45 protein-coding genes, 2 tRNA genes and 1 pseudogene (1 of these 48 cut by a window edge) are annotated in these 56,392 nt (G+C 61.4%); 21 read left to right on the plus strand and 27 right to left on the minus strand.

Annotated elements, in window-relative coordinates; all coding sequences use genetic code 11:
* Positions 1 to 21, minus strand: the 5' portion of a protein-coding gene (locus tag HX866_RS00255) for an IlvD/Edd family dehydratase (RefSeq protein WP_177126027.1). The gene continues 1,716 nt to the left of window position 1, outside the view; only the first 21 of its 1,737 coding nucleotides appear in the window; the start codon lies at positions 19 to 21; its stop codon lies beyond the left edge, outside the window.
* A gap of 192 nt (positions 22 to 213) precedes the next feature.
* Between HX866_RS00255 and HX866_RS00260 the strand changes: the two genes are divergently transcribed.
* The 6 genes from HX866_RS00260 (at position 214) to araH (ending at position 7,794) form a co-directional block, all read left to right on the plus strand.
* Positions 214 to 1,536: an MFS transporter gene (locus tag HX866_RS00260; protein ID WP_177126028.1), complete on the plus strand. Its 1,323-nt coding sequence runs from the start codon at positions 214 to 216 to the stop codon at positions 1,534 to 1,536.
* Between the two features lie 15 nt (positions 1,537 to 1,551).
* Entirely contained in the window at positions 1,552 to 2,544 is a 993-nt protein-coding gene (gene araD1, locus HX866_RS00265) for an AraD1 family protein (RefSeq protein WP_177137707.1), read from the plus strand.
* A 10-nt stretch (positions 2,545 to 2,554) separates the two neighbouring features.
* Positions 2,555 to 4,135 carry an aldehyde dehydrogenase (NADP(+)) gene (locus tag HX866_RS00270; protein ID WP_177137709.1) on the plus strand — a complete coding sequence of 527 codons (1,581 nt, stop codon included), beginning with the start codon at positions 2,555 to 2,557 and terminating at the stop codon, positions 4,133 to 4,135.
* A 92-nt stretch (positions 4,136 to 4,227) separates the two neighbouring features.
* Positions 4,228 to 5,232, plus strand: a complete 1,005-nt coding sequence (locus HX866_RS00275) for a substrate-binding domain-containing protein (RefSeq protein ID WP_177137711.1) — start codon at positions 4,228 to 4,230, stop codon at positions 5,230 to 5,232.
* Positions 5,233 to 5,289: 57 nt separating this feature from the next.
* Positions 5,290 to 6,816 carry an L-arabinose ABC transporter ATP-binding protein AraG gene (gene araG / locus HX866_RS00280; RefSeq protein WP_177137712.1) on the plus strand — a complete coding sequence of 509 codons (1,527 nt, stop codon included), beginning with the start codon at positions 5,290 to 5,292 and terminating at the stop codon, positions 6,814 to 6,816.
* A gap of 9 nt (positions 6,817 to 6,825) precedes the next feature.
* Complete coding sequence (gene araH / locus HX866_RS00285; protein ID WP_177137713.1) at positions 6,826 to 7,794, plus strand: L-arabinose ABC transporter permease AraH; 969 nt, start codon at positions 6,826 to 6,828, stop codon at positions 7,792 to 7,794.
* A 71-nt stretch (positions 7,795 to 7,865) separates the two neighbouring features.
* On the opposite strand, the gene HX866_RS00290 is transcribed toward araH, so the two are convergent.
* A complete protein-coding gene (locus HX866_RS00290; RefSeq protein WP_177093260.1) occupies positions 7,866 to 9,014 on the minus strand; it encodes an aldose epimerase family protein in 1,149 nt (382 codons plus the stop codon).
* A 138-nt stretch (positions 9,015 to 9,152) separates the two neighbouring features.
* Between HX866_RS00290 and HX866_RS00295 the strand changes: the two genes are divergently transcribed.
* Entirely contained in the window at positions 9,153 to 9,920 is a 768-nt protein-coding gene (locus HX866_RS00295; protein ID WP_177104657.1) for an SDR family NAD(P)-dependent oxidoreductase, read from the plus strand.
* Between the two features lie 85 nt (positions 9,921 to 10,005).
* Here HX866_RS00295 and HX866_RS00300 read toward each other — a convergent pair whose 3' ends face one another.
* The 3 genes from HX866_RS00300 to HX866_RS00310 all read right to left on the minus strand — a co-directional run bounded on the left by HX866_RS00300 (position 10,006) and on the right by HX866_RS00310 (position 13,039).
* Positions 10,006 to 10,353, minus strand: coding sequence for a DUF6124 family protein (locus HX866_RS00300; protein ID WP_177137714.1), 348 nt, complete (start codon positions 10,351 to 10,353; stop codon positions 10,006 to 10,008).
* 436 nt (positions 10,354 to 10,789) lie between these two features.
* Positions 10,790 to 10,866 (minus strand) — tRNA-Met (locus HX866_RS00305).
* Between the two features lie 115 nt (positions 10,867 to 10,981).
* A complete protein-coding gene (locus HX866_RS00310) occupies positions 10,982 to 13,039 on the minus strand; it encodes a methyl-accepting chemotaxis protein (RefSeq protein WP_177137715.1) in 2,058 nt (685 codons plus the stop codon).
* Between the two features lie 321 nt (positions 13,040 to 13,360).
* Between HX866_RS00310 and HX866_RS00315 the strand changes: the two genes are divergently transcribed.
* A complete protein-coding gene (locus HX866_RS00315; protein ID WP_177093256.1) occupies positions 13,361 to 14,578 on the plus strand; it encodes an MFS transporter in 1,218 nt (405 codons plus the stop codon).
* A gap of 186 nt (positions 14,579 to 14,764) precedes the next feature.
* Here HX866_RS00315 and HX866_RS34625 read toward each other — a convergent pair whose 3' ends face one another.
* Complete coding sequence (locus HX866_RS34625; protein WP_371319214.1) at positions 14,765 to 14,989, minus strand: hypothetical protein; 225 nt, start codon at positions 14,987 to 14,989, stop codon at positions 14,765 to 14,767.
* On the opposite strand from HX866_RS34625, the pseudogene HX866_RS35005 reads away from it, so the two are divergent.
* From HX866_RS35005 to HX866_RS00325, 3 genes and pseudogenes are all read left to right on the plus strand, one after another.
* Positions 14,990 to 15,877: pseudogene (locus tag HX866_RS35005) on the plus strand (cache domain-containing protein); the annotation flags it as partial.
* A gap of 87 nt (positions 15,878 to 15,964) precedes the next feature.
* The gene (locus tag HX866_RS35010) at positions 15,965 to 16,732 is read left to right on the plus strand and encodes a methyl-accepting chemotaxis protein (RefSeq protein ID WP_442604695.1); all 768 of its coding nucleotides are present in this window, start codon (positions 15,965 to 15,967) and stop codon (positions 16,730 to 16,732) included.
* Positions 16,733 to 16,864: 132 nt separating this feature from the next.
* Complete coding sequence (locus HX866_RS00325; RefSeq protein WP_177093254.1) at positions 16,865 to 17,917, plus strand: GGDEF domain-containing protein; 1,053 nt, start codon at positions 16,865 to 16,867, stop codon at positions 17,915 to 17,917.
* Positions 17,918 to 17,993: 76 nt separating this feature from the next.
* Here the strand turns inward: HX866_RS00325 and HX866_RS34125 are convergent, their stop codons facing one another.
* Positions 17,994 to 19,022 (minus strand): Fic family protein, encoded by a 1,029-nt coding sequence (locus HX866_RS34125; RefSeq protein WP_371319202.1) that lies wholly within the window; start codon positions 19,020 to 19,022, stop codon positions 17,994 to 17,996.
* A 778-nt stretch (positions 19,023 to 19,800) separates the two neighbouring features.
* Here HX866_RS34125 and HX866_RS00335 point away from each other — a divergent pair.
* Together HX866_RS00335 and HX866_RS34035 are read left to right on the plus strand one after the other, a co-directional pair.
* Positions 19,801 to 20,244 (plus strand): hypothetical protein, encoded by a 444-nt coding sequence (locus HX866_RS00335; protein WP_371318807.1) that lies wholly within the window; start codon positions 19,801 to 19,803, stop codon positions 20,242 to 20,244.
* Between the two features lie 344 nt (positions 20,245 to 20,588).
* Positions 20,589 to 20,852, plus strand: a complete 264-nt coding sequence (locus HX866_RS34035; RefSeq protein WP_371319203.1) for a DUF1016 N-terminal domain-containing protein — start codon at positions 20,589 to 20,591, stop codon at positions 20,850 to 20,852.
* A 155-nt stretch (positions 20,853 to 21,007) separates the two neighbouring features.
* On the opposite strand, the gene ychF is transcribed toward HX866_RS34035, so the two are convergent.
* From ychF to HX866_RS00380, 8 genes are all read right to left on the minus strand, one after another.
* Positions 21,008 to 22,108, minus strand: coding sequence for a redox-regulated ATPase YchF (gene ychF / locus HX866_RS00345; protein WP_177093252.1), 1,101 nt, complete (start codon positions 22,106 to 22,108; stop codon positions 21,008 to 21,010).
* 22 nt (positions 22,109 to 22,130) lie between these two features.
* A complete protein-coding gene (gene pth / locus HX866_RS00350; protein WP_100942297.1) occupies positions 22,131 to 22,715 on the minus strand; it encodes an aminoacyl-tRNA hydrolase in 585 nt (194 codons plus the stop codon).
* A 171-nt stretch (positions 22,716 to 22,886) separates the two neighbouring features.
* Positions 22,887 to 23,477: a 50S ribosomal protein L25/general stress protein Ctc gene (locus HX866_RS00355; RefSeq protein WP_177093251.1), complete on the minus strand. Its 591-nt coding sequence runs from the start codon at positions 23,475 to 23,477 to the stop codon at positions 22,887 to 22,889.
* A 138-nt stretch (positions 23,478 to 23,615) separates the two neighbouring features.
* Entirely contained in the window at positions 23,616 to 24,557 is a 942-nt protein-coding gene (locus HX866_RS00360) for a ribose-phosphate pyrophosphokinase (protein ID WP_003171603.1), read from the minus strand.
* A 46-nt stretch (positions 24,558 to 24,603) separates the two neighbouring features.
* A tRNA-Gln gene (locus HX866_RS00365) sits at positions 24,604 to 24,678 on the minus strand.
* A 34-nt stretch (positions 24,679 to 24,712) separates the two neighbouring features.
* Positions 24,713 to 25,564 carry a 4-(cytidine 5'-diphospho)-2-C-methyl-D-erythritol kinase gene (gene ispE, locus HX866_RS00370; RefSeq protein WP_177137718.1) on the minus strand — a complete coding sequence of 284 codons (852 nt, stop codon included), beginning with the start codon at positions 25,562 to 25,564 and terminating at the stop codon, positions 24,713 to 24,715.
* Between the two features lies 1 nt (position 25,565).
* A complete protein-coding gene (gene lolB, locus HX866_RS00375; protein WP_177093249.1) occupies positions 25,566 to 26,183 on the minus strand; it encodes a lipoprotein insertase outer membrane protein LolB in 618 nt (205 codons plus the stop codon).
* 4 nt (positions 26,184 to 26,187) lie between these two features.
* Positions 26,188 to 27,912: a tetratricopeptide repeat protein gene (locus tag HX866_RS00380; protein WP_177104639.1), complete on the minus strand. Its 1,725-nt coding sequence runs from the start codon at positions 27,910 to 27,912 to the stop codon at positions 26,188 to 26,190.
* 184 nt (positions 27,913 to 28,096) lie between these two features.
* Here HX866_RS00380 and hemA point away from each other — a divergent pair, with 184 nt between their 5' ends.
* From hemA to murI, 5 genes are read left to right on the plus strand one after another with little or no spacing between them, the layout of a single operon-like run.
* Complete coding sequence (gene hemA, locus HX866_RS00385) at positions 28,097 to 29,386, plus strand: glutamyl-tRNA reductase (RefSeq protein WP_177093247.1); 1,290 nt, start codon at positions 28,097 to 28,099, stop codon at positions 29,384 to 29,386.
* On the plus strand, positions 29,383 to 30,465 hold the full coding sequence (gene prfA / locus HX866_RS00390; RefSeq protein ID WP_177137720.1) for a peptide chain release factor 1: 1,083 nt from the start codon (positions 29,383 to 29,385) through the stop codon (positions 30,463 to 30,465). The genes hemA and prfA overlap by 4 nt, the downstream gene beginning before the upstream one ends.
* Complete coding sequence (gene prmC, locus HX866_RS00395; protein WP_177093245.1) at positions 30,466 to 31,296, plus strand: peptide chain release factor N(5)-glutamine methyltransferase; 831 nt, start codon at positions 30,466 to 30,468, stop codon at positions 31,294 to 31,296. It begins immediately after the preceding gene.
* Complete coding sequence (locus HX866_RS00400; protein ID WP_177137721.1) at positions 31,290 to 32,045, plus strand: molybdopterin-synthase adenylyltransferase MoeB; 756 nt, start codon at positions 31,290 to 31,292, stop codon at positions 32,043 to 32,045. Before prmC ends, HX866_RS00400 begins: the two co-directional genes overlap by 7 nt.
* Positions 32,038 to 32,829 (plus strand): glutamate racemase, encoded by a 792-nt coding sequence (murI, locus tag HX866_RS00405; protein ID WP_177137722.1) that lies wholly within the window; start codon positions 32,038 to 32,040, stop codon positions 32,827 to 32,829. The genes HX866_RS00400 and murI overlap by 8 nt, the downstream gene beginning before the upstream one ends.
* Before the next feature lie 44 nt (positions 32,830 to 32,873).
* Here the strand turns inward: murI and HX866_RS00410 are convergent, their stop codons facing one another.
* Both HX866_RS00410 and HX866_RS00415 read right to left on the minus strand, forming a co-directional pair.
* Positions 32,874 to 39,467 (minus strand): TcdA/TcdB pore-forming domain-containing protein, encoded by a 6,594-nt coding sequence (locus HX866_RS00410; RefSeq protein WP_177137723.1) that lies wholly within the window; start codon positions 39,465 to 39,467, stop codon positions 32,874 to 32,876.
* Positions 39,468 to 39,614: 147 nt separating this feature from the next.
* A complete protein-coding gene (locus HX866_RS00415; RefSeq protein ID WP_177093241.1) occupies positions 39,615 to 39,920 on the minus strand; it encodes a YkgJ family cysteine cluster protein in 306 nt (101 codons plus the stop codon).
* A gap of 173 nt (positions 39,921 to 40,093) precedes the next feature.
* Between HX866_RS00415 and HX866_RS00420 the strand changes: the two genes are divergently transcribed.
* Positions 40,094 to 44,977: a dermonecrotic toxin domain-containing protein gene (locus tag HX866_RS00420; protein ID WP_177137724.1), complete on the plus strand. Its 4,884-nt coding sequence runs from the start codon at positions 40,094 to 40,096 to the stop codon at positions 44,975 to 44,977.
* Between the two features lie 36 nt (positions 44,978 to 45,013).
* Here HX866_RS00420 and HX866_RS00425 read toward each other — a convergent pair whose 3' ends face one another.
* From HX866_RS00425 to HX866_RS00470, 10 genes are all read right to left on the minus strand, one after another.
* The gene (locus HX866_RS00425; RefSeq protein ID WP_177137725.1) at positions 45,014 to 46,285 is read right to left on the minus strand and encodes an SAM-dependent methyltransferase; all 1,272 of its coding nucleotides are present in this window, start codon (positions 46,283 to 46,285) and stop codon (positions 45,014 to 45,016) included.
* Positions 46,286 to 46,289: 4 nt separating this feature from the next.
* Positions 46,290 to 47,084, minus strand: coding sequence for a DUF1365 domain-containing protein (locus HX866_RS00430; RefSeq protein WP_177093238.1), 795 nt, complete (start codon positions 47,082 to 47,084; stop codon positions 46,290 to 46,292).
* Entirely contained in the window at positions 47,081 to 48,328 is a 1,248-nt protein-coding gene (locus tag HX866_RS00435) for an NAD(P)/FAD-dependent oxidoreductase (protein ID WP_177104622.1), read from the minus strand. Before HX866_RS00435 ends, HX866_RS00430 begins: the two co-directional genes overlap by 4 nt.
* Positions 48,325 to 49,107: an SDR family NAD(P)-dependent oxidoreductase gene (locus HX866_RS00440; RefSeq protein WP_177093236.1), complete on the minus strand. Its 783-nt coding sequence runs from the start codon at positions 49,105 to 49,107 to the stop codon at positions 48,325 to 48,327. The genes HX866_RS00435 and HX866_RS00440 overlap by 4 nt, the downstream gene beginning before the upstream one ends.
* Positions 49,104 to 49,526, minus strand: a complete 423-nt coding sequence (locus tag HX866_RS00445; protein ID WP_177093235.1) for a nuclear transport factor 2 family protein — start codon at positions 49,524 to 49,526, stop codon at positions 49,104 to 49,106. The genes HX866_RS00440 and HX866_RS00445 overlap by 4 nt, the downstream gene beginning before the upstream one ends.
* Positions 49,519 to 50,964 (minus strand): deoxyribodipyrimidine photo-lyase, encoded by a 1,446-nt coding sequence (phrB, locus tag HX866_RS00450; RefSeq protein WP_177104620.1) that lies wholly within the window; start codon positions 50,962 to 50,964, stop codon positions 49,519 to 49,521. Before phrB ends, HX866_RS00445 begins: the two co-directional genes overlap by 8 nt.
* A gap of 29 nt (positions 50,965 to 50,993) precedes the next feature.
* Entirely contained in the window at positions 50,994 to 51,917 is a 924-nt protein-coding gene (locus HX866_RS00455) for a MerR family transcriptional regulator (RefSeq protein WP_177137726.1), read from the minus strand.
* Between the two features lies 1 nt (position 51,918).
* Positions 51,919 to 52,884 (minus strand): YbgA family protein, encoded by a 966-nt coding sequence (locus HX866_RS00460; RefSeq protein ID WP_177137727.1) that lies wholly within the window; start codon positions 52,882 to 52,884, stop codon positions 51,919 to 51,921.
* Between the two features lie 113 nt (positions 52,885 to 52,997).
* The gene (locus tag HX866_RS00465) at positions 52,998 to 53,213 is read right to left on the minus strand and encodes a TIGR02450 family Trp-rich protein (protein ID WP_177104614.1); all 216 of its coding nucleotides are present in this window, start codon (positions 53,211 to 53,213) and stop codon (positions 52,998 to 53,000) included.
* The gene (locus HX866_RS00470; protein WP_177093230.1) at positions 53,210 to 54,196 is read right to left on the minus strand and encodes an NAD(P)/FAD-dependent oxidoreductase; all 987 of its coding nucleotides are present in this window, start codon (positions 54,194 to 54,196) and stop codon (positions 53,210 to 53,212) included. The genes HX866_RS00465 and HX866_RS00470 overlap by 4 nt, the downstream gene beginning before the upstream one ends.
* 203 nt (positions 54,197 to 54,399) lie before the next feature.
* On the opposite strand from HX866_RS00470, the gene HX866_RS00475 reads away from it, so the two are divergent.
* A complete protein-coding gene (locus tag HX866_RS00475) occupies positions 54,400 to 55,302 on the plus strand; it encodes a TIGR01777 family oxidoreductase (RefSeq protein ID WP_177137728.1) in 903 nt (300 codons plus the stop codon).
* 13 nt (positions 55,303 to 55,315) lie between these two features.
* The gene (gene hemH / locus HX866_RS00480; RefSeq protein ID WP_177093228.1) at positions 55,316 to 56,341 is read left to right on the plus strand and encodes a ferrochelatase; all 1,026 of its coding nucleotides are present in this window, start codon (positions 55,316 to 55,318) and stop codon (positions 56,339 to 56,341) included.
* Positions 56,342 to 56,392: the final 51 nt, after the last annotated feature.

Below are 56,392 nucleotides of genomic sequence, written 5' to 3' on the forward strand. Positions count from 1 at the left end.
GCTGGGCTTTTTGTCAGGCATGATGGCTTCTCTTATTGTACGACTATATTTTCTATATTCAGCTAAACATAAGCGCTAAATCGGCGTTTTGGAAGTGTTGTTTTTGAAATAGTCATACTATATAGTCGATCTTAACTGAGGCATAACCCTGGCGGATTTTCGCGAGAGGTGGCCCCCGAGCTTCTATAAAAACAACAATCGGAGATCGACCCCATGAGCCAGGAACTGCGGCTTATACGGCGCATCACGTTGAAACTGATTCCCTTCCTGATCCTGCTGTACCTGATCGCCTACGTGGATCGCTCGGCAGTGGGTTTCGCCAAGCTGCACATGGGCGCTGATGTCGGCATCGGTGACGCGGCGTATGGCCTGGGGGCAGGGCTGTTCTTTATTGGCTACTTTCTTTTCGAGATCCCCAGCAACCTGATGCTTGACCGCTTCGGCGCGCGGCGCTGGTTTGCACGCATCATGCTGACCTGGGGTGCCATCACCCTCGGCATGGCATTCGTGCAGGGGCCGCACAGCTTCTATGGGATGCGCTTTCTGCTCGGCGCGGCGGAAGCCGGGTTTTTCCCGGGCGTTCTGTACTACATCACCCAATGGTTCCCGGTGCGCCATCGCGGCAAGATCCTGGGGCTGTTCATCCTCTCCCAGCCCATCGCGATGATGATCACCGGCCCCGTATCCGGCGGTTTGCTGGGTATGGACGGCATCCTTGGCCTGCACGGCTGGCAATGGTTGTTCATCGTCATCGGTACCCCGGCGCTGCTGCTGACCTGGCCGGTGCTGCGCTACCTGCCGGACGGTCCCAAGCAGGTCAAATGGATGAGCGAGGACGAGAAAACCTGGCTCACCGGTGAACTGAATAAAGACCTGCAAGCCTACGGCCAGACCCGCCACGGCAACCCGCTGCATGCCCTTAAAGACAAGCGTGTGTTGCTGCTGGCGCTGTTCTACCTGCCGGTGACCTTGAGCATCTACGGCCTGGGCCTGTGGCTGCCGACCTTGATCAAGCAGTTCGGCGGCAGTGATTTGGTCACCGGCTTTGTGTCGGCCGTGCCTTACATCTTCGGGATCATCGGGCTGCTGATCATCCCGCGCAGTTCCGACCGGTTGAATGATCGCTACGGCCACCTGGCGGTGCTCTACGTGCTGGGCGCCATCGGCCTGTTCCTCAGCGCCTGGCTGAGCGTGCCGGTGCTGCAAATGGCCGCGCTGTGCCTGGCAGCGTTTGCACTGTTTTCCTGCACGGCGGTGTTCTGGACCTTGCCCGGACGGTTCTTCGCCGGCGCCAGTGCGGCGGCGGGGATTGCGTTGATCAACTCGGTGGGCAACCTCGGCGGCTATATCGGCCCGTTCGTGATCGGTGCGCTCAAGGAATACACCGGCAACCTGGCCTCGGGTTTGTACTTCCTGTCCGGGGTGATGGTGGTCGGGCTGCTGCTGACCGGCGTGGTCTATCGCCTGCTGGAGCTCAAGCATGTGCTGCCCGCCGACTCATTCGCCGCCAGTGCGCGTGGCGCTATTCATCCCTGATCCAGGAGAAACTTCATGCGTTTAGTTCAGTTCGAGTTATCCAACGGTGAGCGCCGTGTCGGCGTTGTAGAAGGCAGCAAGCTGCGCGAAGTACTGACGGCCCGCAGCGTGCGTGAGTTGGCGCTGGCCGCCATCGAAGCCGGTACAGGCCTGGCGCAGCAAGTGAACAGCCTGGGCCTGGGCGACAGCCACGACTACGGCGCATTGCTGGCCGACCTGAAAATCCTGCCGCCACTCGACCACCCGGACCCGGCCCACATGCTGATCAGCGGCACCGGGCTGACTCACCTGGGCAGCGCCTCGGCGCGGGACAAGATGCACCAGCAGGTCGCTGACGACAGCACCGTGACCGACAGCATGCGTATTTTCAAATGGGGCGTGGAGGGCGGCAAGCCAGCCGCCGGCCAAGCGGGCGTACAACCAGAATGGTTTTACAAAGGGGACGGCAGCATCGTCGTGCGCCCGGGCGCAGCATTCCCGGTGCCGCCGTTTGCAGAGGACGCTGGCGAAGAGCCGGAGATCGGCGGCCTCTACGTGATCGGACACGACCGCAAGCCCTATCGCCTGGGTTTCGCCGTGGGCAACGAGTTCTCCGACCACGTGATGGAACGCAAAAACTACCTGTACCTGGCCCACTCCAAACTGCGCAGTTGCAGCTATGGTCCTGAGTTGCGTGTGGGCGAGTTGCCCCAGCACCTGGCGGGTACCAGCCGCATCCTGCGCGAGGGCCAGGTGGTCTGGGAAAAGGAATTCCTCAGTGGCGAAGCCAATATGTGCCACAGCCTGGAAAACCTCGAATACCACCATTTCAAATACAGCCAGTTCCTGACGCCTGGCGATGTACACATTCATTTCTTCGGCACCGCCACGCTGTCATTCGCCGACGGTATGCGTACCCAACCGGGCGATGTGTTCGAGATCAGCCAGGCGGAGTTTGGCGCGCCGTTGACCAATGCGGTCGGCAAAGTCGATGCGGTATTCGAACCCGGCAATGTCATCACCCTTTAAGGAGGTCAACATGACCCCGTTCCTTGGTCACAACTACATCGGTGGCCAGCGCAGCGCCAAAGGTAGCGTCACTTTGCACAGTGTCGATGCCAGCACCGGCGAAGCGTTGACCCAGCATTTCTACCAGGCTACGCCCGAGGAAGTTGACGCCGCCGCCCAGGCCGCCGCCGCGGCTTACCCGGCGTACCGCGCGTTGAGTGCGTCGCGTCGCGCGCAGTTCCTCGACGCGGTGGCCGATGAACTGGATGCCCTCGGTGATGATTTCGTTGAGTGGGTCTGCCGTGAAACCGCGTTGCCCGCCGCTCGTATCAAGGGCGAGCGCGGGCGTACCAGCGGCCAGATGCGCCTGTTCGCAACCGTGCTGCGTCGTGGCGATTTCTACGGCGCGCGTATCGACACAGCCTTGCCCGATCGCCAACCCCTGCCGCGTGCGGACCTGCGCCAATACCGCATTGGCCTCGGCCCCGTGGCGGTGTTTGGTGCGAGCAACTTCCCCTTGGCATTTTCCACGGCGGGCGGCGATACCGCTGCGGCGCTGGCGGCAGGCTGCCCGGTGGTGTTCAAGGCCCACAGCGGGCATATGGTGACGGCTGAGCGCGTCGCCGATGCAATCATTCGTGCTGCAGAGGCCACCGAGATGCCGGCGGGGGTGTTCAACATGATTTTCGGCGGCGGTGTCGGTGAGGCGCTGGTCAAGCACCCGGCGATCCAGGCCGTCGGCTTCACCGGCTCGCTCAAAGGCGGTCGCGCCTTGTGTGATATGGCGGCGGCACGCCCGCAGCCGATCCCGGTGTTTGCCGAAATGTCGAGCATCAACCCCGTGATTGTTCTGCCCCAGGCGCTCCAGACACGGGCCGAGACCATCGCCCGCGACCTCACCGCCTCGGTGGTGCAAGGCTGTGGCCAGTTCTGCACCAACCCCGGCCTGGTGATTGGTATCGCATCGCCAGACTTCAGCGCCTTCACCCGGCAGGTCGCCCAGTTGATCGGCGATCAACCGGCGCAAACCATGCTCAACCCCGGCACCTTGAGCAGCTATGGCAAAGGCCTGGAAAAACTGTTGGCACACCCTGGGATTCAACATCTGGCGGGCAACGCTCAAGCCGGCAATCAGGCGCAGCCGCAGCTGTTCAAGGCCGATAGCCGCTTGCTGATTGACGGCGATGAAGTGCTGCAGGAGGAAGTGTTCGGCCCGACGACCGTGTTTGTCGAAGTCGCCGATCAGGCGCAACTCAACGCCGCCTTGCAAGGGCTGCACGGGCAACTCACGGCGACCCTCATTGGCGATCCGAGCGACCTGCAACAGTTCGCCGAACTCACGCCGCTGCTGGAGCAGAAAGTCGGACGGATTCTGCTCAACGGCTATCCCACCGGTGTGGAAGTGTGCGATTCGATGGTCCACGGCGGGCCGTACCCGGCGACTTCGGACGCCCGTGGTACTTCGGTCGGCACCCTGGCCATCGATCGCTTTCTGCGCCCGGTGTGCTTCCAGAATTACCCCGATAGCCTGCTGCCCGACGCATTGAAAAACGCCAACCCGTTGGGTATTCAGCGGTTGGTGGATGGCACGCCATCCCGCGAGCCGTTGTAGGGCGCTCCTGAGGACAATAAAAAACCAGGAAGCTGCCAGTCATTGATCGCCGTTACCCCAAGACTTGAAAACAACAACAAGGAGTCACTCGTATGAATCGTCGTCGTGGTATCCGTTCCCTGTGCTGCGCCGCTGTGGCTGTGTCGGCGCTGAGCTTGAGCGGCCTGTTGCTGGCCGCTGAAGAAGTGAAGATTGGTTTTCTGGTCAAACAGGCCGAAGAACCGTGGTTCCAGACCGAATGGGCCTTTGCTGAAAAAGCCGGCAAGGAACACGGGTTCACCGTGATCAAGATCGCCGTGCCCGATGGCGAGAAAACCCTGTCGGCCATCGACAGCCTCGCCGCCAACGGTGCCGAGGGTTTTGTGATCTGCCCGCCGGACGTCTCCCTCGGCCCGGCCATCGTGGCCAAGGCCAAGGCCAACGGCCTGAAAGTGATTGCGGTGGATGACCGTTTCGTCGATGCCAAGGGCAACTTCATGGAGGACGTGCCGTACCTGGGCATGGCGGCTTTTGAAGTGGGCCAGAAGCAGGGCGCCGCCATGGCGAGCGAAGCGAAAAAACGTGGCTGGGATTGGAAGGACACCTATGCGGTGATCAATACCTTCAACGAACTCGACACCGGTAAAAAACGCACCGACGGTTCGGTCAAGTCCCTGGAGGAGGCCGGCATTCCCAAGGATCATATCCTCTTCACCGCTGCCAAGACCCTCGATGTGCCCGGCAGCATGGACGCCACCAATTCGGCCCTGGTCAAGCTGCCCCGCGGTGCAAAAAACCTGATCATCGGCGGCATGAACGACAACACGGTGCTGGGCGGCGTGCGCGCGACCGAAAGCGCAGGTTTTGCCGCGGCCAATGTCATCGGCATCGGCATCAATGGCACCGACGCCATCGGTGAACTGAAGAAACCCAACAGCGGCTTCTTCGGCTCGATGTTGCCCAGCCCGCACATCGAGGGCTACAACACCGCGAAGATGATGTTCGACTGGACCACCACCGGCAAGGAGCCGCCGAAGTACACCGCCATGGACGAAGTCACGCTGATCACCCGCGAGAACTTCAAGCAGGAGCTGGAAAAAATCGGTTTGTGGAACTGAGTTTTTCCCTCGGCGGCCGCCGCAACGGGGCCGCCTGATCCCGGTGACGAGGTGGTTATGCACGGGCAATTACAGACACACGATACCGCAGCGAGTTTGTGCTTCAACGGCATCGGGAAAACCTTTCCCGGGGTCAAGGCGCTGGACGGCATCAGCTTCAGCGTCTACCCGGGGCAGGTGCACGCCTTGATGGGCGAGAACGGCGCAGGCAAGTCGACGCTGCTGAAGATTCTCGGCGGTGCCTACATTCCGAGCAGCGGCACGCTGCAGATCGGCGAGCAGACCATGGCCTTTAAATCTGCGGCCGACAGTATTGCCAGCGGTGTCGCGGTGATTCATCAGGAACTGCATCTGGTGCCGGAAATGACCGTCGCCGAAAACCTCTTTCTTGGGCATTTGCCCTCGCGCTTGGGGGTGCTCAATCGCGGTTTGCTGCGCCAGCAGGCGTTGGCTTGCCTCAAGGGCCTCGCCGATGAAATCGACCCCGAGGAAAAGCTCGGGCGCCTGTCTCTCGGCCAGCGCCAACTGGTGGAGATCGCCAAGGCACTGTCCCGCGGCGCCCATGTGATTGCCTTCGATGAGCCCACCAGTAGCCTGTCGGCAAGGGAAATTGACCGGCTGATGGCAATCATCACGCGCCTGCGTGACGAGGGCAAAGTGGTGCTCTACGTGTCCCATCGCATGGAAGAGGTATTCCGTATCTGCAATGCCGTCACCGTGTTCAAGGACGGCCGTTACGTGCGTACCTTTGACGACATGAGCGTGCTGACCCACGACCAGTTGGTGACCTGCATGGTCGGCCGCGATATCCAGGACATCTACGACTATCGCCGACGTGAACAGGGGGAGGTTGCACTCAAGGTCGATGGCCTGCTGGGCCCAGGCTTGCGTGAACCGGTCAGCTTCCAGGTGCATAAGGGTGAGATTCTTGGTCTGTTCGGGCTGGTCGGGGCGGGGCGTACTGAGTTGTTTCGCCTGCTCAGCGGACTGCAGCGCGCCAGCGCCGGGCACCTGGAACTCTGCGGGGAACCCTTGCAACTGCGATCACCGCGCGATGCCATTGCCGCCGGTGTGCTGCTGTGCCCGGAAGACCGCAAGAAGGAGGGCATCATTGCGCTGTCCAGCGTCGCCGAGAATATCAATATCAGCGCGCGGGGCGCTCATTCCACCTTCGGCTGGCTGCTACGCGATGGCTGGGAAAAGGGCAATGCCGACCAGCAAATCAACGCCATGAAAGTCAAAACCCCGAACGCGGCGCAGAAGATCATGTACCTGTCCGGCGGCAATCAGCAGAAGGCGATTCTGGGGCGTTGGCTGTCGATGCCGATGAAAGTACTGCTGCTCGATGAGCCCACCCGGGGTATCGATATCGGCGCCAAGGCCGAGATCTACCAGATCATTCATAACCTCGCGACCCAGGGCATCGCGGTGATTGTGGTGTCCAGCGACCTGATGGAAGTGATGGGCATCTCCGACCGTATCCTGGTGCTGTGCGAAGGCGCCCTGCGCGGCGAAAAAGACCGTGAACACGCCACTGAATCCAACTTGCTGCAGCTGGCCTTGCCGCGCGGCTCGGTGAACTGAGAGATGACCATGACCACTCAACACAACGCGCTGCCGACGGCACGCAAACCCCTGGACCTGCGCGCATTGCTCGACAACTGGGCCATGCTGCTGGCGGCGCTGAGCCTCTTTTTACTCTGCGCCTTGCTGATCGATAACTTTCTCTCGCCGCTGAATATGCGCGGGCTCGGGCTGGCGATTTCCACCGTGGGCATCGCCGCCTGCACCATGCTGTTCTGTCTGGCGTCGGGGCACTTCGACTTGTCCGTGGGCTCGGTGATTGCCTGCGCCGGGGTGGTGGCGGCGATTGTGATGCGCGATACCGACAGTGTGATGCTGGGCATCGGCGCGGCTTTGTTGATGGGGCTGATTGTTGGGCTGATCAACGGGATTGTGATCGCCAAGCTGCGGGTCAACGCGCTGATTACCACGCTGGCAACCATGCAGATCGTCCGTGGCCTGGCGTATATCTTCGCCAACGGTAAAGCGGTCGGTGTGTCCCAGGATCCGTTCTTTATCTTCGGTAACGGCCAGTTGTTGGGCGTACCGGTACCGATCCTGATCACCATCGTCTGCTTCGTGTTTTTCGGCTGGCTGCTCAACTACACCACCTATGGGCGCAATACCATGGCCATTGGTGGCAACCCGGAAGCCGCGTTGCTCGCGGGGGTGAATGTCGACCGGACCAAGATCCTGATCTTCGCCGTACATGGTGTGATTGGCGCCCTGGCCGGGGTGATCCTGGCCTCGCGCATGACCTCCGGCCAACCGATGATCGGTCAGGGCTTCGAGCTGACGGTGATTTCCGCCTGCGTGCTGGGCGGTGTGTCGCTGAGTGGCGGGGTGGGCATGATTCGCCATGTGATCGCCGGGGTGCTGATTCTGGCGATTATCGAAAATGCGATGAACCTGAAGAATATCGACACCTTCTACCAGTACGTGATCCGGGGTTCGATCCTGCTGCTGGCCGTGGTGATTGACCGCATGAAACAACGCTGAAGTCCCGTCCCCGCGAAGATCGACGTGTGGGAGGCGGGCCAGCCCACCTCCCACCAAGCCGGTTCCAACCGTTAATCGGCAGAGAACTTGAAGACGGTGTGCTGCGTATAGGTCTGGCCCGGGTTCAGACGAGTCGAAGCAAAACCGGGCTGGTTCGGCGCATCCGGAAAGTGCTGGGTCTCCAAGGTAAAGCCGCTCCAGTGCTGGTAAGTCTTGCCAGCCTTGCCCTTCACCGTGCCGTCGAGAAAGTTGCTGGTATAGAACTGCACGCCAGGCTCGCTGGTGTAGAGCTGCAAACGCCGGCCGGATGCCGGGTCGTGCACTTCGGCGGCGAGCCGCTTGATATCGCCCTGGGTGTCCAGTGCCCAGTTGAAGTCAAACCCGCCTTGTTTGGGCTCGGCGAATTTGAGTTGCGGGTGATCATCCTTGATGTGCTGGCCGATGGCGGTGGGCTTGAGGAAATCCATCGGCGTACCTTTGACCGGGGCGAGTTCGCCGGTTGGAATCAAGGTGGCATTCACCGGGGTGTAGTGGCTGGCATGCAAGGTGGCGACGTGTTTGAGGATGTCGTCGTTACCCGCACCGGCAAGGTTGAAGTAACTGTGGTTGGTGAGGTTGAGCACCGTCGGTTTGTCGGTGCTGGCCTTGTAGTCGATGTGCAGTTCGTTTTTGTCGTTGAGGCTGTAGGTGACCTCGGTTTTCAGGTTGCCGGGGAAACCCATCTCACCGTCCTTGGACAGGTAGGTGAGGGTCACGCCGACCGAGTCCTTGCCTTTGACCTGCTTGGCTTGCCACACATGCTTGTCGAAACCCTGGGCGCCGCCATGCAGCGAGTTGGGGCCATCGTTGAGCGGCACCTGGTAGTGCTTGCCGTCGAGTTCAAAGGCACCGCCGGCCAGGCGATTGCCGAAGCGCCCGATGGTTGCACCAAAAAATGCAGTGCCGCTCTGATAGCCCTGCACGTCATCGAAGCCCAGCACCACGTCATCGAACTTGCCGTTTTTGTCCGGCACCTTAAGGGACTGCAGCACGCCACCGTAGGTGATCACGGTGGCTTGCATGCCATGGCTGTTACGCAACACGTACTGTTCGACGGCAGTGCCGTCATTGGTTTTGCCGAAAGGTTTTTGCTCGCTGGACAGGCCGGCGGCGTGGGCGCCGCCGCTGGCGATCAGCATGGACAGCGCCAGGCCGGAAAGCAGGTGCCGAGGGTGCTTCATGGTCGAACTTCCTTTTGTTGTTTTAAATTGAATAGTTCTACTAATGTGCGATATTTTGTCGATTAGATAGAGGATTTATAGTCTTTAACGCCGGTTTCGTAAAATAAAATAAGACTAATTTGGTGAGGCGACCGTTATATGAGTACTGAGCAGGCTGTTTATCCCGACCTCAAGGGTAAGACTATATTGATTTCCGGAGGTGCTTCGGGCATCGGCGAATTCATGGTGCGCGCCTTTGCGGAGCAAGGCGCCAAGGTTGCCTTTGTCGACCGCGCGCAAGCTCAGGGCGAGCGGCTGGCGGCGCTGTTGAGTTCCCGGGGGCATGTCGTTGAGTTTGTAAATTGCGACATCACCGATGACATCGCTTACAAAGCGGCGATAGGGCATTTTGAGCACAGGCTGGGGCCGATCACCGTGCTGGTGAACAACGCGGCGAACGACATGCGTCACACCCTGGAGGAAGTCGATTCGGAAATGTTCGACAGGCTGATCGCCGTCAACCTCAAGCACGCCTACTTCGCCGCCAAGGCGGTGGTGCCGATGATGAAGCGCGCCGGCGGCGGGGCAATCATCAATCTGGGCTCGGTCGGCTGGATGATGGCGTCAGCGGGCTACCCGGTATACGCCGCCAGCAAGGCCGCGGCCCATGGCATGACCCGGGCGCTGGCACGGGAGTTGGGCCCCAGCCGTATCCGGGTCAACACCCTGGTGCCCGGCTGGGTCATGACGGAAAAGCAACTGGTCATGTGGGTCGACGACGAGGCCAGGCAGTTGATCAGCCGCAGCCAGTGTCTGCCGGGCAGTGTGCTGCCGGAACATATCGCCAATATGGCGTTGTTTCTCGCCTCCGACGTGTCGGAGATGTGTTCGGCGCAGAACTTTATCGTGGATGGTGGGTGGGTCTAGATGGGGTCGTAAAGCAGACCTTTGAAGCAGACTACTGAAGGGAAGGGGAGTTGATTGGCTCCCCTTCCTATGACCGCTGTTTCGGCTAGCCTGGGACTCCAGCCGGTTCTGCCTCTATGACCGAATCCACCTGCCGTTGCGCCAGCTCGATCAGATGCACGATGCCCATCGCGACCTTGCGGTTTGCTCCGGTCAGGTTGTCGGCATTTTCATAGGCTGTGGCAGCGGCGGAGTCCAGGATTGAGCTGGCGCTGACGAGTGCGTCTTCTCGGGTCTGAGTCGCAGAGATGGGTTTACGTGGAGCTTTGGTACTGTCAGGTTTCGCTGTGTCGTCTTTTGGTGTGAGGTAGTGAGCCAAGGCTCGATCAGCAGCTTGCGGATCGATGTTTTCGACTGGCGTTGAGTACGGCGGATTAGGCGTGACCTTGAACATAGTTTGCATCCCCAATGTTAGATGGAGCTGCCGGCTATCGCTGCTAAACGAAGGTGGGTGGCAGCTGTACGCAGGTTAGCAGACCGGAACATTGGAGAAACCCGGCGCACCCGAAGGTGCCCTGCGCACAGCCACCATAAAGCGGAGGCAAAAAAATAGCGCCCGATTTGGGTGGCGCTGTGCGCCCAATGTTTAAGATTCCAGGCTGCTAAACCCGATCACTGATTTGGCAGTGACGGTTCAAGACTAGCCAGCGAAATAGGGGGGCGCAACGGTTCAGAAGTTTCTAGGAAATTTCACTCAATGGAAAGCGAGCCGTCTTGCTGGCCCCTGAAAATCACCGGCCAAATCGAAAGCGTTTGTTGCTGCCGATCCAGCCCACTTTTCTCGACGCATAAAAAAACGGCCTACCTTTCGGTAAGCCGTTTTTAGTACTTGGTGGCTACACAGGGACTTGAACCCCGGACCCCAGCATTATGAATGCTATGCTCTAACCAACTGAGCTATGTAGCCAAGTGGCGCGCATTATTCGCTTGGAACGATATTGTGTCAAGCAAATATCTGAAAATTTTCTCTACGCTATCAAAAGCTTAAGGCCCGACGGCAAAAACCGTGGGCCTCACCCCTCTCAACTCAGGCGGAAACGCCCGGTATTGTCGCTCAGGGCCTTGCTGCCTTCGCTCAGGCTGTCCGCCGCCCGGTTGACCGCGCGAGCCCCTTCCAGCAGCCGTACCGCCGCCTGATCGATCTGCTGGATATTGCCGCTGACCTCGTCCGCCGTGCTCGCCTGTTCGTCCACCGCCGTGGCGATCTGCGCCAGGGTGTCGGTAACGGTCTGCACGGCACCGGCGATTTCCACCAGCCGCTGACCCAGCCCGGTGACCGATTGGGCGTCGGTCTCGGCCTGGATGCAAGCCGCTTCCATCAAGGTCACCGCCTGGCTGACCGTGGACCGCAGGCTGTCGACCGTGCTGGCGATCTGGGCGGTGGACGATTGTGTACGCTGTGACAGGCTACGTACCTCATCCGCCACCACCGCAAAGCCACGGCCTTGCTCACCGGCCCGTGCGGCTTCGATAGCGGCGTTCAGGGCCAGCAGGTTGGTTTGCTCGGCCACGCCACGAATGGTGTCGACCACCAACTGGATCTGCTGACCTTGTTCGCTGACCCGGCCCAGTGCCGCCGCCGTTTCATTCAGCCGCTGATTCAACTGCTGGATGCTGGCCGTGGTGCGCTGGCTGTCGCGGCTGCTGTCCGAGGCGATGCGCTGGGTGTTCTGGGCGCTGCCGGAAGCCTGTTCGCAACTCTGCGCCACACCCTGGGAGGTGGCCGCCAGTTGCGTGGCCGCCGCGGCGATCTGGCTGATTTGCGCCTGCTGCGTCTCGACCTCGCTGAGGGCGCCGCTGGAGTGGGTGTTGAGGGTGCGCACGGCCGCGCTCAGTTGCAGGGTCTCATGGTCGACCCCCTGCAGGCTGGTGCGCAGTTGCACCACGGCGACGTTCAGCGCGGTGCTGATGGCCGCGAGTTCGTCACGGCCTTCCACCGGCACTTGCAGGCAGAGGTTACCGTCGCGCAGGGATTCGGCCAGCAGGGTGATGCCGCTGGCGCTGCGGCGGATCGACGCTTGCAGGCAGACGAACAGATACAACGCCGCCAGCAGCAGGCAACCGAAGATCGCCGCCAACAGGCTGAACTGGCGGATGGCCGCACCGTGGTAATAGTCCAGGCGGTTGTCCAGGGACGTGAGGCTGTCCTGGCGCAAGCTGGCGAGTTCGCCAAGCATCTTGTCCAGGGTCTGTTCGAAACCCTCGGGCTTGAGGGTGATGCTGCCGCCGAACATGCCATCGTCGAGGGTCTTGAGGCCGTCGTCGAGGTGTTTCAGGCTGGCATGGTAACGCTCGGCCCAGCTCTGCAGCTCTGGCGGCAGACGGCTTTCCAGCAGGTTGCCGGTCTTGGTCAACTGGTCCCGCGCATCGCCGATACGACCCCGCAGGTCCTTCAATTGCAGGCGGCTTTGCAGGCTGAACTGGCCCGAGACCACGGAAGCCTGGCCGACACTGGCCAACCGGCCGACCCGTTCGATCAGGTCGGGCGCGTGCTGGGTGGCGATTTGTGTCAACAGGTAGGTTTCCATCCAGGGTGCGAGGATCAGGCGACTGTCCATGGCGATCTGTTCGCGCAGCGCTTGCAGTGCACTCAAGGCGCTGGTGAAGCGATCGTAACCGTCCGGCCACCAGCCGACCTTGCTCAGGCTGGCGGAGTCGAGGCCGGTCAGGGCGGTTTGGAGAATCTGGTAGCGTTTCAGGGTGTCGGCATCGGCTCCTTCGCTTTGCAGGGTTTTACCCAACGCCTCGACGGCTTGGTCGATGTCCGGCTGCGCCTTGTCCAGCAGCGCCATGGCTGCCAGGGTGGCCGGTGTCGGCTGGCGGTTGGTTTCCGTGGCGCGCCAACGGGCGGCACGGTCACGCTGGGCAGCCAGCAGGTTGTCCAGGGAGTCCAGGGACAGCAGTTGATTGACGCCGGCCCGCTCTTCCGTGATCAGTGAAAGCTTGCTGCGATAATCCTGGCCGATCAGGTACAGGCTGCCCATCAGTGGCACGATGAACAGCAGGAACAGTACCTGAAACTTGCGGGCGAACCCGAAGTGGCCCAGCAGTCGAATCCCCGGTGATAAAAAAGCGTGCATGGTCGACTACTCCTCAAGGCGCCGCGCACGATTTTGGTGCGATCGTAACGGGTGCCATCGTTAGATACTTCGGAAGTCCGGCAGTGAGGCGTTGTGGGTCGGCCTTTGTAGCGAAACTTCCCATTCTCGGTCCCCTTTGTAAGGGGGCGTGCTGTAAGCACTCAGAGTACGCAAGATTCAGACCAATGGCGTTACGCTATCAGTCATTCCATCGAGAAAAAGTCGATCGTTAGCTCGACAAGCATCTGGCGTGGTTGCACCGAAAAATGGCACATTGCCGTACCTGCAACTGTGCATCCATCCGTGTTACGGAATAATTTAATGGCCCTTACTCAAACCTCTGATGGCTCGACCTCGGCGTCCGCGTCCCCCCAAACCAGTCCATTGGTGATGCGCATCATCGGTGCCGTGGCGCTGGCGCATTTAATCAATGATCTGATCCAGTCGGTCTTGCCCTCGATCTACCCAATGCTCAAGGCCAACTATGGCCTGACCTTCACCCAGGTCGGGCTGATTACCCTGACGTTCCAGGTGACGGCATCCCTGCTGCAGCCCTGGGTCGGCTTTTATACCGACCGTCATCCCAAGCCCCTGCTGCTACCGATCGGGATGATCAGCACGCTGATCGGGATTCTGATGCTGTCCCAGGTGGGCAGCTTTCCTCTGATCCTGCTGGCGTCGGCCTTGATCGGCGTGGGTTCCTCGACCTTTCACCCGGAGGCTTCGCGGGTCGCCCGATTGGCCTCGGGCGGGCGTTATGGGCTGGCGCAGTCGAGTTTCCAGGTGGGCGGTAACGCCGGTTCCGCGTTCGGCCCGCTGCTGGCGGCGGCGATCATCATTCCGTTCGGCCAGGGCAATGTCGCCTGGTTCGGCCTGTTCGCGTTGTTCGCCCTGGGCGTGCTGTACGGGATCAGTCGCTGGTACCGCGCGCACCTGAACCTGTTCAAGCTCAAGCAGGGCCAGAAGGCCACTCATGGTCTGTCGAAGAACCGGGTCCTGGGGGCGCTGGTGGTGCTCGGGTTGCTGGTGTTCTCCAAGTATTTCTATATGGCCAGCTTCACCAGCTACTTCACCTTTTACCTGATCGAGAAATTCCATCTGTCAGTGGCCAGTTCGCAACTGCACCTGTTCCTGTTTCTCGGCGCGGTAGCGGCGGGGACCTTTGCCGGTGGGCCGATTGGCGACAAGATCGGGCGCAAGGCGGTGATCTGGTTCTCGATCCTGGGCGTGGCGCCGTTCACCTTGATGCTGCCCTATGTGGACCTGTTCTGGACCACGGTGCTGAGCGTGGTGATCGGCTTTATCCTGGCGTCGGCCTTCTCGGCCATCGTGGTGTTCGCCCAGGAACTGGTGCCGGGCAATGTCGGGATGATCGCCGGGGTGTTCTTCGGTTTGATGTTCGGCTTTGGTGGGATCGGCGCGGCGTTGCTGGGGCATCTGGCGGACATTCACGGCATCGAGTTCGTCTACACGATGTGTTCGTTCCTGCCGTTGTTCGGGGTGTTGGCGGTGTTGCTGCCGAAGACCAGAAAGGCTTGAGCCTTTAAGAACCGGGCCGCTCTGCAAGGGAGCGGCCGGTATCGATCCAACGTTGTGTCTGTGGCGTAAATCAGAACGCTCATTGATTTTATTGTATACAAAAAATCGGCGAATATGACTTGTATTCAGCCGCAAAAGGCTCAGTGGCAAATCGCTATTTGTCCGTGTAGTCTCGCCATTCGCACCTCATTTCTGCGTCTGGTGATCGTTACCATGAAAATAAAAAACAAGCTCATCCTCGCCTTTGTATTGGTCGCTTTCATACCCGTGAGTCTGGTGGCGGTGATTTCGGTGATGAATATACGGACTCAGGCGGTCGATCAGTTTATCGATGGCAGCACCCGTGAAATACGCCAGATCGACGGCAACATACGGCAATTTTTCGACGGTACGCAGCAAAATGTCGATCAAATGTCTGATGATCCTGTATACAAAAATGTTGTGAGCCTCAAGCACTACGAAACCGCCGGTGCCGCCAGCCAGCCGATGCCGCCGGCTGCCCGGCAGGTCATCGATGCTTTCGCGCGTTATGGTTCGACGCACCCGGCCGCCGCCATCCTGTCCATCGGCCTGGAAGATGGCAGCTACGCCAAATGGCCGGATGACCCGCAACTGTCGAGCTACGACCCGCGCTCGCGCCCCTGGTACAAAGCCGCCATGGCCAGCCCCGGCAAAGCCGTGCGCACGCCGGCTTACTACTATGACAAGGACGCCGTGGCGCTGGTCGGTAGCGCCAAGGCATTGCTCGATGACGCGGGCAAGGCCAAGGGCGTATTTGTCGTCAGCGTTTCGCTGAAGAACCTCACCGAACTGGTCAAGAGCATCAAGCTTGGCGAAAGCGGCTACGTGATGCTGATAGAAGACGGCACCGTGTTGGTCGACCCGCGCGATGCCGGGCACAACTTCAAACCCCTCAAGGACCTGGGTGAGCCCTACGCCAAGCTGGCCGCTACCGCCCAGGGCTCCACCGAAGTGGAAATCAACGGGGTCAGGTACATGGCCAATGTCTGGACATCGCCTGGCCTGGGTTGGCGTTATGTCGGTCTGATCGAGTACAGCGAAGTCATGGGCGCGGCCACCCGCATGACCTACCTGACGGTGGTGATCGTGGTGGTGCTGGTGTTGCTCCTGGCGCTGCTCGCTGCGGCGTTTGCCAGGGTGATCGTCAAGCCCATCGGGCAGGTCAGCACGGGGTTGCAATCGATTGCCGAGGGCGAGGGCGATCTGCGCCGCGATCTCGAGGTACAGGGCAAGGACGAAACCGCTGAGCTTGCCGGCTGGTTCAACAAATTCCTCGCCGCGATACGCCAGTTGATACAACGGATCGGCGCCGCCTCGACCAACTTGCAGGATGCCTCACGGGTCAACAGTGAGGTGGCGAACAACATGAACCAGGCGGCCGGTCGTCAGCGTGAGGCGGTGGAGTTGGTGTCCACGGCCTTCAACGAAATGGTCGCGACCGCCAACGAAGTGGCCCGTTCCTGTAGTGCGGCAGCCAACTCCGCCGAGAGCGGGCACCAGCGTGTGGCCGAAGGCAAACAGCAGATCGAATTGACCACCCAGAACGTCGGCCGCCTGGGGCGTCGCTTGACCGAGTCTTCCCAGGCCATGGTGGAACTGGAGGAGGGTAGCCGCAACATCAACCAGATTCTGGGCACCATCCGCGCCATCGCCGAGCAGACCAATTTGCTGGCACTGAACGCGGCCATCGAGGCGGCGAGGGCGGGTGACCAGGGCCGGGGGTTTGCCGTGGTCGCGGATGAGGTCAGGGCCCTGGCCAAGCGCACGTCCGACTCCACCGGGGAAATCGACCAGCTACTCAATGCGCTCGGCAGCAAGACCGTGGAGGTGTCGCAGAAGATGGAAAGCTGCCTGGACCTGTCGCGTGCCAGTGTGTCTTCGATCGAGAGTGCCCGTGACAGCTTTGAAGGCATCCAGCTGTCGGTCAATGAAATTCGCGATCAGAACCTGCAGATATCGGCGGCGGCGGAAGAGCAGCACAGCGTGGCCGAGGAGATCAATCGGCATATCCAGCAGATCTACGACGAGGCGCAACTGGTCGAAAGCCTGGCCAGTTCTGCGCAAGAGGACTCGGGCCGGCTTTCGCACCTTTCGAATGAACTGAATGGGCTGGTGGGGCGCTTCAAGTCATAGAGGCATTGTGCCATTTTTGGCTGGCTGATCCCCCGGCGATTTACTACACTCCAGGCGTTGCTCAACTGCCGGTTATCAGGTAGTCAACCTAAGTCAAAACCGGGATTCACAGCCGGCACTTGAGGTGGTTCGATGCCAGGGATATCCCCAGAAAACTCGCACAAGAGTTACGCGCGTCCTGAGTTCTGGCAGCTGTCCATGCGTTGCTGCCAGTTGGCTGGCACCGTGGATATCGCGTTTCTGTTTATTTTCCTCATGCTGGGTTCCCCCATCCTGGCCTGGGTGAACGTGATCAGCGTGGCGATGTATGTCTACGCCTATCGCGCATTCAGTCAGCGCCGCAATCGGCTGGCGATCCTGCTGATCCGTACCGAAGTGCTGGTGCACGCCGGGTTGGGAACGGTGCTGATCGGCTGGGAAAGCGGCTTCCACTATTTTCTGCTGATGTTCATTCCGGCCCTGTTCGTGACCATGCGCGCCCGTAGCGCCTGGATCCTTGCCGCTTGCCTGTGGGCCTACTATGTGGGGCTGGATGTGCTCATGTGGTACGTCCCGCCTCTGCAGCCCATTTCCTCCAATGCCCTGTTGGGCGTGCATGTGTTCAACCTGACCGTGGTGTTCTGCATGTTCAGCTATCTGGCGCTGTTCTATGTGGTCACGGTCACTCGTGCCCACAGGAGCCTGGCGCGGATGGCAACGACAGACTCGTTGACGGGCCTGTTCAATCGCCGGCACATGATTGCACTGACCGAGAAGGAGCTGGCGCGGCACCATCGATGCCCCAGCAACCTGACCTTGATGTTGATGGACATCGATCACTTCAAGCACGTCAACGATCAGCACGGTCATGATATTGGTGACCGGGTGCTGGATGCCGTGAGCCTCGTGCTCAAGCACTCCATGCGTGAACAGGATTTTATTGGTCGCTGGGGCGGTGAAGAGTTTCTGGCGGTCTTGCCGGAAACCGATCTTGAGCAGGCGTCGGCAAGCGCGGAGCGCATACGCAATGCGATCCAGGCCTTGGTGATTGACAGTGACGGCCATAAAGTCAGCGTGACGCTGTCCATCGGCATCACGCAATACCGTGCTCAGGAAGCGCTCAGCAACGCCATTGCCCGGGCGGATCGCGCGCTTTACGAGGGCAAGTCGGCTGGGCGTAACCGGGTGGAAGTGGCGTTGGCTTGAGTGGGCTGGCTGTGTAGATCGCGCTTTAGGTGCGGTTCGAGCTACTGGCGGATCTCACTTGCACGCAGGCTCACCTCTACAAGGGGCGGCCGGCATTGATCCAGCTCTCGGTCTGCCTCATCGTCAATCGGTAGCGCGCGCAGTTGAAAGCCTCCAGCAACTTGAGTTCGCCTAGTAGCAATGGGCGTAACAACTGGACTTGATCCGGGGCCAGCGACAAGCTGGCGATGGCTTCTTCGTAGCCTTTGCCATCACGCACAATGGCGCCAATGGACTCGTTCAGCGCTTCCCTGAATTGCACTCGAACGGGATCAGGCTTGCCCATGGCCTCCAGGGTCACTTCGTATTTCCTGATCGAGCGACGATAGGCCCATTCGAACAGGTCCGCAGCCAGCGACACATCCAGGTGCTCGTAGACGCCCATCATGGCGTAGGCATAATCCTGAACATCCACATCCAGAAAGGATAACGGTGCGCTGTTGTACAGCATCAAGGGCACGTTGGCCGCCAGGCGGCTCGTGCGTTTGTTGCCGTCGTCGAAGGGTTGCAGATAGGCCAGGTTGACCCACAGGAAGAAGGCGGACTCGACCGGGTTCTTGATCAGCCTGGCCTTTTCCAGGATGGATTCGAGCATTTCGCCGAGCAGGGACGGAACCTGGCTGGGTAGGTAGGTGGTATCGCTGATATTGACGACTTTCTGGCGAATGGTGCCGAGGCCACCGGGGTCGGCCAGCAGGTCCTGCATCAGCAGTGCGTGCAGGTTCTGGATCACGGGAGTGGTCAGGCCGTAGGTGGGGACGGCGTCGACCATGAACTCGATGGCGGCCTTGTGGTTGAGCAGCATGACGGCATCCAGATCGCCGCCGCTGGCGCCACTCTTGAACAGCTCCTCTGTGGCGAGCAATGAGTAGCGGTTACCCTCCAGGCGCGAAGAGGACCAGGACAGGTCGATAAGCAGGGGCTCCAGTACTTTGCGGGCATAGGTGCCTGCAGGCTGTTGGCCGCGCATGCGTCCTTCTTCCATCAGGGTTGTGGCGAGTGATGTTGGCAGCAGCGAGGTCTGATTGGGGACGTAGTTGTCCACGAAGGTGCGTTGGTAGGTCACGGCATTTCGCGTGCCTAGTGGCTTTTCCAAAGTTTCCCGCAGAGACCGGCTCTGGCCGGACCACGTAAGGCCTGTACCGGTGGTGAGGTGGCTAGGGGCACTTTCGACGTCGTTGATACTGGCAAGTTTGTAGCGTGTCGAGCGCGTCCTACCTTCCTGAATCACCTCGCCGGAATCGACCAGTGCCTCAAGGTGCCGTTTTACAGTGGCTAAACTCGCGGAAACTTCGCTCTGTAGTTCGGTTGAGCTGGCCCAGGGTTGACCGTTTCGTGCACGCTGAGCCAAGGCGGCTAGAAGATGATGGGACGTGTCAGCCATGGTATTCCCCTATTACGGCTCATTTACAGCTCATCATAGCCGGTTATGGCTCATTTTTGGTTGTTATGGCTCATTACAGCTCACTGTCGTACGTTAAAGCTCATTACAGCTCAACCCATCCGGGGGGAGGTGATTTTTACGTCGAATATGTACGCCTGGAGAAGCATACATTTGCACACGTTTTTCCAGTTGCACCGGCTAAGTACGACAATTAGATTTTGACCGTCGCTGCAAAATCAGCGATCGGGCTGGACACCCGTGGTTTTCAAACGTAGTCGCACAGTGCCGTTCATGCGGTATTCTTGTGTTCGCTTTATGGCGGACTGTGCGCGGGACATCCTTGAGGGGTGTGCCGGGTCCTACGTTCCCGGTTGTCCACCTGCGTACAGTTCGCCACCTTTTCGCTGGACACGAAAATGTACGAACTCCTTGAGGTATTTCTTACGTAGGAGTTTTACCTGTGACCAAGAAAATCACCCCTGACCCACCTTGCACCTCCAAAGGCTCGAAGCCGGGCGATGAAAGGGCCCTCCTCCGTGGTGGTGTTGATGGCACCAACGGCCCCGTAAAATCGGTACAGTCCGATACAGCCAGACTGCTTGATACCCTCGCTTTAACCGTATCCAAAACCGTCAATTACGCTGACCCTCTCAGGCCCACGATTTTTGCCATCCAGCCTGGCGTCAAGGCTCAGGATGCGCTGATATACGTTTCGAAATTGCTCGAAGCGGCCGAACTGAACGGTGACGAAATCAGCTTGCATACGAATCCGGTGGAGCGCTCTTTGTTCTGGGGCATGCTCCACTCGGTAGAAATGGCGCGGGCTGTGGTGGATGCTCTGCTTGAGGGCTCATCCTCACCCCAGGGTGCTTCACCTGTATTAGGCGACCATCCATTGGGTTGAAGTGGCGCATCCTGTGACTGGAACTTCAGCCACGCTGTTGGAGCGACAAAACGGTACGCGGTACTACTACCGTTTGCTGGCCAGTCAGGACCCTCGTGGAGCAGGAGGCCAAGCAGATTTTCCCTGATGTCTAGCATCTGCTGATCAGTTGCATCACATGGGCTATTACTCAATAATCCACTCAACAACTAACCCTCACGACCGGCGTGGCTTGACCATCTGGTTGGAGGGGGAAAAAGCCGGCACTAGCCGGTTTTTTCATTTCTGGAGAACGAGAAAATGCAGGAATCGCCAGAGCTAGAGACTCTGCGCACTCGCATCTACATCGATGGATTGTCGTTGATGTGTTGCAGGTAGAAACCTGCCGGGAGATCGGCCGTTACATCGTCGAGTTCGAACCGGGTGGCGAGACGCGTGCGGTCTATGGCAAGAAGCTGCTGTTGACCTTGGCCAAGGTGCTGAGCGCTGAGCTCGGCAAGGGCTTTGACGCGACAAATCTGCGTCATATACGTGGATTTTTTCTGGCCTTTCCAAAATACGACGCACTGCGTCGCGAATTGAGCTGGGCGCATTACCGCACGTTACTCAAGGGTCGAGTCGGATCGTGAGCGGGCCTGGCTTGAACATGACCGGTTCCTTACCCAGTTAAAACTCGGGTCACAATGAATCACAGTGAGGGCTACTGGATAAGAAAACCCCCGTATCACTGCGTGAGTACGGGGGTTCAGTTTCCGTTAGCGTCCGCCGGAATCCGGCTCTTCGCTTACACGTTAAAACGGAAGTGCATCACATCGCCGTCTTTAACGATGTATTCCTTGCCTTCCAGACGCCATTTACCGGCTTCCTTGGTCCCGGCCTCACCCTTGTACTGGATGAAGTCGTTGTAGGCGATCACTTCGGCGCGGATAAAGCCTTTCTCGAAGTCGGTGTGGATCACGCCGGCCGCTTGTGGCGCGGTGGCGCCGACTTTGACGGTCCAGGCCCGCACTTCTTCAACGCCAGCGGTGAAGTAGGTCTGCAGGTGGAGCATTTCGTAGCCGGCACGGATCACACGGTTCAGGCCAGGCTCTTCCAGGCCCAGGGCCTCGAGGAACATGTCCTTCTCTTCACCGTCGTCGAGCTCGGCGATTTCCGCTTCGATCTTGTTGCACACCGGTACCACCACCGCGCCTTCTTCTTCGGCAATGGCCCGAACCACGTCCAGGTGCGGGTTGTTCTCGAAGCCGTCTTCAGCCACGTTGGCGATGTACATCACCGGCTTGGTGGTCAGCAGGTGGAAGCCCTTGATCACCGCCTTTTCGTCGGTGCTCATGTTCTTCATCAGGCTGCGCGCCGGCTTGCCTTCGGTGAAGTGGGCGATCAGCTGCTCCAGCAGGCCCTTTTGCACCACGGCGTCCTTGTCACCGCCCTTGGCGTTACGCGCAACTTTCTGCAGTTGCTTCTCGCAGCTGTCGAGGTCGGCGAAGATCAGCTCCAGGTCGATGATCTCGATGTCGCGCTTGGGGTCGACGCTGTTGGAGACGTGAATCACGTTCTCGTCTTCAAAGCAGCGGACCACGTGGGCGATGGCATCGGTCTCGCGGATGTTGGCGAGGAACTTGTTGCCCAGGCCTTCACCCTTCGAGGCGCCCGCCACCAAGCCGGCGATGTCGACGAATTCCATGGTGGTCGGCAGGATGCGCTTGGGATTGACGATCTCGGCCAGGGCCTGCAGGCGCGGGTCGGGCATCGGCACGATACCGCTGTTCGGCTCGATGGTGCAGAAGGGGAAGTTCTCCGCTGCAATACCGGATTTGGTCAGGGCGTTGAACAGGGTGGATTTGCCGACGTTGGGCAGGCCGACGATGCCGCAGTTGAATCCCATGGTGTTTCCCCTCGGGTAAGAGTCAGGCCTTCTGGCTGTGCAGGTTTTTCATCGCGCGGTTCCATTCCCCGGCGAGGATATCCGGCAGCACGCCGAGGGCAAAATCGATGCTGGCATCGAGCTTTTCCTGTTCGGCGCGTGGCGCACGACCCAGGACGAAATTTGAAACCATACTGGCAACGCCCGGGTGGCCAATGCCAAGCCGCAAGCGGTGAAAGGTATTCTGGTTGCCGAGCTGCGCGATGATGTCACGCAGACCGTTGTGCCCGCCGTGTCCGCCGCCCTGTTTGAGCTTGGCGACGCCGGGAGGCAAGTCCAGCTCGTCGTGGGCCACCAGGATTTCTTCAGGCGTAATGCGGAAGAATCCAGCCAATGCCGAGACGGCCTGGCCGCTACGGTTCATGTAGGTGGTGGGAATCAACAGACGAACATCCTGACCCTGGTGACTGAAGCGCCCGGTCAGGCCGAAATATTTGCGATCGGCCACCAGGTTGACACCTTGGGCGTGGGCGATGCGCTCAACAAAAAGGGCCCCCGCGTTATGCCGGGTCTGTTCGTATTCGGTGCCTGGATTTCCCAGGCCAACGATCAGTTTGATGGCAGTCACGACAGGGGCCCTTCCTAGGAGTTGTGGATAACATCGCGGCTAATCAGCATAGCGGCGAACGTGGACGAAACATGCTCATTTTCATGATGCAAACTTCGCGACCCCGCCCGCTTTACTCGCTACTTGCCAGCTCGCGATGTTTCCATGACTCCGACGTTGCGGAGTAAAAAATTACTCGGCAGCGGCTTCTGGTGCAACACGTGGCGCGTGAACGTTGGCAACAGCCAGGTCGTTACCGTGGGCCAGTGCGACGAACTCAACGCCTTTCGGAGCTTTGAGGTCCGACAGGTGAATGATCGAACCGACTTCGGCATTAGCCAGGTCGACTTCGATGAATTCAGGCAGGTCTTTTGGCAGGCAGGTGACTTCGACTTCGGCCACAACGTGGGAAATCTCGCCGCCTTTCTTGACTGCTGCTGCTTCGTTGATGAAGTGCACAGGTACGTGAGCCGACAGTTTCTGACCGGCAACAACGCGGACGAAGTCAGCGTGCAGCACGTGGCCTTTAGCCGGGTGACGTTGCAGAGCTTTGATGATGACGTTCTGCTTGGTGCCGCCAACGTTCAGCTCGATGATGTGGCTGTAAGCCGCTTCGTTTTCGAGCAGTTTGGCAACTTCTTTGGCCAGCATGCTGATGGATTCAGGGGCTTTTTCGCCACCGTAAACTACAGCTGGAACCAGGCTTGCGAGACGACGCAGGCGGCGGCTCGCACCTTTCCCCAGGTCGGAACGCACTTCAGCATTCAGGGTAAAATCGTTCATGTTGACTCTCCAAATTAACCACATCCGCCCCAGCGTTTGCGACCAGCGCTAAAGGCGGTATGGGCAAAAAAGCCCCGCCCCAACAGGTGTTGGGGCGGGGCGCTTTTCGTCAGCGAGAGATCCGATAGGGCAGGGCCCTTAGCGGAACATCGCGCTGATCGATTCTTCGTTGCTGATGCGGCGAACCGCTTCGGCGACTACCGGTGCGATATCCAGTTGACGGATACGCGCACAGGCTTGTGCTGCAGCGGACAGCGGGATGGTGTTAGTCACCACCAGCTCGTCCAGCACGGAATTTTCAATATTCTCGATCGCGCGACCCGACAGCACAGGGTGTGTGCAGTAGGCAAAGACCTTGGCAGCGCCATGTTCCTTGAGGGCTTTCGCCGCGTGGCACAAGGTGCCGGCGGTATCGACCATGTCATCGACGAGAATACAGGTGCGGCCTTCGACATCACCGATGATGTGCATCACTTCGGAGTGGTTGGCCTTCTCACGACGTTTGTCGATGATGCCCAGATCCACGCCCAGGGACTTGGCAACCGCACGTGCACGCACGACGCCACCAATGTCCGGAGACACAATCATCAGATTTTCGAAGCGTTGATCTTCGATGTCATCCACCAGAACGGGGGAGCCGTAGATGTTATCTACCGGAATATCGAAGAAACCCTGAATCTGGTCTGCGTGCAGGTCAACCGTGAGAACACGGTCGATGCCGACGACGGTGAGCATGTCAGCAACGACTTTCGCGCTGATAGCCACACGCGCGGAACGCGGACGGCGATCCTGACGGGCATAACCAAAGTAAGGGATCACCGCAGTGATTCGAGTGGCTGAGGAACGGCGGAAGGCATCAGCCATCACGACGAGTTCCATCAGGTTATCGTTGGTCGGAGCGCAAGTCGGCTGAATAATGAAGACGTCTTTACCGCGGACGTTTTCATTGATCTCGGCAGTAATTTCGCCGTCGGAGAACTTACCGACAGAGATGTCACCGAGAGGGATATGCAGCTGACGTACAACACGCCGAGCCAGATCGGGGTTAGCGTTCCCCGTAAAGACCATCATCTTGGACACGCGCAGTACCTGAAGGCTGAGGGTAACCTGGATGAGTATAGGAAAATGGCAGGGGCGGCTGGATTCGAACCAACGCATGGCAGGATCAAAACCTGCTGCCTTACCGCTTGGCGACGCCCCTGTATCTGTTGCAACGAGTACCCAGTACTCGATTCCTAGAGCAGACTCTGTAGCGTGCGATGCAACATCGAAACGTTGCTTCCCTTTGCCACAAACCCTGTTTGGGTCTCTGTAAGAAGGGCCGAGACTTTATCAGCTTCAGCTTTGTTTGGGAAGGCCCCAAACACACAACTTCCAGTGCCGGTTAGCTTTGCTTCGGTAAATTTACCTAACAAATTCAAAGCGTTACGTACCTCTGGATAACGCCTTGCGACAACCGGCAAGCAGTCATTACGACTGTTTCCCTTGGGAACGGGGCGCACTTTAATGGGCGCGGAGTCACGTGTCAACAGCGGATCGGAAAAAATTTCTGCTGTACTTACAGAGACTTGCGGGACGAGCACGACATACCACGGTTCTTCGGGGTCTACCGGGGTGAGTTTTTCCCCCACGCCCTCGGCAAAAGCCGCGTGCCCACGGACGAAAACCGGCACGTCGGCGCCCAGTGTCAGGCCCAGGACGGCCAGGCGATCCTCGTCCCAGCCCAGTTGCCAGAGGTGATTGAGGCCGAGCAGGGTGGTCGCGGCATTCGAGCTGCCGCCGCCGATGCCGCCGCCCATGGGCAGGATTTTCTCGATCCAGATATCCACGCCCAAGGCGCTGCCCGATTGTTCCTGGAGTTTTTTCGCGGCGCGCACGATCAGGTTGCTGTCGTGGGGTACGCCTTCGAATTCGGTGTGCAACTGGATCACGCCATCGTCACGCAGGGCGAAACTCAGTTCATCGCCATAGTCGAGAAACTGAAACAGCGTTTGCAGCTCGTGATAACCGTCTTCACGGCGACCGAGGATGTGCAGCATCAGATTGAGCTTGGCCGGCGACGGCAGCGTCAGGCGGGCAGTGCTCATGTCACTGGCCCAGCTGGCGCGGCTGCCAGTCCTTGATCACCAGGGTCACGTCGAGGTCGCGACCGTGCAGCTTGACGCGCTCGGGCAACCAGTAACCGTTCTGCTCGCTGTAGCTCAGGTACTCGACCTGCCAGCCGTCCTGTTCGAGGGAGGCCAGGCGGCTGTCGTTGTCCAGGCTCAGGCGGCTTTTGCTGTCTGGCGCGGGCAGGCCACGGACCCACCAGACCAGATGCGACACCGGCAACTCCCAGCCCATTTGTTCCTTGAGCAGGGCTTCGGGGGTGGGCGCGGTGTAGCGGCCCTGGTTGGCGACTTCCAGGCTGACCTGGCCGGGACGTCCGGTCAGGCGCGCCGCGCCGCGACCCAGCGGGCCGGACAGGCGGATATCGTAGTAATCCTGGCGTTGCAGCCAGAACAGGGTGCCGCTGCCGGAATCCTGCGGCGCGCGGATACCGACCTTGCCATTGATCTGCCAGCCGTCGAGGCTGCTCAATTGCTGTTTGTGTTTGGCCCACAGGGCCGGGTCACCGTGACCTTCGACCGACTCACGGGCGCCGAAGCCCGCACAACCGGCGAGCAGGGCGATCAGGCTGAAAACAACGAGGTGGCGCAAAAACATAAGCTTAAAGAGTCTCGGAACCGGTCAGGCGCTTGATGGTGCTGCGCAGAAGTGGGCTGTCGGGCTGATCCTTGAGGAACTTGCCCCAGATTTGCCTGGCTTCGCGCTGCTTGCCGTTGGCCCACAGGACTTCGCCCAGGTGCGCGGCGACTTCCTGGTCGGGGAAACGCTCCAGGGCTTGGCGCAGCAGGCGTTCGGCTTCGTCGAGGTTGCCCAGGCGGAAATTCACCCAGCCAAGGCTGTCGAGCACGGCCGGATCTTCCGGGTTCAGCTGGTGAGCCTTCTCGATCAGCTCCTTGGCCTCGGCGTAGCGGGTCGTGCGGTCCGACAGGGTGTAGCCGAGGGCGTTCAGCGCCATGGCATTGTCGGGCTCGCGCTTGAGGATGGCGCGCAGGTCTTTCTCCATTTGCGCCAGGTCGTCACGCTTTTCCGCCTGCATGGCGCGGGTGTAAAGCAGGTTCAGGTCGTCGGGGTACTGCAACAGGGCTTGCTGCAGAACGCTCCAGGCGCGATCGCCCTGATGGTTGGCGGACAGAATCTCGGCTTCGATCAGGTAGAGCTGGATCGCGTAGTCCGGCTGCTCGTCACGGGCCGTCTTGAGTTTGCTCGAAGCCTCGTCGCCGCGCCCGGTGGTGACCAGGATATCGGTCTGGCGCAGTTGTGCCGGCAGATAGTCGTTGCCCGGTCCGACCTGGCTGTACTCTTCCAGGGCGGTTTGCAGGTCGTTGTGCTCTTCGGCGATGCGGCCTAGGTTCAGGTGCGCCGAATCGACATGGCTGTCACGGGTGATCAGTTGATCCAGATAGCCCTTGGCTTCATCCCAGGCCTTGGCCTCAAGGCAAACCAGCGCCAGGGAGAAACGCAGTTCGTCATCTTCCGGGTATTGCTGCACCAGGCTGGAGAACTGGGTCTTGGCGTCGGCCATGCGGTCCTGTTCCACCAGCGTACGGGCGTAGGTCAGGCGCAGGCGCTTGTCGTCCGGGTACTGCTTGATGCTTTTTTCCAGGATCGGCAAGGCTTCCTTGCCGCGGTTCAGTGCTTGCAGCAGGCGCGCGCGCAGCAGGATCGGTGCGATCTCGCCGTCTTCCGGCGGATTTTTCTCCAGCAGCGTCAAGGCGCCCTGGGTGTCGCCGTCCTGTTGCAGCAACAAGGCCTTGCCGAAAATCAGCTGGCTGTTCTTCGGATGCTTGACCAGCAAACGGTCGAAACTTTTCTTCAGTCCGTTGCGGGTGTCCTGGTCGGTGTCGGCGGCTGACAGGGCAAGAAAGTCGAAATGGGTGTCGCCCTTGCCTTGCAGGACCTTCTCCATATAGACCATGGAGTCGTCATAACGCCCGCTGCGGGCCAGCTGGATAGCCGCCGCGCGTTGCGCCTCGAGGTCGTCCGGAGCGTTTTTCGCCCAGATCAGCGAGGTGTCGAGGGCGGCCTGGTCGGCGCCCAGGTACTCGGCAATCCGGAAGGCCCGCTCGGAAATCCCCGGATCCTGGGTATTGATCGCCTGGGTCACGTAGTTGTCCAGCGCGATATCGAAACGATTTCGCTGCCCGGCCAGCTCCGCGCTCAACAGGCTGAACACCGTATCTTCGGTGAACGAGCTGTAGACCTTGGGCTTTTCCGGGGCCGGAGTGGTGTCTTCAGCCAGCGGCGTACGCCCCGGCGACACGGGTGCCAAGGCTTGGCAGCCGCTGAGGAAGACAAAAGCGAGGAGCAACGCGGAGGATCTATTCATATAGGAGAAGGACGACTTACCTGCGGGTCGGGGCATCATGACACAAGCGGCGGGCAGAACCATACCCGAGACGCTCACCAGACACTTATAGCAACGTTACATTAGGACAATAGTCGGCAATGGTTGTTCTGAATCAGTCGAAGGTGGACAATTGTCGGCTTATCGACATCATCAGCGACCCTGAATGGCCTTCCTCGCACTCGGCATCAACCACAAGACGGCGTCCGTAGACGTGCGCGAGCGCGTGGCTTTTACCCCCGAGCAATTGGTGGAGGCCCTGCAGCAGCTGTGTCGCCTCACCGACAGCCGTGAAGCCGCGATCCTCTCCACCTGCAACCGCAGTGAACTGTATATCGAGCAGGAGCACATTACCGCGGACTCGGTCTTGCGCTGGCTGGCGGATTATCACCACCTGAGTCTTGAAGAGCTGCGGGCCTGTGCCTATGTCCACGAAGACGATGCCGCCGTTCGTCATATGATGCGCGTCGCTTCGGGCCTGGACTCGCTGGTGTTGGGCGAGCCGCAGATTCTCGGCCAGATGAAGTCGGCCTATGCCGTGGCGCGGGAGGCGGGGACCATCGGTCCGCTGCTCGGGCGTTTGTTCCAGGCCACCTTCAGTGCCGCCAAGCAGGTGCGCACCGACACCGCCATCGGCGAGAACCCGGTCTCGGTGGCCTTTGCCGCCGTCAGCCTGGCGAAACAGATTTTCAGCGATCTGCAACGCAGCAGCGCGTTGCTGATCGGTGCCGGCGAAACCATCACCCTGGTTGCCCGCCACCTGCACGAGCAGGGCGTCAAGCGTATCGTGGTGGCCAACCGGACCCTGGAGCGGGCCAAGATCCTCGCCGAAGAGTTCGGTGCCCATGCGGTGCTGCTGGCCGATATCCCCCAGGAACTGGTGCACAGCGACATCGTCATCAGCTCCACCGCCAGCCAGTTGCCGATCCTCGGCAAGGGCGCGGTGGAAAGTGCCTTGAAACTGCGCAAGCACAAGCCGATCTTCATGGTGGATATCGCCGTACCTCGGGATATCGAGCCGGAAGTCGGCGAGTTGGACGACGTTTACCTCTATAGCGTCGACGATCTCCACGAAGTGGTCGCCGAAAACCTCAAGAGCCGCCAGGGCGCCGCGCAAGCCGCCGAAGAACTGGTGAGCGGCGGCGTCGACGATTTCATGGCGCGCCTGCGCGAGCTGGCCGCGGTGGACGTGTTGCGCGCCTATCGCCAGCAAAGCGAACGCCTGCGCGACGAAGAACTGCAAAAGGCCCAGCGTCTGCTGGCCAACGGCAGCAGCGCCGAAGAGGTGCTGATGCAACTGGCCCGCGGCCTGACCAACAAATTGATGCATGCGCCCAGCGTGCAACTGAAAAAGTTGTCCGCCGAAGGCCGCCTCGATGCGCTGGCCATGGCCCAGGAACTCTTTGCCCTCGGTGAGGGCTCATCGGATAGCTTTTCGGATAAGAAACCGCAATGAAAGCGTCACTGCTCAATAAGCTGGACATCCTCCAGGACCGTTTCGAGGAACTGACCGCCTTGCTTGGCGATGGCGAAGTCATTTCCGATCAGAACAAGTTCCGCGCCTATTCCAAGGAGTACGCCGAAGTCGAGCCGATTGTCGCCGCCTACATACTGGTGTTGAAGGTGCAGTCGGACCTGGAAGGCGCCCAGGCGCTGCTCAAGGACAACGACCCTGACATGCGCGAAATGGCTGTCGAGGAAGTCCGCGAGGCCAAGGAACAACTGATCGAGCTGGAGGGCAACCTGCAACGCATGTTGCTGCCCAAGGACCCCAACGACGGTCGCAACGTGTTCCTCGAAATCCGCGCCGGCACCGGCGGCGACGAAGCGGCGATCTTCTCCGGCGACCTGTTCCGCATGTACTCGCGGTATGCCGAGCGGCGTGGCTGGCGTGTGGAGATCCTCTCGGAAAACGTCGGTGAGCATGGCGGCTATAAAGAAGTCATTGCCCGGGTCGAAGGCGACAACGTCTACGGCAAGCTGAAATTCGAATCCGGTGCCCACCGCGTCCAGCGCGTGCCGGCCACCGAATCCCAGGGCCGTATCCACACCTCGGCCTGCACCGTCGCGGTATTGCCCGAGCCGGACGAACAGGAAGCCATCGAGATCAACCCGGCGGACCTGCGCGTCGACACCTACCGCTCCTCCGGCGCCGGTGGCCAGCACGTCAACAAGACCGACTCGGCGATCCGCATTACCCACTTGCCTTCGGGGATTGTGGTCGAGTGCCAGGAGGAACGCTCCCAGCACAAGAACCGTGCACGGGCCATGTCCTGGTTGTCGGCCAAGCTCAACGACCAGCAGACCAGCGCCGCGGCCAATGCCATCGCCAGCGAGCGCAAGCTGCTGGTCGGCTCGGGCGACCGCTCCGAACGTATCCGTACCTACAACTTTCCCCAGGGCCGGGTCACCGACCACCGTGTCAACCTGACCCTGTATTCCCTGGATGAAGTGCTGGCCGGGGGCGTGGAAGCCGTTATCGAACCGCTGTTGGCCGAATATCAGGCCGATCAACTGGCCGCCTTGGGTGATTGAATGACCATTATTGCCAGTCTGTTACGCGCCGCCGACCTGCCTGATTCGCCGACCGCGCGCCTGGACGCCGAACTGCTGTTGGCCGCCGCCCTGGGCAAGTCCCGCAGCTACCTGCACACCTGGCCGGAAAAGATTGTCAGCAGCGAAGCCGCGCTGGCCTTTTCCGACTTCCTGCTACGTCGCCGTGGCGGCGAGCCGGTGGCCTATATTCTCGGCCAGCAGGGGTTCTGGAAGCTGGACCTGGAAGTGGCGCCGCATACCCTGATTCCGCGTCCTGACACCGAATTGCTGGTGGAAGCCGCCCTTGAGTTGCTGCCCGCCACCCCGGCGCCGGTGCTCGACCTGGGCACCGGCAGCGGCGCGATTGCCCTGGCCCTGGCCAACGAGCGTCCGGCCTGGCAAGTGACCGCCGTGGACCGCGTGCCGGAAGCCGTGGCCCTGGCCGAACGCAATCGCCAGCGCCTGGGCCTGAACAACGCCACGGTGTTGAACAGCCATTGGTTCAGTGCCCTGGACGGTCAGCGTTTCCAACTGATCATCAGCAACCCGCCGTACATTGCTTCGAGCGACCCGCACCTGGCCCAGGGCGATGTGCGTTTCGAACCGGCCAGCGCCCTGGTCGCCGGTGCCGATGGTCTGGACGACCTGCGCCTGATCATCGCCCAGGCGCCCCAGCATCTGCTGGCCGACGGCTGGTTGATGCTCGAACACGGTTACGATCAGGCCGAAGCCGTCCGCGAGCTGCTCTCGGCGCAGGGTTTCAGCGATGTCCACAGCCGTACTGACCTGGGCGGCCATCAACGCATCAGTCTGGGGCGCCTATCGTGCTGAGTGACCAGGAGCTGTTGCGCTATAGCCGGCAGATCCTGTTGCAACAGGTCGATATCGACGGCCAGTTGCGTCTGAAAAACAGCCGGGTGCTGATCGTCGGCCTCGGCGGCCTCGGCGCTCCGGTGGCGCTTTACCTGGCGGCCGCCGGGGTCGGCGAGCTGCACCTGGCGGACTTCGACACGGTCGAACTGACCAACCTGCAACGCCAGATCATCCACGACACCGCCAGCATCGGCGCGACCAAGGTCGACTCGGCGTTGCGGCGGCTGGCGGCGATCAACCCTGAAGTGACCCTGGTCGCCCATCGCCAGGCCCTCGACGGCGATTCCCTGGGTGTCGCGGTGGCGGCGGTGGATCTGGTGCTCGATTGCTGCGACAACTTCGCCACCCGCGAGGCGGTCAACGCCGCCTGTGTCGCCGCTGGCAAGCCGCTGGTGAGCGGCGCGGCGATTCGCCTCGAAGGCCAACTCTCGGTGTTCGACCCGCGCCGTCCCGAAAGCCCTTGCTACCACTGCTTGTACGGGCATGGCGGCGAGGCCGAACTGACCTGCAGTGAAGCCGGCGTCGTCGGCCCGCTGGTGGGCCTGGTCGGTAGCCTGCAAGCCCTGGAAGCCTTGAAACTGCTGGCCGGTTTCGGCGAGCCGCTGGTGGGACGCCTGCTGCTGATCGATGCCCTGGGCACGAAATTTCGCGAGTTGCGGGTCAAGCGCGATCCGCAGTGCAGCGTCTGTGGTGACGGCGATGCGTGAGGCTCCGGTCGCGGTATTCGACTCTGGCGTCGGCGGCTTGTCGGTGCTCAAGGAAATCCAGGCCCTGTTGCCCAATGAGTCGCTGCTGTATGTCGCCGACTGCGGGCATATCCCCTATGGCGAAAAAAGCCCGGAATACATTCGCCAACGTTGCGCGGTGATCGCCGAGTTCTTTCGTGAGCAGGGCGCCAAGGCGCTGGTGATTGCCTGCAATACTGCGACGGTGGCCGGTGCCGCCGATTTGCGTCAGCGTTACCCGGACTGGCCGCTGGTGGGCATGGAACCGGCGGTCAAACCCGCAGCGGCGGCCACCCGCAGTGGTGTGGTCGGGGTGCTGGCCACCACCGGGACCTTGCAAAGCGCCAAGTTCGCCGCCTTGCTCGACCGCTTTGCCAACGATGTGCGGGTGATCACCCAACCTTGTCCTGGCCTGGTGGAAATGATCGAAGACGGCGACCTGCACAGCGAGGCCTTGCGCCAGTTGCTACGCCACTATGTCGACCCTTTGCTGGCGGCGGGTTGCGACACCATTATCCTCGGCTGCACCCACTATCCCTTCCTCAAGGCGCTGCTGCTGGAGATGATTCCGGCCTCCATCCACCTGATCGATACCGGTGCCGCCGTGGCCCGGCAACTCCAGCGCTTGCTGGAGGCCCGCGACCTGCTGTCCGCCGGGCCGGCGCGCGGGGCGCAATTCTGGACCAGTGGCGATCCCGATCATTTCAGGAAAATCCTGCCAATGCTCTGGCAGAAGCCGGGGGTGGTGCAAAGCTTCACAGGGTAAACGTCGACGTAGCTCGGCGAATCCCCTGTGAGTTGTGCGGGTTGTCAGCCACCTTCGCTTTGGCGTTTGAGGCTGGCCAATGCGGCGAACACATCGTCTTCATCAATGGGGTAGCGGTCGATCTGGACCCAGCTCCAATCGCCGTTGTCCCCGAGTTTTTCCAGCGCCTCGTCCGTTCCGGTGTAGCCCCAGAGGGCACTGTGATTACTGGCACGACAGCGCTGGGGGAAGTGTTCCTGTAGCGCCTGGCGCGTCGGGTCTGCGGCGGCCAACCTTTGCACACAGGCCTTGAGCTCGCGGGTGCCACTGAACTCGCTCAATGCCGAGGTGGATGCTGGCACGTGCATCAGCAGCGTGCCCTGATGGGGATCGCCGAGTACCAGGATGTCATCGGACGGATAGCCGTTGATGCTCAAGCGGTGCACCTGCACCTGGCGCGGCCCCGGGGTCGATGGGTCGCGCTCGTGCCAGGGCAGCAGTTGCAGCAGCATTGAGTACACGGCGTCCGAGTAGCCGCCCCGCAAGCGTGCGCGCTGAACTTCCAGCCGGTATTGCGCACGCAGATAATCGCCGTAGCACTGCTCGTTGCCTGGCAAGCCGTCGGCGGGCTGGGCACTCCAGAACCCCGCCGAGCGCCCGCCGAACTTCCGATACTCGGCGTTCAGATAGTCCCTCAGTGCGGTCAGTGTCGCGGCGGCCTCCTGGACCTTCTCGCGCTGCGGGCTGGGGGCGATCACCAGCATTTCGGGTGATGTCGGGATCTGATACAGCTCCTCGCCGTGATCCTCCCCGTCCACGGGAATGGCCGCAAAGCTGCCATCGGCGGGTCGATAGTAAATGCCCCGCCCCGGACAGTCGGGCACCGACAGGTCCTCGATCAGCACCGATGCACCCAGTTGCTGACGGCTTTGCAGTGCTTGCAGGCGTTGCACCAGCGTACTCATGCTCTCGTGGTCCCGTGCGCTCAGTGTCACCAGCGTGCAGCGCCCGTCGGCAAGATCCAGTCGGTAGGCCTCGTCGAGTTTGTTGACCGCATACAGGATCTCCTTGCCCTCGACCTGCACCACAACGCCGCCCACCGTCAGCCGGCCGGGCTCAAGCTGGAGGTCGTCCGGGCGACTCAGGTGATCGGTGTGCAGCACCCAGGTGGAGGGCTGTGAGCTGGCGCAGTTGGACAGATTGATCGTCGCGCCGTCACTCAGGTAGAGGTCATATTGGCTGCCCTGGCCTTCGATGTCGTAGCGCAGATACTGACCCCCTTGCGTCAAGTCGCCGATGATCAACGGCGGTGCGCTCTGTCCCAGGCTGACGCGGATACGCGTGGGGTGGTAGCGAGGCTCCAGCCTGTCCACGACCTTCTGGAACACCGCGACCCATTCGGCTTCGATGAACTGGCCTTGGGTCTTTTGCTCAAGCGCCTTGAACACCTGCAGTTCTGCGTCATTGCGCTGAGTTGCGCCCAGCAGCCAGCCATATTGCGGCAGATAGGTGTGCTCGGCCGTGACCGGCAGATGCAGGACGCGGATGTTCTCCGAAACGGGCAACGGTCTCTGCCCGGGAAGTTCCAGGACCAGGCCGAGATCAATCGCCAGGTGTTCATCCAGCAGCACCCGCGGATCGCCCGAAGCTGAATTGTCGACAGCGTAGATCTTCGGGCTGCCCAGGTAGACCTGGCCGTTGCGCTGATCCAGATGGGTCACCACCACGGGACCGTCTAGGCGTAGCCCATGGGTTTCCGGATCTTCGACATAACCGCTGCGATAGGCCTGGATCTCCCGGGTGAATTGCTCGCCCGTGCTCAGGACCTGTTGGGCCTTGGCAACAAACACCGACACCAGGCTGCTGACGCCCAGGCCCAGGCCTGCCAGCGGTATCGACAGCGGCCCGAGGAACTCGGCGCCCTCGGCAAACCCGGCCAGCACCGTGCCCAGCGCGAGTGTATCGAGCCCGACGTGGGTACCGTAGGTGGCTTTTTCCTCGGTGCTCTCGGCATGGGCCAGCAGGTAGCTGTCCACCCCCAGGCTGGCCAGGACCAGCAAGGCATTGCCGGCGGCCAACAATCCACCCAGGGTCAGCGTTTTGCCGGCCAGGTGGATACCTCGACCGGCCTTGTCCAGCAGGCTGATGCTATCGGCGCCGAGGTGCCCGGCATCCTTCAGGCCGAGGTAAATCGCCTGGGCGAGTACTTTGCTATCGCAGGCGACGCCGACCACCACCTGGGCCAGTTGGGTGTAGAACTGCACCTGGACCGCACTGGACAGTTCCGCCGACAAGCCATGGCCTCTGCCGCTATTGAGCAGCAACAGCGCGAAGCCGGTATTCAGGCTGTTCAGGCCATCGAGTTGCGCCAGGCCATGGACCATCTCGTGGTGGGTGACGCCCGGGCGCGGCTGCATCTGACCGCCCTGGAACTCGAAGTGTCGGTGGAGCGTGTCGAGGGTGCTGCGAATACGTGTCGAAAGCTTGGCCAGCGCGCTGGATTTATCCAGGGCCAGGTGTTGGCGTGGGGCACCGTCCGGGCTGATCAGTTCCATCGTGTAGCCATCGGCACTGGATTCGATGGCGTTGAGATCGGGGACCTGGCCGGCCCTCGAGGAGTCGGCTCCGAGCCTTTGCCACTCCTGTTGTGCGGCCTGGCCCAAGGTGGTGAAGGCGTTGCGTTGGGTTTGGGATTGCTCGGCCATGGAGGGATAGGGCCGGCGCACATCGCCGCCCAGACCCGGGGTGTCGATGAGTTGCCACGAACCGTCGGCGCGACGCTGCACTTCATAGGTCGAACGCCTGAAACCTTCGCTGGCATGGATGATTCGAAAGCGGTCGCGGAAGGCCCGGACTTCGTAACGCAGACCTTCGTAGAGGATGTACGTCCTGTCGCTCGGCGTGCGATACAGGCCTCGCGCATCCGGTTCAGACCGTTCCAGCGTCGATGGGCTCGGCATCTCATATCCCCTCAGCCAGGCCGGTTGCGGCCGCGTCGACGGTCTGGCCTCTTGCGTGTTCGGAAGCGCTGAGTGCAGCACCCTGCTCAGTTGGGACAGACTGCTGAGCGTGCGGCGCGGGTTGGTGAGTGCATGTCGAATCCTGGCATTGTCATGGGTGTTGCTGGTCAGTTGGGTCCACATCTTGTCGACGACTCGCCCCGATCGCTTCCTGAGGGAGGCAAACAGCTCGGGGGTATCGAGCAGAAGCCGGAGCCTGGCATTGGCCAAAACGGTCGACTGGAATTGATGTCGGCTCCATGAAGGGGGATCGCTCTTGAAGGGTAAAAGCAGGGGCGCGATTTCCTGGAAGCCCATTTGCCTGGCCAACGCCAGCAGGTTCTGCTGATGGTCGAGGAGTCGGGACACCACGTCATCAGCCAAGGACTTTATCCCGTCGGCGTTCTCCAGCAGGTTGATGCGGATGATGCCGGCATCCGCGCAGCGGGCGATCAATCGTAGTCTGTCCGTCGAGATGTTCGGATCGTTTAGCACATGGGCGATTTGATGGATGTTGAGCCCCTCTTCCAGGGGCGGGGTCAAGGTCGCTGAACTGAAAAGGATATCGACCCGCTCAAGCAGCGCAGGGACGCGACCGAGCACGCTTCTTAGCAAGTCACGCCGTGCGCTGATCTGATTGCCCACGTGCTGGAGTGCATACAGGCGTAGTTGGGTGGCCGTCACCCCATACTCCAGCAGGATCTGCCGGATGTTGTTATTGAAAATGAAGGTACGGTGAACTAGAAAATCGAGGTCTGCCGCTTGTGAGGGTCCAGCCAGCAGCGTTTCCAGCAGCGCCCGGCGTTTCGGTTCGTCGACCCACAAGGACAGTTCCGGACGAGGGGCGGCGTCAATATAGCGATCAATGACCTGGCGTATTTCGGCGGGCAGCGGGCGCAGGTTATGGCGCTCTTGAATGGAATTGAACGCATCATCGACGGCGGCGCTGATCCTCGATGAATGGGACGGCAAGATCGTTTCCAGGTAACGGATGGCCGGCTGAAAGAGACCGTACGGATTGGGGCCCCCTTTGAGGATGGCGGTCAACTCGCGATAGCCGCCTTCGCCCAGCCAGGCACTCAGCTCCAGGCAACGTTCAAGTGCCTTGGAATAGAGCGGTAGATGCTCCGAGATCACGAAGGGCACGATATCCGGATTGCGTTCGATATGATCGGCGGCGGCATTACGCAGTCTCTCGACCGTGAACCTGCTGTTGTTCTGGTCCTGGTCCTGGTTCAGTGACAGGGCCACGGCATAAAAGAAGCTGTCTTCACCGGCGGGGACGTCCAGCGGTCGGCCATTGAGCCAGACGCGATAGTGATTCGGACTGTATCGGTAGAGCAGCACATCATGGAGGGCGCCGAACAACTCCGGGTTTACCCGGTATCCATAGGTGTCTTCGCGCAGACCACTGCGGTAGCGTACTGACCAGCCAAATCCCGGTTCGCTGGCGTCGATAATCACCAGGCTGCTGCCTGGCGGCCACTCTGCCAGGCAGGGCATGAGGGGCACAATGACGTCCATGACCATTGGGTTCCAGGACCCCAGGCGAACCAGGTTGGCGATGGTTGAAAGTCGCAGTGACACGACAGGCGGCAATTGCCCGCCGATGAATGGCCCCGTCGGCGCCCCGCCCAACAACCGTAGCCTGACTGGAGGGAGCGCTTGCAGTCGCGGGCCGGCCGTCAGCAAGGTCTTGCCGTCGGCCCCCGTCTGGCTGACCAGGGTGGCAATGTCCGTACTCGTGGGTGGCCGGGTGTCGGTGTTGGCGGTGCCCGACAGCGTGGCAATGTCTATTTCTCCGCTCGCCCTGATGCGTGGCAGCCAATCCTTTGCGGGCAGGAAGGTGCTGATCAAGCCTGCGCTCTTCTGAGCGACGACGGTGCCAAACGCCCACTGCTCGAAGAGTGATTGCCGGTCACTGGCGGTCTTGCCGGGGAGACGCCGGCGGGCCTGCTCGATCAGCGCGTCGCGTTGTATTTCGTAGAGGCACTGCTGCACGTTGCCCGGCATCGGGATCAGCTGGATGTGAGCGGCGTTCCCCGGGGGCGGCGACTCCAGGGTGGGCGTAGTCGATTTTCTCAGTCGCGCGGCAACATAGTCCCGCCACGGCGGTTCCTGGAAATAGTGGTCCAGGTCAGCGCGTTGGCTCAGTACCTTGAGGTCGATGCCATCGGCTGAGTCCGGGGTATGCAGCAGCACACTAGGGTCGTCCGGATCCGCGCTGGTGATCGCGAGCACGCCGCCGCCAATGATATGCAACGTGCTCTGGCCATTCTCGGGAGGCACCCATAAGCCCAGCGCATTGGCGATGATGGCGTGTGTGCCGAGCTTGGGACGAGTGGCCGGGTCCGGGTAGTCGAGCAGCACCTCGATCCACTGTTGCTGGCGCTCAGGGATTCGGCCATGGAGCGTGGCGTCCAGGAGCGCCAGTTGCAGGCAGGCGGCATTGGCGTATTGCCAGGTATCGCGGATCGTTTGTGCCCGTTGCGCGGTGGTCGAAACCGACGGCTCCTCGCTCAGTGCCTGGACGATGGCATCCAGTGCGGCCTGGTCCGGGATGAGCAGCCTGTCGACGCTGTCGTTGGGCGAGTTTGGCGGCAGCGCATTGATCAATGCCAGGGCCAGCGCCAGGCGGCCGGCCTGCACTTGGCCGGCGACCAGCCTGTAGCGTTGCCAGTCCTGCCTGTTGGCCTCCTTGAAGACTTGTCGCCAGACCCGGTATTGCAAGGCTTGCGAGCGCCGATTCAGGCGTGCGCCGATATCCAGGATGCGCCGCAGGTCTGCGGCGGCTTCGAGGCGTTTCAGCATGGCCTTCGAGGTGTCCGCCGGGGAGGCGGCAAACTCATCGTTCAGCCTCCTTTGCTGGGTGTCGCGCAGTAACCGGACCTGCCAGGCGAACAGGTTTTCGTGCTTGTCATCGCTGGCGCTGAAACGGTCCGCGATTTTTTTCCCGACTCGCACCAGCAGTGTCCTGTGCAGGATCTTGAGGGAGGCAAAGGCTTCGAAACCATATTCCAGGGTGTAGAGCACGACCGGTCCGAGATCACTGTGGGTCTCGACCGCTTTCTTGCCCTTGAACTGCTTCGGGTCGGGATCGCTGTCCGGTAGAGGCGCGCCGTCGCGGCGGGTGATCACGAAGGCGCCAGGCCATGGGCTGGTGTCTGGGGAGTGGGCTCCCAGGAAGGCAATGCCGTACACCCCGGGTCGATGGACGCAGGGCGCTACTGGCAGGGCGCTTTCCCGTTGTTCCCGTGTGGGCAGGCTCAGTACCTGATCGATCAGTTGCCGGTCTTCGATATCCAGGGTCCCATCGATGCTGAGCAGTTGCGCCTCACTGCGCAGTTGCGTCTCCAGGCTCAGTGCCAGCCATTGATCGGCGGGTAAACCGTCGGTGGTGCCATGGGCTTGGGTCCAGAACTGCTCCAGCTGTGCCAGGTAATCCTGTTGCAGTTGGCGTATCTGCCCAAGCGTGTCCGTCGCCGGAGTCACTTCGGGCATGGCCGGGCGAGGCAACTCATCGAGCAGGGCGGCCACTTGCGCATTGGCGCTATTGAGCAACAGCAACTGCTGGGACTGAAGCGACGCGGTGTCGGTCGGCACCGGGCCGTTATCCGTTGCACAGGGTGGAGAAATACAGGGAGGGTCGAGGGTTTTCATGAGTCAGTGATCTCAGGATCCGGGGGCAACATTGAGTTGCCCGCTACTTGTGACATGTGGTCCCAAGTTTGGATTGAGCGGGTTCACTGGAGATATGAGACGTGTCTTTGACTCGGGGATGAAATCGCCCTGATTCGGTCCTGCGATTCAGCGATAGGCGGTGGCGATTCCGCGGCGCTCTTCCAGGCAGTCCGGTGAACCGGTTTCAAATTCCCGGCAGATCAGCGGACGTTTCTCGTAGATGGTGCAGCGCATGCTGTCGCGATCCAGCGCCGCGCACCAGCCGTCGTCCAGGCGCAACATCACCTCGCCGCCCCAGTCGTCGATATCGATGTAGCGCTCGGGGACCCCGGTATCCGTGATCAACATGACCTCCAGGCGGCAGCAGCAGGCCGCGCAGGAAGAGCAACTGATCGCAGGTTCGGTGAGGTCGGTCAGGGGGATAGTCGTCATGGGCGCCAGTGTATGCCAGTGCCGTGAGTCCGTATGCCTGAATAAACCGCCTGGCGATAGCCGGATATCACCCTGTGCTGCCCTGTTTCTTTGTCTACTCCCCTCTCTGTGCTCGGTTCCGGTTGGTTGCGCTGGAGCCCAGGCTCATTTGTCCTATTTGAAGGGAGTCAGACATGACTGATACCAGCACGCCGCTTCGCCCGTCGTTGCTACACGAAATCGAGGCGGCCAAGGCGCTTTTCGCTCACCCGCCGACGTTGCGGGAAGTGGCCTTGTCGGCCATCCAGGGCTATTTTTTTCGCAGTTGGGACCCGCAGCGCAATGCCTCGCGTCTGTATGTCGGCAAGCTTCAATGGCTGGAGCGCGATGGAAAAAGGTTCTCGGGGGGGTATCAATACCGTGCCGTGATCGACCTTGTGCTCGAGCATTTCATGATCGGGGTCGCGCCGGTCTTTACCGCCGAGCATGTGCTGGAGATCAAGCTCGACAGTTTGCCCGGCGAGCGGCTGATAGTGGATGCATCGGCCATCCAGACTGTTCTGGGGTCGTGGGGCGATATCCTGCTGCAACTCTATCAACAGGCATTGGTCGACCACTGGAACGCGGAAGATGGGCAAGGCGCCAGCCGTCTTCGTCGGCTAAGCACGATACTGGTGCGGATACTGTCCGCCGATCGTGAACAGCATCGAGCCTTTCTGTCGATCGATCTGCAACAGCCCGAGCAGCAGCTTGCCCTCTATGGGGTCCGGGCGGTGAGCAAGGACACCTGGGGCGGCGCTTATCCTGAAGCCTTGCCCGTGCTGGTGGCCCGCCGCAAGGAGCGGGGGATCGAACCGACGCCGCTGGTGCTCAGCCTGGCCAAAGGTCTCTTCAGGGCCGATACCACCGATCTTGGGCAACTGGTGCCCCTGTTCATGGGGCCTCGGGCCAACGGTCGGAATATCGAGTATCGCCAGCACCTGCTCTGGCAGCAGGGTGACCCGGACCTGCAGTTGGAACAGGCTTTCGCCAGCCTTGCCGAGACCCTGCTGGAAAACCAGCTTCAGGAAATTTCGTTGATCGGGCTCCACGCCGAGTGGACGCTTGAGGACTACCAGCACCGGCTCGATGGGATTACCCGTCCCGATGGCTGGTTTTTTACACCGGTGCAGGCAGCGCCCCATGTGGTGGTTGAGTTGCCCGAAGCGCTGGCGGCGCTCAGTGACGGCTTGCCGCACTGGTTGCTGGGGGCGTCGAGCGAAGACATCGGCGCCTACCGTGCCCTGCTGGAAAAACTGGCCGATGTGCAGCGCGCGTCGGGCGGCCAGGCCTTTCTCGATGACGTCGGTGATCTGCCGGACTTTGCCACCAAGGCGCTGCTCAAGAAGATGGCTGAGGACCACCCGCAAACCACCGATATCGCCAACCCCGATGATATTCGTCTGGTACTCGACAAGCCCATCGCGGTGGCCATTACCGGGGGCGGAGGCGGGGGATGGGCGCCGGGGATGGTGGAAAAAGTGCGGATGAGCCTGATGGACTTTGCCCTGGAGAATCTCGGGGGCTTTCGGCATGCGGACATGGCCATCAGTATTCGCCACTGTGGCGTGGAAAAGCCGCTGCCGGAATGGCTGACTCCGGACTATGTCAGGGGGCTGGTCACTGCCGTGGACATCGGCAAGACCTATCTGGATGCATTGCGGGCCAAGCTGATCGACGACACCGACGAGGCCCTGCGTCGGGAAAAACTCTTCACCGAGCAACTGCGGGTGCAGTTGCCCATGGCGGCGCTGGAGCTGAAGATCCGCGGCGAAGCGAACTTCGACGAGTCGGGATACCGCACGGTTGAAGCGCTATTGCAGCCCGAGGCGGCGAAGCGCCAGGTGGCGGGCCAGGAGATTGTCCTGCGCCCCCTGGCCTTCAAGGCCGAAACCGGCGCGACTGCGGACGTCGTGGCATCCATGTTCATTATCGGGCCGAGGGACCTTCACCAGGGTCCATTCATTCTCTATCGGCCCCTGCTCGCCAAGGCCGGTCCACAGGCGGCGGCCTTCCAGAAGTTCCAGTCGGCACCGGGCAAGAACTTCTGTCCCCACGACAATGACAGCCGTCCCACGCCTGCCGTCGAGCCGCTGCTGCAATACCCGACGTTGACGGCCCTGTTCGAGGCACTCAAGCAACCCGGCGCAGTGCAGGACAGCATTCTGACCTGGTTGAGCGATCAGGCCCGGCGCACCTATGCCAATGGCGGTTTTGCCGAGCCCCATCTGCGACGTTCGTTCGAGGACGATTTTGCCGCGTTACTGTCGGTGGCGCCGGCCACGCTGGATGACGCGGTGGTCCAGGGCGATTATCTGCATCACCTGTTCGTCTCGATGGCCAGCACCCTGATCGCCCTGGCGGACCGGCAATCGGTGTCCAATGCCGAATTGCGTTGGAATACCCTGAAGGAGGGCGCCTGGCAACTGTTCAATGTGGGGCTGATGTTTATCCGCGGTCCGGCGGCGGTGGCCGGCTGGATTTTCGCCGTGGTCGCCAGTGTCGATAGCGACTTTCGGCGACTGCAGGAAAAGGACCCCGGGGCCAAGGCTAGTGCCTGGGCCGATGTACTGGTGAACATTGCCTTTATTCTCGGGCATCGCTTGACCCATCGGCAGGCGCGGGCCAAGACACCGCAGCGGATCCCGATAGAGGAGGGCCAGCGCTCGCCGACCCGGGCAACGATCAGCGAAGGGCCGGACAGGCCGTTGTCGATGAAACTGGATAACCCCGTGGCACCCGGCACGCTCACCTCGCGTCCAACGGTCAGTTCGTTCACCTTGAAGATTTACCCCTATCCCTGGCCCGAGCCGCAGACCCTGGGGGAGGTCATCGCGTCCGGCGACCAGAAGGGGCTGATCCGATTGAAGGAGTCAAACCGCTTGGCCGCCTACTTCGGCGGCTGGCTGTTTGCTGTGAAGGTGGATAGCGAGGGCAATGTTCAGGTGATCGGGCCGGACGCTCGTAGCGAAGGCTTCTACCTGAAAAACGATGGCACGGGGAAATGGACGCCGGACTTGAAGCTGCGTCTGCGCGGCGGGTCGGGGCGCCCGGGAGCGAGCGTCGGGAAGAGAAGAGCCGCCCTGCTTGAGGAGAAACGTCGGGAGCAGGAACAGAGGGACTCGGTTCGTGAGCGCTTCATGGCAGAGCATGACCGGCTCGATGCGGTGCAGCGGGAGCGGGCACAAGCGTTGTTTCCCGAGCAGCAGGCTTTGACGACGATGGAACGCAATCCTGATCGCTATACCACCCAGCAGTGGTTCGCCCGAATGGAGCGGGTCGGCGACCGGGTAAAAATTTTTATCGAGGGTTACGAGCAACAGATCAGTGCGCTGCGGATGAACGAGGCGGTATTTGTGCGGGGATACAAGGGGGCACTCTTTGACACCTTGCATCGGTTTGTCATGGGGATGCAACTTGCCCTGGACGCGATAAAGATCATCGAACTGCGTTTCCATCGGGTCATGGAGCGCTTGTCCTATGAGGATGATTCGGGCCGGGTCTTGCCGGAAATGCTACAGATACAGCAACGAGAAAACCGTGCTTCGGACCTGTATATCGACTGGGCAGAGCGAGAGAAGCAGGCGTTTACCGAGCTGGGTAGTTATCGCAATCAGGAGTTGACGGATTACCAGGCCATCCACGATATGAGGGGCGAGGGGAGCAATGTGCGTGGCTTGAAAGCCATCAGGGCGTGCCGGCTCGCGCTGTATTGCTTCAAGGAACTGGATGCGCGGCAACTCGAGAGCGATATCTGGACAAAACTCGACGATCTGCGCAATGCCTTGGCCTCCCAGTCCATTCTGGATGAGCGATCCGCTTCGCCGCTGTCCGCCGAGGCGGACATGGAGGTGCTCAACACCTGCATCAGTCAATACAACGAAGCACTGGCCATGGTCGAGTACAAGAGCGGTTTGTTGGCGCAAGGTAGCCGTTTGGTCTGGGGCGATCTATTTGCCCGGCGCCTGGTCGAGTTGCAGCAGGAGGCCGAGCGCAGCCTGGTCGAGCGCATCGAGGCGCAGGCGCCTGCGCAGGAAGAACCCGACGTGCCGCCGGCACCTGCCGGAGCCCGCCGCAAACTCATCCGTACCCGGCGCAAGCAAAACTATTACGGTTATGTTCGAGACACGCCTCATGATGGCCATGAGGTCGTCGAGTTGAGGGATCCCCAGACCGGCCAACCGATGGACTCCTTTGTCGAAGAAGGGGATGGCTACTGGCAGCCGTTGCCCAAGCCGGCGGCCGCCCCCTTACCCAAACCCCAGCCGCAGCCGGGCCTCAAGCGTCTGGTGCAGATGGCCGAGAGCCAAATCCGCCTGGCTGTCCGAGAGGTCGAGATGGCCAAGCGGCAGATCCCTGTCGCCAAGGACCCGGTCTATCTGCAGGATGTGCTCGAAGTCCGGGCGCGGGAGCTGGAGGCGCTGGCCGGGCAAATCGACCGTGCGCTGGCTGAGTCGAGCAGTTCCGTGGCGCAAAGCGAAATCTCCGCTGGCAAGGTTCAGGCCTCGGAATTGCGTCTCCAGGCCGGGACCGTCAGGCATGAGGGGTTGCTGGCGCGCATTGCCGTGACCAAATCGAGTGCGCCGGACACCGAACGGCTGCTGTTTCTCAAGGAGCACAGCGAGGTCGAGATCTTTCGCAACGGGCCGCGCACAAAACTGGGGAAAGATGATTTTCTCCAGGAATATGTGGTGCGTGACAAGGCGACTGGCAAGAATATCTGGGTGGCACATTTCCACTATCCCGATAAAGCCACCGCGGAGGAGTTGTTCGTGATGCGCGGCGTCTTGGGCAAGGACGGCAAGCCACAATCCCATGGCGCCCATCTGAAACGCTGGGCCGAGCGTTTTGTCGGGGTCAAGGCGCAGGCCCGGGCCGAGCAGGAGCGCTTTGAACGCATCCGCCAAGGCCAACCCGGGCGAGCCTTGGAGGTGTTCCGGATCTGGCGCAGCGAAATCAGCCTGGGCATGGCGCGCCAGCTGTTTTTCAATGCCGTGGAGCGCGAAGTCGTGGTCCGTGAGCAACTGCGTCAGCTTTAGGGCATCCGGGCCGGCGCTCGGGAAGCTGTACGGCGTTTAGCTGTCGAAGTGCCCGAGCAACGGCTGCGTCCGGGCTGTCGGCCTGGCCAGCAGCAACTGGGCGGTGCCGATGGTGCGTTCGAGGAAGCCGCCTTCGCAGTAGCACAGGTAGAACTCCCACAACCGCAGGAAATAGTCGTCGTAGCCCAGTTCGCCGAGGCGACCGTGGGCGCGGCGGAAGTTCTCGTGCCACAGGCGCAGGGTGCGCGCGTAGTGCAGGCCGAAGTCCTCCATGTGCAGCAGGTTCATATCGGTTTCGCGGCTGACCACTTCGAGCATCTTCTGCACGCTGGGCAAGGCGCCGCCGGGGAAGATATAGCGCTGGATAAAGTCGACCTGGTTCTTCGCCTGTTCATAGCGTTGTTCGCGGATGGTGATGGCCTGCAGCAGCATCAGGCCGTTGCTCTTGAGCAGGTGCGCACACTGCTTGAAATAACTGGGCAGGAACTGGTGGCCAACTGCTTCGATCATCTCGATGGAGACCAGCTTGTCGTACTGGCCGGTGAGGTCGCGGTAGTCTTCCAGCAGCAGGGTGACCTGCTCTTGCAGGCCCAGGCTGTCGATACGTTGCCGGGTATAGGCGAACTGTTCCCGGGACAAGGTGGTGGTGGTCACCTTGCAGCCATAGTGCTGTGCGGCATAGATCGCCATGCTGCCCCAGCCGGTGCCGATTTCCAGCAGGTGGTCGCTCGGTTGCAGGGCGAGTTTCTGGCAGATCCGTTCCAGTTTGTTCAACTGGGCCTGTTCCAGGCTGTCGTCGGCCCTGAGGAACTGTGCGGCGGAATACATCATGGTCGGGTCGAGGAATTGTTCGAACAGCTCGTTGCCGAGGTCGTAATGGGCCTCGATGTTTTTCCGCGAACCCTTGCGGGTATTGCGGTTGAGCCAGTGCAGGCCCTGGATGAACGGCCGCCCGAGTCGTGCCAGGCCACTTTCCATGGCGTCGAGCACGTCCAGGTTGCTGACAAACACCCGGACCACCGCGGTCAGGTCCGGGCTGCTCCAGTAGCCATGGATAAATGCCTCACCGGCACCGATGGAACCGTTGCCGGCGACCATGCCCCAGACTGCCGGGTCGTGGATATGGATCTCGCCTTGGCGGCTGGCATCGGGCTGGCCGAACACTTGCCGCTCGCCGTCTTCGACCATCAGCAACTGGCCGTGGCGCAGTTGGCTCAGTTGGCGCAGCACGCCCCGGCGCAAGACTGCGCTGGACAGGCTGTTGGCACTGAATCGATTGGCCCTGGCCACCAGGCTAGAACTTTTCATGGCGTTACTCATGGTGTCGCTCCTCGGTTTGCGTGGCGGCAAGGCTGAAAGCGCCGTCGGCGGCCTGGTGGGAAAAGATCGGTGTGCGTTTGAGAAACAGGCGCAGGGCTTGCCAGTAGATCGCCAGGCAAGTCTTCGCGGTCATCCAGGGAAAGCGCCGCAGGTAACGGTGCAGGCTGGCGCGGTCGAGGACTTCGCGGTGCAGGCTGAGGGTCGCGTCAAAGACCTTCGACTCGCCCTGCCAGTCGGCCATGTGCACACCGAGTCGTTCGGCGGGTGGACTGAAGCTCATGCGGTATTCCAGGTCCCGGGGCAGGAACGGCGAGACATGGAAACCCTTGGCCACGCTGACGTGCTGGTGGCCGCCGCCTTCGGCGGGCAGCACATAGTGGTAGTGCTCGCCCCACGGGGTGTTGGTGACTTCGCAGAGAATCGCCAGCAGTTTCCCGTCGAGGTCATGGCAGTAGAAGAAACTCACCGGGTTGAACGCCAGGCCCCAGCTGCGCGCCTGGGTCAGCAAGCGGATCGGGCCTTGCGGGGTTTGCCCCAGGGCGGCGCCGACCTGCTGGCGAACCGCATCGATCAGGCGCATGCCCTGGCCGGTGAAGGTGCGCAGGTAATCGCTTTCGCGAAAGGCGAAGGGCGCCAGGCGCCCGCTGCCGGCCAGGGGCGAGAGCCCGAGCACGGCGTCCTGTTCGTCGAGGTCCAGGTACAGCAGGCCGATCCGGTAACGGAACGCATGGGGCCGCGGTGAAAAGCGCCGGTGGCTGATCCAGCCGCTGTACAGGGCGCTGTTCACAGCTGTTCACCAAAGGCGGCGCCGACCCGCAGGGCACTGGTCACACCGTCTTCGTGGAAGCCATTGGCCCAATAGGCGCCGCAATAATAGGTATGTTGAGTGCCATATAATTCTTCCCAACGATTCTGCGCGGCGACGGCGGCCAGGCTGTACTGCGGATGGGCATAGGTGTAGCGGGCGAGGATCTTCAGCGGATTGATTTCCGCGCCCTGGTTGAGGCTGACGCAGAAGGTAGTATCGCTCTCGATGCCCTGCAGGATATTCATGTTGTAGGTGACGGCGGCCAGGCGCTGGCCTTCGCCACCGAGGCGATAGTTCCAGCTGGCCCAGGCCAGCGGGCGGTCCGGCAGCAGGCGGGTGTCGGTGTGCAGCACCACCTCGTTTTCCGCGTAGGGCAGGGCACCGAGGATCTGCCGTTCGGCTTCGCTGGGGGCGGCGAGCAGGCGCAGCGCCTGGTCGCTGTGGCAAGCGAAGATCACTTTGTCGAAGCGCTCGCTGCCGGCGGCACTGTGGATCGTCACGCCGTGCTCATCGCGCTCGACCCGGCTCACCGGGCAGTTGAGGCGGATGTGCTGGCGAAATCCGGCGACCAGCGGCTCGATGTACTGCCGCGAACCGCCTTCGATCACCCTCCATTGCGGGCGATTGCTCACCGACAGCAGGCCATGGTTCTTGAAGAAGCGCACGAACAGTTGCAGCGGGAAACCGAGCATGTCGGCCAGGGACATCGACCAGATCGCCGCGCCCATGGGCACGATGTAGTGCTGGATAAACCGCTGGCCGTAGTGGCCCTTGCGCAGGTAGTCGCCCAGGGTGGTGTCGCTGGCGATGCGTTGCTGCTCAAGGTCATCGAGGGCCTGGCGATTGAAGCGCAGGATGTCCCGCAGCATGCCCCAGAACCCCGGTGACCAGAGGTTGCGTCGCTGGGCGAAGAGGCTGTTGAGGTTGTTGCCGTTGTATTCCAGGTTCGCGGCCGGGTCGCGTACCGAGAAACTCATTTCGGTGGCTTTATAGCCCACGCCCAGGCTGCTCAGCAGGCGGATGAAGTTCGGGTAGGTCCAGTCGTTGAACACGATGAAACCGGTGTCCACGGCATAGCTGCGGCCATTGACTGTCACATCCACGGTATGGGTGTGGCCGCCGATCCAGTCGGCGGCTTCGAACAGGGTGATGTCGTGCTGGCGGCTCAACAGATAGCCACAGGTCAACCCCGAGATACCGCTACCGATCAGGGCAATTTTCATGGCTGACCCTGGTCTGGGGTGCTAGTGCGGGCCATGCGTTTGCCGATGGCCAGTTGCAGCCGTTTGGGCAGGCGCGAGAGGGGCCAGAGGCCGGCCATGAACAGCGCCGGAAAGGCAATTTCCAGGGGCCGGCGCTTGAGCTTTTCGCAGATATGGCCGGCGGCTTTTTCTGCTGACCAGCTCAGCGGCATGGGGAAGTCGTTTTTCTGGGTCAGCGGGGTGTCGACGAAACCGGGGCTGACCAGGGTCACGGCGATACCTTCGTGGGCCAGGTCGATGCGCAGGGACTCGAACAGATAACGCATCCCGGCCTTCGACGCGCCATAGGCTTCGGCCCGTGGCAGCGGCAGGAAGGTGACCGAACTGGCGATGCCCACCAGATGCGGCTGGTCGCCGGCGCGCAGCAACGGCAAGGCGGCTTCGATGCAGTAACTGCTGGCCAGCAGGTTGGTGCGCACCACCCGCTCGATGACCGAGGCGTCGAAGGCCTGGGCATCGACATATTCACAGGTGCCAGCGTTGATAATCACCGTGTCCAGGGAGCCCCAGACGTGAGTGATGCGTTCGCCGATTTCGCGGACCTGCTGGCTGTCGGTCAGGTCGCCGGGCACCAGCAGGACCTGGTCGGGATAACGTTTGTCGAGGGCTTGCAGCGGTTCGACACTGCGGGCGCTGACGGCCAGGTGCATCCCGGCCTTGAGCAGGACTTCAGCGATGGCGGCGCCGATGCCGCTGCTGGCGCCGGTGAGCCAGACACGTCGTGGAGGTGTAATGCTCATCCCAATCTCCTTTTCAACCAGGCCGTGGCATGCCCCAGCAGCGGCACATGGTCATACAGCAGGGCCCCGGCATCGAAGTAGTCGCGATGCCGATAGACCTTGTCGAACCACAACAGATGCGAACAGCCGTCGACGTGAATAGGCCTTCCTCTGGCCAGTCTCGGATGACGATAGCTCATATGCCAGCGTAGGTAGCCTTCGCCTTCACGAACGTGATCGAGGCCGTGAATGTTGTATTGCAGCTCGCTGATCGAGGCGTACATCTGGGCGAAATAGCGTTGCAGGTCCACAACGCCGCTGATTTCGTGCAGCGGGTCGGTGAACAGCACTTCATCGCTGTAGAGGTCGCCGAGGCGGTGCAGGTTGTCCTTGTCCAGCAGGACGAATTGCCGGGCGAAATGGTGCAGGAACTCAGTCATGGGCGCCTCCACTTTCCAGCCGTTGTGGCAGGTTCCTGAAGGCGGCGAGGGCGCGTTCGCGGCTGCTGCCGAGGTCGACCATGGGCTGTGGATAATTCGCCAGGCCAAACAGGCCGCCGAGGGCGGCCGGGTTATGCACAGCCTTTTTGTCCTGGCCGGCCAGTTCCGGTAGCCAGTGTTTGATGAACAGCCCTTCGCGGTCGAATTTCTCCGATTGGCTCAACGGGTTGAAAATCCGGAAGTAGGGCGCCGCATCGGTGCCGGTGGACGCGCTCCATTGCCAGCCACCGTTGTTGGCGGCCAGGTCGCCGTCGATCAGGTGGCGCATGAAGAAGCGCTCGCCTTCGCGCCAGTCGATCAGCAGGTTCTTGGTCAGGAACATTGCCACCACCATTCGCAGGCGGTTGTGCATCCAGCCGGTTTCGAGCAATTGGCGCATGGCCGCGTCGATGATCGGCAGGCCGGTGCGCGCTTCCTGCCAGGCCGCCAGCTCCTGCGGGGCCTGGCGCCAGGCCAGGGCTTCGGTTTCCGGGCGGAAGGCGCGCTGTTTGGAGACCCGTGGATAGCCCACCAGGATGTGTTTGTAGAACTCACGCCAGAGCAGTTCGTTGATCCAGGTGACGGCGCCGACACTGCCGCTTTCGAATTCGCCCTGGTTGCTTTGCAGGGCCGCATGCAGGCACTGGCGAGGGGAGATCACGCCGGCCGCGAGATAGGCGGAGAGTTGGCTGGTGCCGGGCTTGGCGGGGAAATCCCGTTCGCTCTGGTAATAGTCGATCTGCTGCTCGGCGAAGGTGGCCAGGCGTTGCCGGGCTTCTTCCTCGCCAGCGGGCCAGAGGTCGCGCAGGGTCTGGCTGGGGGGCGCAAAACCCTCGACGGCGCTCGGCAACGGATCGGCGCCGAAGGCCAGCGCCGCCTGGGCCTTGGGCGTACTGACCAGGCGTGGCAAGGCGCTGTGCAGGCGGCTGTAGCAGACTTTGCGGAACTGGCTGAAGACCTGGAAGTAGGTGCCGGTGCGGGTCAGCACGCTGCCGGGTTTGAAGAACAGTTGATCCAGGTGGCTGTGGAAACTCACGCCCTGGGCTTCAAGCGCCCGTGCTACCGCCTGATCGCGGCGGCTTTCATTAACGCCGTATTCCTCGTTGACGTGCACGGCGGCGATTTTCAGCGACTGGCACAAGGTGCCCAACACTTCGGGCACCTGCTCCCAGGTGTCGGCGTGGCGAATCAGTAGCGGGATATTCAGCGCCGCCAAGGCGGTGCTCAGTTCCCGCAGGTTGCGCAGCCAGAAATCGACCTTGCAGGGGGCATCGTCGTGCAGTTGCCATTGTCCGGGTGTCAGCAGGTAGACGGCGACCGTCGGCCCGTTACCGGCCGCAGCGGCCAGGGCAGTGTTGTCATGCAGGCGCAGGTCGGTGCGCAGCCAGAGCAGTTGCATAATTGTTCCTTGAGTCATTGGCGAGAGCGCTAGATGAGTCCGAGCCGGGTCAGGCCCTGATAGGCCGACAAGGGGTCTTCGGCGAGGGTCATCTCAGCGCTCTCCTGGGTACTTACGGACAACTCGGCGAAATGGATGCATACCGTTGGTCCGGCGACGACGAGCGGGCAATGCAGGCTGCCGAGCAACTTGGGCAGGACCGTCAGGTTCATGGCCTTGCTCGAATACAGCACCACGGCGCGGCTTTTCAGGTACTCGCTGGCCAGGGCCAGCTCGCCGGCCGGCAGGGGCCAGTCGAAGACTTCCACCGGGCAATCGGCGCTGCTCACCAGCCAGGCGGTCAGCCACAGGTGGGGTTCCAGGGGCAGGTCCGAATGGTTGACCAGCAACACGGGAGCACCCTTGAGCTGTCGGTTGTTGTGGTAGATCCGCGCGCCCAGCTTGCTGCGCAGCCAGGAGTAGAAGAACGCCCGCTCCATCTGTCCGCCGAACTGGCCCTGCCAACGTTGTTCGAGTTCTGCCAGCAGCGGCATCAGCAGTTGCGCGCAGAGGGTGCGGGGCGGGTACAGCGACATGGCCTGGTTGAAGCGGTCATCGACCTGACGTTCGGCCAACTGGCTGATGGCCCGCAGCAGATCCTGGCGCAAGGCCTGCCAGTCGTTGGCGACGGGCTCCACGGAGGTCGGGCCGGTGTCGAGCAATTGCTTGATCTGGCTGACCGCAACCCCGCGATTGAGCCAGGTCAGGATGGCCTGGATACGTTGCACGTGTTCGTTGGAAAACAGCCGATGGCCCTTGGCGGTGCGGTGCGGCACCACCAGGCCATAACGGCGCTCCCAGGCGCGCAGGGTCACGGCGTTGACGCCGGTCTGGCGGGCCACTTCGCGAATGGGCAGCCAGCCCTGCTCCATCGCGCTGGCGTAATCGAGGGGGGCTTTCGAGTGGTCGGTCATGTCAGATGGCATTTCGCAGGCTGAGGTTTTCCGGGTGTGGTTGCAGGTACACCTGGCGGGCAATGTAGGGATCGGGGTGTTGGCGGAAGTGGTGCTTGAGCAGGGTCAGCGGTACCACCAGCGGCACGATGCCCTGGTGGTACTGGCCAATGACCTGGAGCATTTCCTGTTTGTCATCGGCGCTGAGGGTCTGTTTCAGGTAGCCGCTGAGGTGCTGCAGGACATTGGTGTGGGTGCGGCGGGTCGCGCATTTTTTCAGCGCGGCCATCAGTTGGCTGAAATAGCGCGGGCCGATGGTCTCGGCATCGGCCTTGCCCATGCTGCCCAGCAGATGGCCGAGTACCTTGTACTGCAACGGGTTGTGGGCCATCAGCAGGTATTTGTAGCGGGCGTGGAACTCGGTGAGGCTGCGCCGGCTGAGGCCGGCCTGGCACAGCGCCTGCCAGGCCGCGTAGGCGAAGACCCGGGTCAGGAAGTTTTCCCGCAACACCGCATCGTTCAGCCGGCCGTCCTCTTCCACCGGCAAGTCGGGATGCTTTGCGCAAAACGCCTGGGCGTAGATGCCGCGCCCGTCTTCGGCGGGCCTGCCGTTGTCCTGGTAGACCTTGACCCGCTCCAGGCCACAGGACGGTGACTTCTGCATGAAGATGTAGCCGCAGATATCCGTGAGTTCAGCGGCCATCCGCTGGCCGTAGTCGGCCAGCGGCTGGGTCACATCGGTCTCGGCGTGCACGCTGCCGACGGCACGGGGTTGTTGCGGATCACCCACCAGGCGAATCGGTTCGCGGGGGATGCCCAGGCCAATGGCGGCTTCCGGGCACAGCGGAATGAAATCGAAATGTTCGCTGAGGGAGCGGCTGCACAACCGTGACTCCTTGTGCCCGCCGTTGTAACGAACCTCGATGCCCATCAAGCAGGCGCTGACGGCGATTCTGGGCTTGCGCGGCAAGTCGGTGGCGACGGGCATGGGAACCTCGAAGAAATACTTGTACAGGCAAGAATGCTTGTACAACTAGGGTTCATCATAGGTTCAGAGTTGTACAAGTCAAATTATTTGTACAGGTTTGTCCGGAGGGCTGCTCAGCACCAGCCCATTCGCCAGGTTTCGGCATCTTTCAGATGGGTCCAGCAGAGGCGCTGGTTGCGTTGGCTCAGCACCGCTTGCAGTTCGACTTCGAGCACGGTGCCTTGTTCGTCGCGGAACAGCTCGGTGACCAGGAAATGTTTTTCCCGGTTCTGTGGGCGGGCTGCCGTCCATTTCGACAGCAGCAGCTTGCTCGGGTTGATGCGGTTCAACCCAGGTGCTCCATCAGTCGCCGTGCCGCTTCCTGGCCGCTCAGCCAGGCGCCTTCGACGCGTCCGGACAGGCACCAGTCGCCACACACGTAGAGGCCCAGGTCGACATCGGCGAGTGCCCCCCATTCCCGTGCGCCGGCCGGGCGGGCGTAGAGCCAGCGGTGGGCGAGGGTGAAGACCGGGGCCGGCATGCTGGCGTGCAGCAACTCGGCAAAGGCGCCGTGCAACTGCTCGATCACGGCTTCCTTGGACAGGTCCAGGTGCTGTTTGCTCCAGGCGCTGGTGGCGTGCAGGACCCAGGTGTCGAGGTGGCTGTCGCGCGCCGGCTTGCTGCGGTTGCGGGCCAGCCAGTCGAGCGGGCTGTCCTGCACGAAGCAGCCTTCCATCGGCGTCTCCAGTGGCGTGTCGAAGGCCAGGGCGATGGCCCAGGTCGGCTCCATCTGCACACCGGCGGCGGCCCCGGCGAGTTTCGGCGCGGCGGCCAGCAATGCGGTGGCCTGGGGCGCGGGCGTGGCGATGATCACCTGGCTGAACGGGCCGTGGGTGTAGCCTTCGGCGTCCTGCAGGTGCCAATGCCGTTCACCGCGAAACACCTCGGTGATCCGGCAACTGAAATGGGTCTGGAGCCGGCCCAGCAGGCCACGGGTAATGGCGCTCATGCGCGGCGTGCCGACCCAGCGGGTCTGCTCGTCCGGCGACAGGCTCAATTGGCCGTTCTGGAAGTTGTAGAGCTGTGGGTCCCATTCGGCGACCCAGCCTTCGCCTTGCCAGCGCTGGACTTCCTTGACGAAGCGGCGGTCGCGGGCGGTGAAGTACTGCGCACCCAGGTCCAGCGCGCCGGCGTCGCTGCGCTTGCTGGACATGCGCCCGCCGCTGCCGCGGCTCTTGTCGAAGAGTTCGATGGAATGCCCGGCATCGTGCAATGCCCGGGCGGCCGAGAGTCCGGCGATGCCGGCACCGATTATTGCGATAGGTACAGTCATGGGTGGGCCTCGTTACCTGTCAGCACAGACTACGCCGTCAGCAAAACCTGTACAATCCTGTTTTTTGGTATAAGTTTCGACCTACCTGTCAATTCACTCTGTCCTATTGTTAAAACAAATATCGGTCGAGAAATAAAACAAAAGAGCCCTGCTTATAAAAATAGACTAACGGTCTCGACAAAACGTTACGCGAGGAAGGAATCATGCACATATTGCTGACCGGCGGTACTGGTTTGATCGGACGCCAGCTGTGCGCGTATTGGCTGGAGCAGGGACATCGTCTGACGGTCTGGAGTCGCCAACCCGAGCATGTGGCGCGTTTGTGTGGTGCCCAGGTCCGGGGTATCCGGCATCTTGAGGACTTGGCCGGCGAGCCGCTGGATGCGGTGATCAACCTGGCCGGCGCACCGATTGCCGACCGGCTCTGGACCCACAAGCGCAAGGCCCTGCTCTGGAGCAGCCGGATCCAGTTGACCGAAACCCTGCTGACCTGGCTGGAAGGGCGCGAGCAGCGTCCGGCGGTGCTGATTTCCGGCTCGGCGATTGGCTGGTACGGCGACGGTGGCGAGCGTGAGCTGACCGAGGCATCGCCGCCGGTGAGCGAGGACTTTGCCAGCCAGTTGTGCATTGCCTGGGAAGAAACCGCGCAGCGCGCCGAGGCCCTGGGTATTCGTGTGGTACGGCTGCGAACCGGCTTGGTGCTGGCGGCCGAGGGCGGCTTTTTGTCGCGCCTGCTACTGCCGTTCAAACTGGCGCTGGGCGGCCCGATTGGCAACGGTCGGCAGTGGATGCCCTGGATTCATGTGCGCGATCAAATCGCCCTGATTGATTTTCTTCTACACCGTAGCGATGCCAGCGGTCCCTATAATGCCTGCGCGCCAAAGCCGGTGCGCAACCAGGCATTTGCCAGGGCGCTGGGCAAGGTTCTGCATCGCCCGGCGCTGCTGCCGCTGCCGGCCTTTGTCCTGCGCCTGGGTCTGGGCGAGCTGTCCTTGCTGCTGCTTGGTGGCCAGCGCGCGACGCCGGCCCGGCTGTTGGCGGCAGGATTTGTTTTTCAGTTTAACGATCTGCCCGCGGCCCTCGACGATCTCTCGGGCCGCCTCTGAAATAGGACGTTGCATGACCGATCACGCCTTGCTTCTGGTCAACCTGGGTTCTCCGGCTTCCACTTCGGTAGCGGACGTGCGCAGCTACCTCAACCAATTCCTGATGGACCCCTATGTGATCGACCTGCCCTGGCCGGTCCGCCGGTTACTGGTGTCGCTGATCCTGATCAAGCGCCCTGAGCAGTCGGCCCATGCCTATGCCTCGATCTGGTGGGAGGAGGGCTCGCCGCTGGTGGTGCTCAGTCGTCGTTTGCAGCAGCAGATGACCACCCAGTGGACCAAGGGCCCGGTGGAACTGGCGATGCGTTACGGCGAGCCGTCGATCGAGACGGTGCTGACGCGTCTGGCCGGGCAAGGTATCCGCAAGGTGACTTTGGCGCCGCTGTATCCACAATTTGCCGACAGCACCGTGACCACGGTGATCGAGGAAGCCCGGCGGGTGGTCAGGGCGCGCAAGCTGGATATGCAGTTCTCCATCCTGCAGCCGTTCTACGATCAGCCGGAATACCTCGGCGCCCTGGTGGCCAGTGCCAAGCCACATTTGGCCCAGGGTTTCGATCATTTGCTGCTGAGCTTCCATGGTTTGCCGGAGCGGCACCTGACCAAGCTCGATCCCACCGGCAGTCATTGCTTCAAGGATGCCGATTGCTGCAAGAACGCCTCGCCGGCGGTGCTCGCCACCTGCTACCGGGCCCAGTGCCTGCGCACGGCGTCGGCGTTTGCCGAACGCATGGGCTTGGCTGAGGGGCAGTGGTCGGTGTCGTTCCAGTCGCGGCTGGGACGGGCGAAGTGGATCGAACCCTATACCGAGGCGCGCTTGGATGAGTTGGCGAAGGCCGGGGTGAAGAAGTTGTTGGTGATGTGCCCGGCGTTTGTCGCCGACTGCATCGAGACGCTGGAGGAGATCGGTGATCGCGGACGCGAGCAGTTTGTTGCAGCGGGGGGCGAGGAGTTGGTGCTGGTGCCGTGCCTGAACGATGAGCCGCAGTGGGCGGCGGCGTTGAACACCCTCTGTGAGCGGGCGCCGTTGGCCTTGTAGGAACAGCTGGTCGACGCTGGCTTGCCAGCGATGGCGATGTTGGATTCACCA

Origin of the sequence: Pseudomonas gingeri, from assembly GCF_013386165.1 — a bacterium.
In the GTDB taxonomy this organism is placed as follows: domain Bacteria; phylum Pseudomonadota; class Gammaproteobacteria; order Pseudomonadales; family Pseudomonadaceae; genus Aquipseudomonas; species Aquipseudomonas gingeri_C.

Excerpts from the sequence above, each read along its gene's own strand:
- ychF (WP_177093252.1), bottom strand. The coding sequence starts at position 22,108 with ATGGGATTCAACTGCGGCATCGTCGGCCTGCCCAACGTCGGCAAATCC.
- phrB (WP_177104620.1), bottom strand. The coding sequence starts at position 50,964 with ATGCAACTGCTCTGGCTGCGCACCGACCTGCGCCTGCATGACAACACT.
- HX866_RS00295 (WP_177104657.1), top strand. The coding sequence starts at position 9,153 with ATGAGTACTGAGCAGGCTGTTTATCCCGACCTCAAGGGTAAGACTATA.
- HX866_RS00455 (WP_177137726.1), bottom strand. The coding sequence starts at position 51,917 with ATGACCGACCACTCGAAAGCCCCCCTCGATTACGCCAGCGCGATGGAG.
- HX866_RS00270 (WP_177137709.1), top strand. The coding sequence starts at position 2,555 with ATGACCCCGTTCCTTGGTCACAACTACATCGGTGGCCAGCGCAGCGCC.
- araG (WP_177137712.1), top strand. The coding sequence starts at position 5,290 with ATGCACGGGCAATTACAGACACACGATACCGCAGCGAGTTTGTGCTTC.
- HX866_RS00315 (WP_177093256.1), top strand. The coding sequence starts at position 13,361 with ATGGCCCTTACTCAAACCTCTGATGGCTCGACCTCGGCGTCCGCGTCC.
- HX866_RS00420 (WP_177137724.1), top strand. The coding sequence starts at position 40,094 with ATGACTGATACCAGCACGCCGCTTCGCCCGTCGTTGCTACACGAAATC.
- hemH (WP_177093228.1), top strand. The coding sequence starts at position 55,316 with ATGACCGATCACGCCTTGCTTCTGGTCAACCTGGGTTCTCCGGCTTCC.
- HX866_RS35010 (WP_442604695.1), top strand. The coding sequence starts at position 15,965 with ATGAACCAGGCGGCCGGTCGTCAGCGTGAGGCGGTGGAGTTGGTGTCC.
- HX866_RS00460 (WP_177137727.1), bottom strand. The coding sequence starts at position 52,884 with ATGCCCGTCGCCACCGACTTGCCGCGCAAGCCCAGAATCGCCGTCAGC.
- HX866_RS00440 (WP_177093236.1), bottom strand. The coding sequence starts at position 49,107 with ATGAGCATTACACCTCCACGACGTGTCTGGCTCACCGGCGCCAGCAGC.
- HX866_RS00290 (WP_177093260.1), bottom strand. The coding sequence starts at position 9,014 with ATGAAGCACCCTCGGCACCTGCTTTCCGGCCTGGCGCTGTCCATGCTG.
- HX866_RS00260 (WP_177126028.1), top strand. The coding sequence starts at position 214 with ATGAGCCAGGAACTGCGGCTTATACGGCGCATCACGTTGAAACTGATT.
- HX866_RS00300 (WP_177137714.1), bottom strand. The coding sequence starts at position 10,353 with ATGTTCAAGGTCACGCCTAATCCGCCGTACTCAACGCCAGTCGAAAAC.
- hemA (WP_177093247.1), top strand. The coding sequence starts at position 28,097 with ATGGCCTTCCTCGCACTCGGCATCAACCACAAGACGGCGTCCGTAGAC.
- araH (WP_177137713.1), top strand. The coding sequence starts at position 6,826 with ATGACCACTCAACACAACGCGCTGCCGACGGCACGCAAACCCCTGGAC.
- HX866_RS00425 (WP_177137725.1), bottom strand. The coding sequence starts at position 46,285 with ATGAAAAGTTCTAGCCTGGTGGCCAGGGCCAATCGATTCAGTGCCAAC.
- HX866_RS00410 (WP_177137723.1), bottom strand. The coding sequence starts at position 39,467 with ATGAAAACCCTCGACCCTCCCTGTATTTCTCCACCCTGTGCAACGGAT.
- HX866_RS00415 (WP_177093241.1), bottom strand. The coding sequence starts at position 39,920 with ATGACGACTATCCCCCTGACCGACCTCACCGAACCTGCGATCAGTTGC.
- HX866_RS00325 (WP_177093254.1), top strand. The coding sequence starts at position 16,865 with ATGCCAGGGATATCCCCAGAAAACTCGCACAAGAGTTACGCGCGTCCT.
- HX866_RS00380 (WP_177104639.1), bottom strand. The coding sequence starts at position 27,912 with ATGAATAGATCCTCCGCGTTGCTCCTCGCTTTTGTCTTCCTCAGCGGC.
- araD1 (WP_177137707.1), top strand. The coding sequence starts at position 1,552 with ATGCGTTTAGTTCAGTTCGAGTTATCCAACGGTGAGCGCCGTGTCGGC.
- prfA (WP_177137720.1), top strand. The coding sequence starts at position 29,383 with ATGAAAGCGTCACTGCTCAATAAGCTGGACATCCTCCAGGACCGTTTC.
- HX866_RS00310 (WP_177137715.1), bottom strand. The coding sequence starts at position 13,039 with ATGCACGCTTTTTTATCACCGGGGATTCGACTGCTGGGCCACTTCGGG.
- HX866_RS00275 (WP_177137711.1), top strand. The coding sequence starts at position 4,228 with ATGAATCGTCGTCGTGGTATCCGTTCCCTGTGCTGCGCCGCTGTGGCT.
- murI (WP_177137722.1), top strand. The coding sequence starts at position 32,038 with ATGCGTGAGGCTCCGGTCGCGGTATTCGACTCTGGCGTCGGCGGCTTG.
- HX866_RS00475 (WP_177137728.1), top strand. The coding sequence starts at position 54,400 with ATGCACATATTGCTGACCGGCGGTACTGGTTTGATCGGACGCCAGCTG.
- ispE (WP_177137718.1), bottom strand. The coding sequence starts at position 25,564 with ATGAGCACTGCCCGCCTGACGCTGCCGTCGCCGGCCAAGCTCAATCTG.
- HX866_RS00435 (WP_177104622.1), bottom strand. The coding sequence starts at position 48,328 with ATGAAAATTGCCCTGATCGGTAGCGGTATCTCGGGGTTGACCTGTGGC.
- HX866_RS00470 (WP_177093230.1), bottom strand. The coding sequence starts at position 54,196 with ATGACTGTACCTATCGCAATAATCGGTGCCGGCATCGCCGGACTCTCG.
- HX866_RS00445 (WP_177093235.1), bottom strand. The coding sequence starts at position 49,526 with ATGACTGAGTTCCTGCACCATTTCGCCCGGCAATTCGTCCTGCTGGAC.
- lolB (WP_177093249.1), bottom strand. The coding sequence starts at position 26,183 with ATGTTTTTGCGCCACCTCGTTGTTTTCAGCCTGATCGCCCTGCTCGCC.
- HX866_RS00355 (WP_177093251.1), bottom strand. The coding sequence starts at position 23,477 with ATGAACGATTTTACCCTGAATGCTGAAGTGCGTTCCGACCTGGGGAAA.
- prmC (WP_177093245.1), top strand. The coding sequence starts at position 30,466 with ATGACCATTATTGCCAGTCTGTTACGCGCCGCCGACCTGCCTGATTCG.